57 protein-coding genes, 1 pseudogene and 3 riboswitches (2 of these 61 only partly in view) are annotated in these 53738 nt (G+C 69.0%); of the genes and pseudogenes, 20 read left to right on the top strand and 38 right to left on the bottom strand.

The window, feature by feature from the left end; all coding sequences use genetic code 11:
* Both B146_RS0109870 and B146_RS29365 read right to left on the bottom strand, forming a co-directional pair.
* Nucleotides 1-879: the beginning of a DotA/TraY family protein gene (locus tag B146_RS0109870; RefSeq protein ID WP_019996275.1), read on the bottom strand. Its footprint begins 1236 nt before the window's first position; the window shows 879 of its 2115 coding nt (coding positions 1-879); its start codon is at nt 877-879; its stop codon lies off the left edge, out of view.
* On the bottom strand, nt 876-1148 hold the full coding sequence (locus tag B146_RS29365; RefSeq protein ID WP_019996274.1) for a hypothetical protein: 273 nt from the start codon (nt 1146-1148) through the stop codon (nt 876-878). Before B146_RS29365 ends, B146_RS0109870 begins: the two co-directional genes overlap by 4 nt.
* 299 nt (nt 1149-1447) lie before the next feature.
* Here B146_RS29365 and B146_RS0109860 point away from each other — a divergent pair, with 299 nt between their 5' ends.
* Genes B146_RS0109860 through B146_RS0109845 form a run of 4 tightly spaced genes read left to right on the top strand, consistent with a single transcriptional unit; the run spans nt 1448 to nt 4474 of the window.
* Nucleotides 1448-1681: a hypothetical protein gene (locus tag B146_RS0109860; protein ID WP_019996273.1), complete on the top strand. Its 234-nt coding sequence runs from the start codon at nt 1448-1450 to the stop codon at nt 1679-1681.
* A complete protein-coding gene (locus B146_RS0109855) occupies nt 1678-2172 on the top strand; it encodes a hypothetical protein (RefSeq protein ID WP_026358495.1) in 495 nt (164 codons plus the stop codon). Before B146_RS0109860 ends, B146_RS0109855 begins: the two co-directional genes overlap by 4 nt.
* Nucleotides 2169-4004: a MobA/MobL family protein gene (locus B146_RS27695; RefSeq protein WP_051091530.1), complete on the top strand. Its 1836-nt coding sequence runs from the start codon at nt 2169-2171 to the stop codon at nt 4002-4004. The genes B146_RS0109855 and B146_RS27695 overlap by 4 nt, the downstream gene beginning before the upstream one ends.
* Complete coding sequence (locus tag B146_RS0109845; protein ID WP_019996271.1) at nt 4001-4474, top strand: hypothetical protein; 474 nt, start codon at nt 4001-4003, stop codon at nt 4472-4474. Before B146_RS27695 ends, B146_RS0109845 begins: the two co-directional genes overlap by 4 nt.
* A gap of 659 nt (nt 4475-5133) precedes the next feature.
* Here the strand turns inward: B146_RS0109845 and B146_RS0109840 are convergent.
* Entirely contained in the window at nt 5134-5571 is a 438-nt protein-coding gene (locus B146_RS0109840) for an EamA family transporter (protein WP_019996270.1), read from the bottom strand.
* A gap of 44 nt (nt 5572-5615) precedes the next feature.
* Nucleotides 5616-7460 carry a DUF190 domain-containing protein gene (locus tag B146_RS25630; RefSeq protein WP_019996269.1) on the bottom strand — a complete coding sequence of 615 codons (1845 nt, stop codon included), beginning with the start codon at nt 7458-7460 and terminating at the stop codon, nt 5616-5618.
* An 86-nt stretch (nt 7461-7546) separates the two neighbouring features.
* A riboswitch (Fluoride riboswitch) is annotated at nt 7547-7621 on the bottom strand.
* Between the two features lie 224 nt (nt 7622-7845).
* Here B146_RS25630 and B146_RS0109830 point away from each other — a divergent pair.
* Nucleotides 7846-8937 (top strand): molybdopterin-dependent oxidoreductase, encoded by a 1092-nt coding sequence (locus B146_RS0109830; protein ID WP_026358493.1) that lies wholly within the window; start codon nt 7846-7848, stop codon nt 8935-8937.
* 325 nt (nt 8938-9262) lie between these two features.
* Here B146_RS0109830 and B146_RS0109820 read toward each other — a convergent pair whose 3' ends face one another.
* Both B146_RS0109820 and B146_RS0109815 read right to left on the bottom strand, forming a co-directional pair.
* Nucleotides 9263-10645: a YncE family protein gene (locus tag B146_RS0109820; RefSeq protein WP_019996266.1), complete on the bottom strand. Its 1383-nt coding sequence runs from the start codon at nt 10643-10645 to the stop codon at nt 9263-9265.
* On the bottom strand, nt 10642-11106 hold the full coding sequence (locus tag B146_RS0109815) for a DUF305 domain-containing protein (RefSeq protein WP_019996265.1): 465 nt from the start codon (nt 11104-11106) through the stop codon (nt 10642-10644). Before B146_RS0109815 ends, B146_RS0109820 begins: the two co-directional genes overlap by 4 nt.
* 170 nt (nt 11107-11276) lie before the next feature.
* On the opposite strand from B146_RS0109815, the gene B146_RS0109810 reads away from it, so the two are divergent.
* Complete coding sequence (locus B146_RS0109810) at nt 11277-12428, top strand: TDT family transporter (RefSeq protein ID WP_019996264.1); 1152 nt, start codon at nt 11277-11279, stop codon at nt 12426-12428.
* Between the two features lie 103 nt (nt 12429-12531).
* Here B146_RS0109810 and B146_RS0109805 read toward each other — a convergent pair whose 3' ends face one another.
* The 5 genes from B146_RS0109805 to B146_RS0109785 are packed head-to-tail and all read right to left on the bottom strand — an operon-like array spanning nt 12532 to nt 15859.
* A complete protein-coding gene (locus B146_RS0109805) occupies nt 12532-13191 on the bottom strand; it encodes a uracil-DNA glycosylase (protein ID WP_019996263.1) in 660 nt (219 codons plus the stop codon).
* Nucleotides 13188-14087, bottom strand: coding sequence for a LysR family transcriptional regulator (locus B146_RS0109800; protein WP_019996262.1), 900 nt, complete (start codon nt 14085-14087; stop codon nt 13188-13190). The genes B146_RS0109805 and B146_RS0109800 overlap by 4 nt, the downstream gene beginning before the upstream one ends.
* A gap of 9 nt (nt 14088-14096) precedes the next feature.
* Nucleotides 14097-14909, bottom strand: coding sequence for an anti-sigma factor family protein (locus tag B146_RS0109795; protein ID WP_019996261.1), 813 nt, complete (start codon nt 14907-14909; stop codon nt 14097-14099).
* Complete coding sequence (locus tag B146_RS0109790) at nt 14906-15421, bottom strand: RNA polymerase sigma factor (RefSeq protein WP_019996260.1); 516 nt, start codon at nt 15419-15421, stop codon at nt 14906-14908. Before B146_RS0109790 ends, B146_RS0109795 begins: the two co-directional genes overlap by 4 nt.
* Before the next feature lie 21 nt (nt 15422-15442).
* Nucleotides 15443-15859: a nuclear transport factor 2-like protein gene (locus B146_RS0109785; RefSeq protein WP_019996259.1), complete on the bottom strand. Its 417-nt coding sequence runs from the start codon at nt 15857-15859 to the stop codon at nt 15443-15445.
* Nucleotides 15860-16047: 188 nt separating this feature from the next.
* On the opposite strand from B146_RS0109785, the gene B146_RS0109780 reads away from it, so the two are divergent.
* The 4 genes from B146_RS0109780 to B146_RS0109765 all read left to right on the top strand — a co-directional run bounded on the left by B146_RS0109780 (nt 16048) and on the right by B146_RS0109765 (nt 18729).
* Nucleotides 16048-16851, top strand: coding sequence for a substrate-binding domain-containing protein (locus B146_RS0109780; RefSeq protein WP_019996258.1), 804 nt, complete (start codon nt 16048-16050; stop codon nt 16849-16851).
* Between the two features lie 32 nt (nt 16852-16883).
* A riboswitch (Fluoride riboswitch) is annotated at nt 16884-16947 on the top strand.
* 57 nt (nt 16948-17004) lie between these two features.
* Complete coding sequence (gene crcB, locus B146_RS0109775; protein WP_019996257.1) at nt 17005-17436, top strand: fluoride efflux transporter CrcB; 432 nt, start codon at nt 17005-17007, stop codon at nt 17434-17436.
* 277 nt (nt 17437-17713) lie between these two features.
* Entirely contained in the window at nt 17714-18436 is a 723-nt protein-coding gene (locus B146_RS0109770; RefSeq protein ID WP_019996256.1) for an LssY C-terminal domain-containing protein, read from the top strand.
* A 62-nt stretch (nt 18437-18498) separates the two neighbouring features.
* Nucleotides 18499-18729: a hypothetical protein gene (locus tag B146_RS0109765; RefSeq protein WP_019996255.1), complete on the top strand. Its 231-nt coding sequence runs from the start codon at nt 18499-18501 to the stop codon at nt 18727-18729.
* A gap of 24 nt (nt 18730-18753) precedes the next feature.
* On the opposite strand, the gene B146_RS0109760 is transcribed toward B146_RS0109765, so the two are convergent.
* From B146_RS0109760 to rph, 14 genes and pseudogenes are all read right to left on the bottom strand, one after another.
* Nucleotides 18754-19542 (bottom strand): glutaredoxin family protein, encoded by a 789-nt coding sequence (locus B146_RS0109760; RefSeq protein ID WP_019996254.1) that lies wholly within the window; start codon nt 19540-19542, stop codon nt 18754-18756.
* A gap of 20 nt (nt 19543-19562) precedes the next feature.
* On the bottom strand, nt 19563-20075 hold the full coding sequence (locus tag B146_RS0109755; protein WP_019996253.1) for a DUF305 domain-containing protein: 513 nt from the start codon (nt 20073-20075) through the stop codon (nt 19563-19565).
* 71 nt (nt 20076-20146) lie between these two features.
* Entirely contained in the window at nt 20147-20599 is a 453-nt protein-coding gene (locus tag B146_RS0109750; RefSeq protein ID WP_019996252.1) for a DUF305 domain-containing protein, read from the bottom strand.
* A 281-nt stretch (nt 20600-20880) separates the two neighbouring features.
* Entirely contained in the window at nt 20881-21225 is a 345-nt protein-coding gene (locus tag B146_RS0109745; protein WP_019996251.1) for a hypothetical protein, read from the bottom strand.
* 129 nt (nt 21226-21354) lie between these two features.
* Nucleotides 21355-21624 (bottom strand): DUF411 domain-containing protein, encoded by a 270-nt coding sequence (locus B146_RS29785; protein WP_051091529.1) that lies wholly within the window; start codon nt 21622-21624, stop codon nt 21355-21357.
* Between the two features lie 217 nt (nt 21625-21841).
* Nucleotides 21842-22492 (bottom strand): annotated as a pseudogene (locus tag B146_RS25620) (magnesium chelatase domain-containing protein); the annotation flags it as partial.
* A gap of 130 nt (nt 22493-22622) precedes the next feature.
* Entirely contained in the window at nt 22623-23249 is a 627-nt protein-coding gene (locus B146_RS25615; protein ID WP_019996249.1) for an SH3 domain-containing protein, read from the bottom strand.
* 151 nt (nt 23250-23400) lie between these two features.
* Complete coding sequence (gene gshB, locus B146_RS0109725; RefSeq protein ID WP_019996248.1) at nt 23401-24339, bottom strand: glutathione synthase; 939 nt, start codon at nt 24337-24339, stop codon at nt 23401-23403.
* A gap of 94 nt (nt 24340-24433) precedes the next feature.
* Nucleotides 24434-24823, bottom strand: coding sequence for a YraN family protein (locus tag B146_RS0109720; RefSeq protein WP_019996247.1), 390 nt, complete (start codon nt 24821-24823; stop codon nt 24434-24436).
* The gene (gene rsmI / locus B146_RS0109715) at nt 24820-25812 is read right to left on the bottom strand and encodes a 16S rRNA (cytidine(1402)-2'-O)-methyltransferase (protein WP_019996246.1); all 993 of its coding nucleotides are present in this window, start codon (nt 25810-25812) and stop codon (nt 24820-24822) included. Before rsmI ends, B146_RS0109720 begins: the two co-directional genes overlap by 4 nt.
* Entirely contained in the window at nt 25809-26150 is a 342-nt protein-coding gene (locus B146_RS0109710; RefSeq protein ID WP_026358490.1) for a YnfA family protein, read from the bottom strand. The genes rsmI and B146_RS0109710 overlap by 4 nt, the downstream gene beginning before the upstream one ends.
* A gap of 67 nt (nt 26151-26217) precedes the next feature.
* Complete coding sequence (hemW, locus tag B146_RS0109705; RefSeq protein WP_407638544.1) at nt 26218-27432, bottom strand: radical SAM family heme chaperone HemW; 1215 nt, start codon at nt 27430-27432, stop codon at nt 26218-26220.
* 2 nt (nt 27433-27434) lie between these two features.
* Nucleotides 27435-28088: an RdgB/HAM1 family non-canonical purine NTP pyrophosphatase gene (gene rdgB / locus B146_RS0109700; protein ID WP_019996243.1), complete on the bottom strand. Its 654-nt coding sequence runs from the start codon at nt 28086-28088 to the stop codon at nt 27435-27437.
* 111 nt (nt 28089-28199) lie between these two features.
* Entirely contained in the window at nt 28200-28919 is a 720-nt protein-coding gene (rph, locus tag B146_RS0109695) for a ribonuclease PH (protein WP_026358488.1), read from the bottom strand.
* 126 nt (nt 28920-29045) lie between these two features.
* Here rph and hrcA point away from each other — a divergent pair, with 126 nt between their 5' ends.
* Nucleotides 29046-30167, top strand: a complete 1122-nt coding sequence (hrcA, locus tag B146_RS0109690) for a heat-inducible transcriptional repressor HrcA (RefSeq protein WP_019996241.1) — start codon at nt 29046-29048, stop codon at nt 30165-30167.
* A gap of 118 nt (nt 30168-30285) precedes the next feature.
* Nucleotides 30286-31023, top strand: a complete 738-nt coding sequence (grpE, locus tag B146_RS0109685; protein ID WP_019996240.1) for a nucleotide exchange factor GrpE — start codon at nt 30286-30288, stop codon at nt 31021-31023.
* Between the two features lie 92 nt (nt 31024-31115).
* Here the strand turns inward: grpE and B146_RS0109680 are convergent, their stop codons facing one another.
* The gene (locus B146_RS0109680) at nt 31116-31724 is read right to left on the bottom strand and encodes a LysE/ArgO family amino acid transporter (RefSeq protein WP_019996239.1); all 609 of its coding nucleotides are present in this window, start codon (nt 31722-31724) and stop codon (nt 31116-31118) included.
* A gap of 103 nt (nt 31725-31827) precedes the next feature.
* Here B146_RS0109680 and B146_RS0109675 point away from each other — a divergent pair, with 103 nt between their 5' ends.
* Nucleotides 31828-32739 (top strand): LysR family transcriptional regulator ArgP, encoded by a 912-nt coding sequence (locus B146_RS0109675; RefSeq protein ID WP_019996238.1) that lies wholly within the window; start codon nt 31828-31830, stop codon nt 32737-32739.
* Nucleotides 32740-32751: 12 nt separating this feature from the next.
* Here B146_RS0109675 and folD read toward each other — a convergent pair whose 3' ends face one another.
* Nucleotides 32752-33654, bottom strand: a complete 903-nt coding sequence (gene folD, locus B146_RS0109670) for a bifunctional methylenetetrahydrofolate dehydrogenase/methenyltetrahydrofolate cyclohydrolase FolD (RefSeq protein WP_019996237.1) — start codon at nt 33652-33654, stop codon at nt 32752-32754.
* A gap of 273 nt (nt 33655-33927) precedes the next feature.
* Between folD and B146_RS0109665 the strand changes: the two genes are divergently transcribed.
* The 3 genes from B146_RS0109665 (at nt 33928) to B146_RS0109655 (ending at nt 36267) form a co-directional block, all read left to right on the top strand.
* On the top strand, nt 33928-34707 hold the full coding sequence (locus B146_RS0109665) for a 3-hydroxybutyrate dehydrogenase (protein WP_019996236.1): 780 nt from the start codon (nt 33928-33930) through the stop codon (nt 34705-34707).
* A gap of 86 nt (nt 34708-34793) precedes the next feature.
* Nucleotides 34794-34937, top strand: coding sequence for a DUF3096 domain-containing protein (locus B146_RS28320; protein ID WP_019996235.1), 144 nt, complete (start codon nt 34794-34796; stop codon nt 34935-34937).
* 34 nt (nt 34938-34971) lie between these two features.
* Entirely contained in the window at nt 34972-36267 is a 1296-nt protein-coding gene (locus B146_RS0109655; RefSeq protein ID WP_019996234.1) for an NAD(P)/FAD-dependent oxidoreductase, read from the top strand.
* 89 nt (nt 36268-36356) lie between these two features.
* Here B146_RS0109655 and cobO read toward each other — a convergent pair whose 3' ends face one another.
* From cobO to B146_RS25610, 8 genes are all read right to left on the bottom strand, one after another.
* On the bottom strand, nt 36357-36998 hold the full coding sequence (gene cobO / locus B146_RS0109650) for a cob(I)yrinic acid a,c-diamide adenosyltransferase (RefSeq protein ID WP_019996233.1): 642 nt from the start codon (nt 36996-36998) through the stop codon (nt 36357-36359).
* Entirely contained in the window at nt 36995-40735 is a 3741-nt protein-coding gene (cobN, locus tag B146_RS0109645) for a cobaltochelatase subunit CobN (protein WP_019996232.1), read from the bottom strand. The genes cobO and cobN overlap by 4 nt, the downstream gene beginning before the upstream one ends.
* Nucleotides 40736-40741: 6 nt before the next feature.
* Nucleotides 40742-41821: a cobalamin biosynthesis protein CobW gene (gene cobW / locus B146_RS0109640; protein ID WP_019996231.1), complete on the bottom strand. Its 1080-nt coding sequence runs from the start codon at nt 41819-41821 to the stop codon at nt 40742-40744.
* A 4-nt stretch (nt 41822-41825) separates the two neighbouring features.
* A complete protein-coding gene (cobU, locus tag B146_RS0109635; RefSeq protein WP_019996230.1) occupies nt 41826-42338 on the bottom strand; it encodes a bifunctional adenosylcobinamide kinase/adenosylcobinamide-phosphate guanylyltransferase in 513 nt (170 codons plus the stop codon).
* Nucleotides 42335-43072 carry a CbtA family protein gene (locus B146_RS0109630; protein ID WP_026358487.1) on the bottom strand — a complete coding sequence of 246 codons (738 nt, stop codon included), beginning with the start codon at nt 43070-43072 and terminating at the stop codon, nt 42335-42337. The genes cobU and B146_RS0109630 overlap by 4 nt, the downstream gene beginning before the upstream one ends.
* A gap of 99 nt (nt 43073-43171) precedes the next feature.
* On the bottom strand, nt 43172-43357 hold the full coding sequence (locus B146_RS0109625; RefSeq protein ID WP_026358486.1) for a CbtB domain-containing protein: 186 nt from the start codon (nt 43355-43357) through the stop codon (nt 43172-43174).
* A gap of 32 nt (nt 43358-43389) precedes the next feature.
* Nucleotides 43390-43625, bottom strand: a riboswitch (cobalamin riboswitch).
* Between the two features lie 52 nt (nt 43626-43677).
* Nucleotides 43678-44055 carry a response regulator gene (locus tag B146_RS0109620; protein WP_040408373.1) on the bottom strand — a complete coding sequence of 126 codons (378 nt, stop codon included), beginning with the start codon at nt 44053-44055 and terminating at the stop codon, nt 43678-43680.
* Nucleotides 44056-44170: 115 nt separating this feature from the next.
* Entirely contained in the window at nt 44171-45988 is a 1818-nt protein-coding gene (locus B146_RS25610) for a sensor histidine kinase (protein WP_155897431.1), read from the bottom strand.
* Nucleotides 45989-46208: 220 nt separating this feature from the next.
* Between B146_RS25610 and B146_RS0109610 the strand changes: the two genes are divergently transcribed.
* Nucleotides 46209-47057, top strand: a complete 849-nt coding sequence (locus tag B146_RS0109610) for an SDR family NAD(P)-dependent oxidoreductase (protein WP_019996225.1) — start codon at nt 46209-46211, stop codon at nt 47055-47057.
* A 168-nt stretch (nt 47058-47225) separates the two neighbouring features.
* Here B146_RS0109610 and B146_RS0109605 read toward each other — a convergent pair whose 3' ends face one another.
* The 3 genes from B146_RS0109605 to B146_RS0109595 form a co-directional block, all read right to left on the bottom strand.
* Nucleotides 47226-48728 carry a cobyric acid synthase gene (locus tag B146_RS0109605; RefSeq protein ID WP_019996224.1) on the bottom strand — a complete coding sequence of 501 codons (1503 nt, stop codon included), beginning with the start codon at nt 48726-48728 and terminating at the stop codon, nt 47226-47228.
* On the bottom strand, nt 48725-49471 hold the full coding sequence (locus tag B146_RS0109600) for a TSUP family transporter (RefSeq protein WP_019996223.1): 747 nt from the start codon (nt 49469-49471) through the stop codon (nt 48725-48727). Before B146_RS0109600 ends, B146_RS0109605 begins: the two co-directional genes overlap by 4 nt.
* Nucleotides 49472-49635: 164 nt before the next feature.
* Complete coding sequence (locus B146_RS0109595; RefSeq protein WP_019996222.1) at nt 49636-50853, bottom strand: MFS transporter; 1218 nt, start codon at nt 50851-50853, stop codon at nt 49636-49638.
* Nucleotides 50854-51310: 457 nt separating this feature from the next.
* Between B146_RS0109595 and B146_RS0109590 the strand changes: the two genes are divergently transcribed.
* The 3 genes in view from B146_RS0109590 to cbiE are tightly spaced (at most 4 nt apart) and all read left to right on the top strand, a layout consistent with a single transcriptional unit that may run on beyond the window.
* Complete coding sequence (locus B146_RS0109590) at nt 51311-52534, top strand: sirohydrochlorin chelatase (protein ID WP_019996221.1); 1224 nt, start codon at nt 51311-51313, stop codon at nt 52532-52534.
* 4 nt (nt 52535-52538) lie between these two features.
* On the top strand, nt 52539-53192 hold the full coding sequence (locus B146_RS0109585; RefSeq protein ID WP_019996220.1) for a precorrin-8X methylmutase: 654 nt from the start codon (nt 52539-52541) through the stop codon (nt 53190-53192).
* Nucleotides 53189-53738: the start of a precorrin-6y C5,15-methyltransferase (decarboxylating) subunit CbiE gene (gene cbiE, locus B146_RS0109580; protein WP_019996219.1), read on the top strand. 668 nt of this gene lie beyond the right edge of the window; only the first 550 of its 1218 coding nucleotides appear in the window; the start codon lies at nt 53189-53191; its stop codon lies off the right edge, out of view. Before B146_RS0109585 ends, cbiE begins: the two co-directional genes overlap by 4 nt.

Genomic DNA, 53738 nt, shown 5'->3' with positions numbered 1-53738 from the left:
CTCGCCGGCCTCGCGCAGCGCGGCATCGACGCCCTCTCGAAGGTAGCCGAGCCGCGCGTAGGCCGTCTCCGCGTCCGGCCCCGCGACATGGGTCTCGGACAGCGTCTTGACCGCCTCCGCGAGCCGCGGAATCCACGCCATCGCGCGGGCCTCCGAGATTACCGCGGCGACCGCCGCACGCCGCGCGTGACCGAACTCTCCGGCGCCGAACGCGTCCGCCGTCGACAGCGACAGCGACCCGCAGGCCGGACCCCACGACCACGCGTAGCCCGTCACCCGCGCGGGCTGGTCCTCGCCCCACGGGAACCAGCTTGCACGAGCCGGCGAGACGACATCCATGCCGGCCGGCGGGGGCAGCACCGCCGCCCCGTCGCCCTCGATCATCTGGTTCGCCCGCGCGGCGGCATAGGCCTGCGCGCAGACCTCGGACTCGATCACCGCGAGCACGACGTCCCGGCCGTTCGCCGACACGGGCGAGAGCGGATGCCCGTCGCGCAGCACGTACTCCGCCGCGCCGGCGGCGGCCGCGTTCGCCATGTTGAGGCCCGGCCGCGCGAACCCGTCCCGCAGCACGTAGTGGACGACGGACAGGCCGCCCGCGACCGGCACGAGGCACCCGAGGCCCAGGACGACGCGGATCATCGCCGCCGCACCCGACTGGCGCTCGGACAGCGCCTCGCCGCGCTCGGCCGCGCGCAGGACCATGGACAGCAGGGCGTAGGAGAGAACGCCGCAGGCGACGACGAGCAGGCCGGCCGAGAGGTAGCGGACGACGGTCGCGAACGCCGTGGTGTCCGACGACAGCGGCAGGATGGTGGTGACGATCCGCCACCCCACGTCCGTCGCGGGCGGTTCCTTCAGGAGGTCAGCCGGGCTCACTGTCCCGCCCCCTCGAACTCGGGCACGGGACCTCTCGCCATGTCGGCGAACAAGGCCGCGTCCCGCGGCTGCATCCGACCAACCAGCGCCGACAGAATCCAGTCCGGCGCAGTGCCGTCGCGCAGCGCCGCGAGCAAGGCGCCGCCGAGGACGACCTTGCGCCTCGTGTCGTCGCGGCGGCGAGCTTCCCGGAGCGCGGTGTCCGCGCTGGCGAGGGCCGCTTCGAGGCGCGCCTTCTTCTGCGCGAGCCGGTTGAGGTCGAGTGCCATGCGGTGTCCTCCCGTTCGTGCCGATCGACTCATCGCCGCCGGCGGAATCCGAAGCGCGGATCGGAAAACTCTTCCGCTCCGAGCGGGCCAACCGCCAGTTTTGCGAGGTTTCGTGCGGCCCGCAGGCACCCACGCGGAGCGCCCGACAGCCATGGTTCGGCGTCGGCTTGCGTCGCGCAAATCGGCGCCTGACGCTCTGCGTGGGGAAACCGGGAGAACCCGAAGGGCGCGATTATACGTTCTGCGAACGTCGCGCCCTGCGGGGCTGGTCCTCCCCGTCGCCGGCGTGGAGGGACGACATGGACGACATTCTGACGAGACTTGAGGACGCGGCCCGGTCGCGCTACGCGCTCGCCTGCGAGTACCAGGCGGACCTCCTGGCCTCCGGCACCGCGAGCGCGGACGACCTCGCCGAGGCCGCAACATACGTGCAGACGGCCGCAGCCGTCGTAGACCCCGAGTACCGCGTTCGTTGCGCGAGGCTCTACGCCACGCTCGCGGCGCTGGACTACGGTGCAGGGGGCAACCGATGAGAGCAGCGCTCCTCCTCGCTGCCGCAGTCCTCATGACCGCACCGCCCACGAGCGCCGCCGACTACGTCTTCCGGGGCAAGCTCGTGCCGATCGAGGCGATGTCCGCGCCCATGCCGCCCGCCCCCGCAGCGCCGGAATGGACGGCCGAGGGGATGCTCGCCCTACGTCCCGGCGCGACGTACCTGACCGGGCCGACCTACTCCGAGCTCATGGCGGCGGGGCTGCCTTCGCTCGTCGGCAACCGCATCGCGTCCATGCACAACGAGCCGAGGCCCAGCGCCGTCTACCTCCTGACGTACAACTGGCGCCTCGGGCACGGGTACATGGTCCGGTCGATGGACGAGTCCTTGGCATCGTTCGGGGTCCGCGCGATCGCGCATGGCGATCGCATCGCACTGAAGGTCGGCACCGCCGGCCTGTGGCTCACCCCGGCCTCGCAGGCCGGCGAGGGGCTTCTCCGTAGGCTCGATCTTCGCGAAGCGGCGCCATGACCTCGCTCCGCGACCACGAGGCCCTGTGCCACATCCGGGCGTCGGTCATCCAGCGATCGCGCGGCAAGAGCGCGGTCGCGGCCGCCGCCTACCGTGCCGCCGCCCGCCTGACGGACGCCCGCACCGGTCAGGTGTGGGACTACTCCCGCAAGCGCGCCGTAACTGATTCCTACGTCATGGCTCCCGCCGAGGCGCCCGCCTGGGTCTTCGACCGCGAACAGCTCTGGTCGCGCGTCGAACTCGCCGAGCGCCGCCGCGATGCCCAGACCGCCCGCGAACTCCAAGTCGCGATCCCCCGGGACCTTCCGCGCAGCGCGTGGGGCGCGTTCATCGCCGACGTTGCGGAACCCTATCTCGCGGTCGGGGCCGTAGCCGACGTGGCCCTCCACGAGCCGCGTGCAGCCGATCGCGGCGAGCAGCCGCACGTCCACATGCTCCTCACGGTCCGCAAGCTCGACCCCGCGTCCCCGACCGGATTCGCGGCGAAACGCAACGAGGCCGTCAACGCCCTCCTGACGTCCGGCGGGAGCCACGGCGGCGGCGCCCGAGGTGATGCCCTGACGCGCGAGCGCGAGCGCATCGCCGGGGTCATCAACGCGCACCTTCGCGCCGCTGGTTCTAAGCGGCGCGCGGACCACCGGAGCTATGCGGCCCGCGGCGATCCCCGGACCCCCGAGCCGCCCATGGGCGAGCGCCGCATGGCCGCGGTCCGAACGCGGCATCGACATGATCGACGAACCGCCGTCGTCGCGGGAATCCGCGAGACCCAGAAGCTGGACAACGAACTCACCCGAACGGAGATGGACATGGCCTTGAAAGCACGCGGATTCGCCCGCGCTCCCGACCGCAAGACGAAGGCCCCACACCAGCAGGACTACAAGCTCGGAATCCTCCGCGACCGCTTCCCCGACGCGGACTTCGCGCCCGACACGGCAGCCGCGCTCTACATGGTCGATGTGCGCGACCCGCGCCGCACCCGCGCGCTGCTCCGCGACGGCGCATGGGTCGAGAGCGACGACGAGTCCGGCACCGTGACCGTCTGGGGGGCGCGCAGCCCGGCTGCCGCCGCCCTCGCCGAGGCCATCGGCGAGTCGACGGGCTACGGCATCGACCGCCTCGCGCGCACCGCTGCGGCGAAGAAGCCGGGCAAGGGCCGCCGCAAGGGCAGCATGCCCGAGGACGAGGCGATCAGTCTCGCCGATCGCTGGAGGCGCCGCGGATTCGCCGACGTGGTGGAGTCGCCTGCCGGGGTCCGCGTCGGCCTCGGCGGACGCAGCCGCCTCTTGGACTCCGGCGACCACGTGGACCTCGTCGGGCCGGTCAGTGACGCCGCGCTGCGCGCCCTCGCGAGCAAGGCCGCCGAGGATTGGGGCAGCACCCTTGAGCTCGATGGTCCATGGCCTCCGGAAGCGCAGGCCAGACTCTGGACGGAGTGCCAGCGCCAGGGCGTCGACCTCGCAGGCTACGTCCCGCCGCCCGCCGTCGCGGCAGCCTGGGCAGCCGAGTCCGGTTCCGTCGCCGACACCGCGACGAAACTCCGCGCGGTGCGCAGCGAGACCCGCGAGGCCGATGTCCTCTTGTCCGCCGCCGCCGGCGACGTGGCTGCGCTGCGCAAGCTGGACCCCGACCTCCGGGCTTTCGTCGCCTCGCACTTGGACGACGACCAGCGGGCGGAACTCGCCAAGTCCGCCCGCGAGGAGGTGACGGCCTCGCTCCCGGCCTTCCGCAAGCTCGGGAAGGTCGAGTTGGAGCGAGACCCGAAAGCGGCAACCGTCGTCGCGCAGCCCGACGTCCCGGCCCCGGCCGACGACTACGAGCGGCGGCCGACGTGACCGGCGCGACCGCCATCCTCGAATCTCGCCGGGATGCCGTCGCGCTCCGGCGGTACACCCGCGAGCGTGCCGCCGGACGCACCGCTGCGGAGTGGGTCATCTACGACGACCGCCTCCGCGCATGGACCCTCGCCGGTAGTGAGGCCGAGGCCACTACCTCCGGCCGGCCGTGGCGGCGGACCCGCCAGCCGGGCGAGCCGTGGTGCGCGGTCCTTGGCCGGGACCTCACGGTGGCACGCGACGACGCCTTACAGGCGGTTTTCGTCACGCTCGCCGACGACGACCTGTCGGCATGGCGGCGCCTATTCGTCGCCGCCGACCGCGCCCCGGAGCGCTGCCTGTCGGACTGGCGCGCCCGCGGCCGATGCCTTCTCGCCGCGGTGTCCGGTGAACCCGTCGAGGGGAGCGAAACCCTCGCCGGGGGGTTCGCTGTTCGCGGGATGGGCAAGCGCAGTCTGGCGGGCATCTGAAACGGCCGCCCGGCACCCTCTCGCCGCAAGGACTCGACGGGGTGGTCCGATGCCGCCCGGCAAGGACTCACCGCTCTCGCGGCTCGCAGGAAGGCCCTTAAGAGCGACGGAAGTTTCAAGGGGTAGGAATGTGCCGCCCAACCTCACTTCGTCGTTCTGGCGGCTCGCACAGAAGCCTCCAGAACGCTCCGGCCTCTTCAGACGGCCTCGGGCACGTCCTCGCGGTCCCCGCCGCCCTCGTGCCGGGCAGCGCCCCGCCTAGGGGCCGGCGGGACGGGGGAGGCCCCTCACGGGACTATTGCCTGCTCGCCGGGGGCAGTCGGTCCCGCGCCTGTCTGCGGCGGCGCTCCTGCGGCTACCCCGAGAACCGGTCTCGCAGCCGAGAACTCCCGCAGCCGTGCCGGCCGCTCCGGTGCTCTGAGTCCTGCGTCGGCTTCGCCAGGGGGCATCTGCCGGTCGTCCGTGCAACGTCCTTCTACGCCGCAAATTGTTGACAAGCGGTCCGGTTAATGTCGCACACCATCAGTATGACGCGGACGCCGGATTTTAGTCAGCGTAACGTACCTCTCAGTGACGCATCTGAGTAAAAAGCTTCCTGCCCAATTTAAGGGAGTGTCGGTCGACTACCTGACATCAACTCAATTGCAGCAACGGAAGCATCACCCGTGGTACGCGACCAGCACGGCCCCCGCCGCGATGAGCCCGACGCCCAACCAGTTCGGGCCAGATAGCCGTTCGCCGAGGAACAGTGCGCCGAGGATCGCCACCAGAACGACACTCAGCTTGTCGATCGGTGCGACGCGGGCCGCATCGCCCATCTTCAGGGCGCGGAAGTAGCAGAGCCACGAGCCGCCCGTGGCCAGCCCGGAAAGGACCAGGAACAGGTAGGTCCGTCCCGACACCGCCCCCGGCCATTGCAGACGCCCGGTAACGGCCAGGATGCCGGCAAGAACGAACAGGATCACCACGGTGCGGATCAGCGTCGCGAAATCGGAATCGATGTTGGCGACGCCGACTTTGGCGAGAATCGCGGTCAGGGCGGCGAACCCCGCCGAACACAGTGCCCAGAACTGCCAGGAGGCAAGAGCGAGTTTCATGATGTGACTCCTCTTTTGAGACGGGGACTTCGTTGCGGAACACGCTATCCGACGCGGGCGACGGCCACGTCGTCGGTCTCGGGGGCCGGCGTCTTCTCCTCGAGCGCGCCGTCGCCCGCCCCGACCGTCCAGCGCTCGATATGCTTGAACACGATCACCTTGTCGCGCAGCAGCGCGCCGTGATGTCGGCAGAACGCCTCGAGGTCCGGCCGATGGCCGACCAGCTCGACGCACATCGTCAGCTCGGGGTTCGGCGTCTCGCTACCCTCGGGCTGCACGGGGCCGTGGTTGCTGAAGCCGTAGTGCGTGTGGTGGGCGACCGCGTTCACGATGCCCGCCTTCTTCGCCAGGAGCACGAGTTCACGATAGAGCGGCTTGGCGCCCCAGGAGGCGAAGCGCCCCGATCCCGGCGCCTTGTCGCGTGGCCTCAGGTAGATGCGCAGCATCCCGACGTCGCTCGGGATGAGGTAGTGGGTGTCGGTCATGGTGGTTCCTTCGGTGGCATAAGAGACGATCGGAACGACGACACCCGGACGGGCGCGTCGGCGGGGCAGCGACACGTTCGGGCGGGGACGCGGCAGGGCGCGCACCTCGCGCAGCGACACGTCGGGGGGCACGAAGCCGTGGTCGAGCTTCGGCACCCCGACGCGCTGGGACAGGTAGATGCCTGAATGGCCGCTGAAGACGTAGGCGAGGAAGCATCCGGTCGCGATGTAGACGGCGTTGTCGGCGCCGAAGAGTTCGATGCCCATGATGGTACAGGCGATCGGCGTGTTGGAGGCGCCTGCGAATACGGCGACAAAGCCGATCCCGGCGAAGAGGTCGACCGGCGCACCGATCGTGTGGCCGATCGATGCCCCGAGGCCGGCGCCGATGAAGAACAGGGGTGTGACCTCGCCGCCCTTGAACCCGCAGCCGAGCGTGACGACCGTGAACAGAAGCTTCCAGGCCCAGGCCCACGCATCGGAACGGGCGGGATCGAAGAAGCCGGAGATCGTCACGTCGGCCGGGTTCGGCGACCAGACCCCTAGGCCGAGATACTCGCGGGTGCCGAGCGCATGGACCAGCGCGATCAGGACAAGACCGCCGAGGACAGGGCGCAGCGGCGCGAACGGCACGACGCGCTTCACCAGCCCCTGCACGGCGTGAAGGCTTTCGGCGAAGAACTGGCTGACGAGCCCGAACGCGACGCCCGCGATCGCAACTTGGGCGAACAAGAGGATATCGAGCCGGAACCCTGGCCCGTCGGCACCGAACCCGATCAGGAAGTGGGTGTGCTCGATCCCCCATTGGAGGCAGACCCAATCTCCGACCACTGCCGCGACGAGACAGGGCACCAGCGCCTCGTACTGGATGCGACCGACGGTCAGCACCTCGAGCGCGAACACCGCCCCGGCGATGGGGGTGCCGAACACCGCACCGAAGCCCGCCGCGATGCCGGCCATGAGCAGGAGGCGAACCTCGCCCAACTCGAGGCGCAAAGCTTTGCCGAAGCCGGAGGCCAAGCTCCCGCCGAGCTGGACCGCCGTGCCCTCGCGTCCGGCAGAGCCGCCGAACAGGTGCGTGGCGACCGTCGAGACAAGGATCAGCGGCGCCATGCGCAAGGGCACGCCCGCGCCGGGCTCGTGGATCTGCTCGACGATCAGGTTGTTGCCGCTCTCGGCCGAGCGGCCGAACCAGTGGTAGACGAGGCCGACCGCAAGACCGCCGACGGGCAGCCAGTAGAGGAGCACCGGGTTGTCGAAGCGCGTGCGCGTCGCGACGTCGAGCGCCCACAGGAACAAGGCGCAGGCCGAACCGACGGCGGCCGCCATCGGCAGGACGAAGAGCACCCATCGGGCGAGAGCGAACGCCTGTAGGGTTCGGTTGGCGAGGGCGTTGGGCGGCATGGTCTGGCTCCGGATGAGGGCGGAGCGATCAGACGGAGTGTCGGGAAACACGGGCCGGACATGACTACTCGCCCGCGTGTGTTGCGGGTGGAGTAGGAGTCATCAGCCCATCGGGGAGCGGTTCGGCGCGAGGCCCGGCAGAATCCATTGCCGTTCATGACGTCTACGTGATCGCCGCGAGCATTGTCAACGCGGGCCTCGTGCGTCGCGAGATACGCCAACGGGGAACTGGTAGGCGAAGGGAATGTTGCTCTCTCCTGACGCAGTTTCCTGCGCCCTCGGAGATGTCACCATGCTCACAAGACGCGCCGTGCTCCAGGGGGCAAGTTCCATCGCAGTGGCTCGTACGACATGGCCCGCTTCCGCCGCTTCGGCGTCGGCGACCATGGCGGCACCCTCCGAGCCTTCCAGCGACTTGCTCGTCCACAGCAAGCTTCCCCTGAACGCCGAGACGCCGATCGCCAAGCTCCGGTCCGCCTTCGTCACGCCCCAGGCCGAGTTCTATATCCGCGACCACGGCACCGTGCCGACGATCGAGGAGGCGGGCTACAGGCTGACGATCGGCGGCAAGGTGAGAGCGCCCATCGAGCTGTCGCTCTCGGATCTCAAGTCACGCTTTCCCGAGCGCAAGGTGATGGCCGTCATGCAGTGCGCCGGCAACCGCCGGGCCGACATGGTCGACGTCGGGTATGTCGAGGGTGATCTCTGGGGTCCCGGAGCGATCGGCAATGCGGAGTGGACAGGCGTTTCACTTGCCGACGTCCTGAGCGCTGCCGGCGTCGAAGACGGTAGCGGGTTGCACGTCGCCTTCTCCGCTCACGACGAGGTGGTCATGAAGGATGACCGCTTCGACTACGGCGTTTCGATCCCGCTCGAGAAGGCGATGACGCCGGACGTGCTCCTCGCATGGGCCATGAACGGCGAGCCGTTGATGGCCGAGCACGGCTTTCCCCTACGCGTCGTGGTACCCGGCTATGCGGGAACGCGCAGCCCCAAATGGTTGGCCTCCATCATGGTGCAGGACGAAGAGGCCGATACCCCGATCCAGCGCAAGGAGTATCGGCTCTTTCCCCCGACGACGACGAAGGAGACGGCCGACAAGGACCCGAACGTCGTCATCAACGACATGCCGCTGAATTCCGCGATCTGCATGCCGGCGGCCGGGGCAACATTGAGGCCGGGAACGACGACAATCGAGGGTTACGCGATCGGGACGCAAAATGGCGTCGCGAAGGTCGAGGTCTCCTACGACGGTGGCGAGAACTGGCACGAGGCCGCCATCGACAAGCGGGCCGATACTCAATGGGCGTGGGTCTTCTGGTCCGTTGTCCTCGACCTGCCGGCCGGTCAGCACCAGCTCGCCGTCCGTTCCTTCGACGAGGTCGGCGGTTCGCAACCCGAGGACATCGCGAGGATCTGGAACTGGAAGGGCTACCTCGCCAATTCATGGCATCGCGTCTCGGTCAGCGTCGGCTAAGCTCTCGGGCTCTGACAATTACAACTCAACGCATCCGGTTGGCTTGGGCAGAGAAAAGCGCCGACCGAGATGCGGTGGGTTGGAGACCTGCGGACCGTATGATGAGGGGAACTGTCATGAGCAAACCAGACGGCTGGGAAGATCCGGAGGGGCTCGAGATGAAGGAGCTAGCCCAAATTGAAGATCGGAAGGCCGCAGCCAGAGGCGCGTCCCGATCGACCGTAGGCTCGGGTCTGACATGGCTTCTCATCGCAGGTTCGTTGCTGGCGGTCTGCGTCGTCCTGTGGATGACGCTTCGCTAGCGATGCAATGCTGGTCCACCCTTCTAGCGGCTGCTGAGGACCGGGGCGGCGGTGGCTTTCAGACCCTCGACCACGACCAGCCGCGGCTCCTCCCCCGCCGTCGGCTCCCCCGGGACGGCAAGCGTGCGCACCGGGCCGATGCTGGAGGCCATGCCGGCTCCCTTGTCGTTGGTCTTCAGCACCACGACGGGCTCGTCCTGTCCTTCGAAGAAGACGCCGTACTCCGTCATCGGCTTCAGCTTGGCGACGCTGACATCGATCGCGTCGACGAGCCCGAGATTGCGCGACACGACCATCCCGGAGCCAGTGGCCCCCTCAGGCGCCTTCAGCGAAAGCGTTAGGTTCTCCGGACCCGCCTTCAGCGGCACAAGGTTCTCGGTGCCCGCACCATCCGGGACCGCGCCCGGCACGAAGACGAGCGCCTGCGGGGCCTGTCCGATCGGGATCTCGGCGACGACCTTCTGCTCGGCCGTGTCGATCACATCGACCCGATCGTCATTCTCGAGCCCAACGAAGATACGGCTGCCGTCGTCGGATCCCCAGATGCCGTGGGGCAGGGCGCCCACCGGAATGGTTGCGACGAGTTCTGTCTTCTCTCCGGGCTTGTAGACCTTCACGACGTTCTCGCCGCCGATCGTGACATAGACCAGCGTCTCCCCGTTTACCGTGCCGAAGCCGAGATGGTTGGAGATCGGCCCGCTGTCGATGACCTCCTTCACCTCGAGCGTCCTAGCATCGACGCGCGTGACCTTGCCGACGTCCTTGTGCGTCAGCCAGACGTCGCTGCCGTCGGGGCTGACCTGCACGAAGGGCACGAAGGGCGAGACGACAGGAATGCGCTTGACGAGCGCGTGGCTCGCGACGTCGAAGACCTCCAGCACCGGATTGAACGAGTTCGCGACGAAGGCGAACTTGCCGTCGCGGGAGAACTTCGTCATGCCCGGACCGCTCGTCGTCGGGATGCGACCTGTTTCCTTGAAGGTCGCGGCATCGATCACCGAGAGGTAGTCCTCCCCGCGCACCGTCGCCCAGACTTGCGCGCCGTCCGGCGTGAAGAAGGCCTCGTGCGGGTTGCGCCCGACATAGGTCGTGCCCTTCACCGCGTTGGTCGCCGTATCGATGAAGGTGACGGAGTTCGTGACGGTCGAGACGACGACGAGCGTCTTGTGGTCCGGCGAGAACCCGAGGCCGTGGACGTTGACCTCGCCCTTGTAGAGCGGGCTCAGAACGTCCGGGCGTGGATTGCCGAGGCGGATCTGGCCGAGCAACGTGTTCCCGACGGGGTCGATGACAGACACCGTGTTGGAGTTCTGGTCGGCGGTATAGACGCGATCGGAGGCGGCAGGCAGCGCGAAGGCCGATGTCGAGACGACGAGCGCGGCGGCGAGGATGGCGGTGCGGGTCATGGGGTCGTCTCCGGAACGGGTTTCGCGGTGTCGGCTGATGCGGCAAGCATCGAGCGCATCAGCGTGATCTCGTAGGTCTGTTCGGTGATGATGGACTGGGCGAGGTTGCGGATCGCCGGGTCCTCGGTCGATCCGAGGACAGCCTTCGCCATGTCGATCGCACCCTGATGATGCGGGATCATCTGGGACAGGAAGTCATGATCGGGGTCGCCGGTCACCGGCGCCGACATCATGCCTGCGTGCATCGTCTCCATCGCCGCCGCGGTCGCTTGCGCATAGGGCGAGCCGTCGGGCGAGGCTGGTGCCATCGTCGCATGCTGATGGGCACGAGCGTCCTGCGCTTCGGCCGAAGTCAATGACATCCCGGCGAAGGCGAGGGCGAGGAGGAGCGTCTTCAACATGGGGCTGGCGTTTCCTCCGAGCACGGGCTGGAAGGGAAGACGCTCGGCGAACGCTTTCATTCCCGACGTCGCGACTTTTTTCCGCGACGCGGAGCCGAGAGCGCGTCCGCCGCTGCCGGTCCGACGCTGGAAGCAACCGATCGATGCAACCGATCGGAAAGACCGGAACAACGCGTTGGATGAATCCGTCGCCGCCGCGCATGGTCTGAGCAGAAAAAGGACCTCCGCCCATGACCTTCGAACAGATGCGTGCCGTCTCGCTCGGCCTCCACCCGCTGTCGCGCCTCGACAGCCCCCGCGAGGTGGTGCGCCAGTTCACCCCGAACTGGTTCGCCGCCACCATGGGGACGGGCATCCTGGCCATCGCGCTCGCGCAGTTCGGGACCGCGGTCCCGGTCCTCCATGCGATCGGGGAAGGGCTGTGGATGCTGAACATCGGGCTCTTCGCCCTGTTCACCGCGCTCTACGCCGCCCGCTGGATCTTCTTCTTCGACGGGGCCAAGCGCATCTTCGGCCATTCCGTCGTGTCGATGTTCTTCGGCTGCATTCCGATGGGGCTCGCCACCATCATCAACGGTTTCCTCGTCTTCGGACTACCGCGCTTCGGCTCCGCCGCGGTCGGGATCGCCGAGACGCTCTGGTGGATCGACGTCGCAATGGCGGCGGCCTGCGGGATCGCGATCCCCTACATGATGTTCACGCGCCAAAGCCACTCGATCGACCAGATGACCGCGGTCTGGCTTCTGCCGATGGTGGCGGCCGAGGTCGCCGCGGTGTCGGGCGGGCTGCTTGCACCCCATCTCGCCGACCCGCAGAGCCAGCTCCTCGTCCTCACGCTGTCCTACGCGCTCTGGGCCCTGTCGGTACCGATCGCGATGAGCGTCCTCGTCGTGCTCGTTCTGCGGCTCGCCGTCCATAAGCTGCCGCACGCATCCATGGCCTCGTCGAGTTGGCTGGCGCTCGGCCCCATCGGCACCGGCGCGCTTGGCCTGATGACGCTGGGCGGAGCCGCCCCCGCGATCCTCGCCGCCAACGGGCTGGACCGCTTCGGGGCGACGATGGAGGGCGTTGGCCTCGTCGGCGGCCTGCTTCTCTGGGGCTACGGCCTGTGGTGGCTCGCCATCGCGACGCTGGTCACGGTCCGCTACGTCAGGGAAGGCCTGCCGTTCAATCTAGGCTGGTGGGGTTACACGTTCCCGATCGGCGTCTACGCCGTGACGACGCTGAAGCTCGGCACCATCCTGCCCATTCCCGCGATCCACGGCTTCGGCGTGGCGCTGGTCGCACTTCTGGCCGTGGTTTGGTCGATCGTGGCGGTGCGCACGGTCCGGGGCGCGTGGCGCGGCGACCTCTTCGTCGCTCCCTGCCTCAAGGCCGGCTGATCCACCTTTGTGCTGACCCGATCATGCCCTCGGAACCCGCCCTGAAGGAATGCGGGCGGGGCTGGCGAGCGTCCTTCCCGACACAGCCAAGAACCGACTGTCGTCACGACCCTTCAGAACGAAACGCAGCCGCGCCAGCCTGGAACTTTGCCGCACCGCCCTGGGCGGGATGGCGGACGTAGGTGACCGGTACGCCGAACCCTTCGCTCGCGCCTTCCGCCACTCGACCGATGGCGAGGATGCGACGGGGTCGGATGGCTTCGACGAGAAGCGCCAGTGTGTCCCGAGACCTAGTGATCTCGGACCGGGACGGCGTTCGGTTGCGCACGGGTATCCCCGTCCGGTGCGGGTGGTGCATCACCGCGTTCCAGAACAGGGGCAGCCGTTCCGGCAGTGCATCCCAGATCTGGCGCGAGGTGCCGGACGGCGGTGCGGCGGAGGCGTCGGCCGTCGTGGCGATCTCGAACGGTGCGATGGCAAGGCGCGAGGAGAGGTCGACCAGTCGGCCTTCGCCCGTGAAGGGCACGCCCGTGCGCCGGGCTCCGAACCTCGAAGGCGCTTCACCGAGCCATAGGTCGATGCCGTCCCGTCCGGCAAACGCATGGAGGTATCGCCGAAGGTTGCGGCAGCGGATCGAAGCGGCATCCGGAACATCGACCGCCGGGTCCGTGTCGGCGTAGGGATTGAAGAGGGTCGGCATCCCGGCCGATGCGGCCATGTGCATGACGAGACGATCCAGCCCCGTCTTCTGGTTGCCTGTCACGCGCCCGGACCCGGATGGTCGTTTCGAAGCTCGTGCAGGAACGCCGATGCCGCTCGGCTGAGGCTGCGCTCCTTCATCTCCACCGCATGGAAGCCGCGAGCGGGAAGCGCAAAGGCGATCTCGATCAGCGTCCGGCTCCGCAGTCCCGGCTGAGCCACTGCGAGCGGCAGGACGCCCACGACGCCGCCGGCCTCGATGGCTGATCGCACGGCCTCGTTGGACGGGAGTTCGAGATCGACCGACAATGCGGCGGGATCGATGCCCGCGCCCCGCAGCGCGTCTTCCAGAATGCTACGCGTGCCGGATCCGGGCTCGCGCATGACCCATCTCACCCCTGCAAGCTCCGGGACGCGTGGCGGGGCGCCCTTGGGCGATTCAGCACCTGGGGATGCGACGAGAACGAGCCGGTCGTCGGCGACACGGGTCGTGCGCAGACGCGGATCGCGCAGTTCGTCCTCGACGAAGCCGAGATCGGCATCCCCGGCGGCCACCGCCTCGCTGACCTCCAGTGTGTTGGCGATCCGCAGGGAGAGGGTGATGCCGGGATGGCGTTCGCGGAAGTGCCGCATGCGAGGTGGAAGCCAGTGGTTGGCGACCGTCTGGCTGGCTGCCAGCGCGACATGCCCGCGCCGAAGGTCGGTCAGATCGTCGAGTGCCTTGGCCGCCTCCGCGGCCCGTGCGAGGACCGAGCGCGCTTCCGGGAGGAACAACCGTCCCGCCTCGGTCAACTCGATGCCGCGCCCGACCCGGTCGAACAGACGGACGCCGTGACGGCTCTCCAGCGCGGCCAGCGCCGAGCTCGTGGCCGACTGCGTGAGGTTCAACGACCGCGCCGCCTCGGTCACGTGTTGGCGCTCGGCGACCGCGACGAAGATGCGAAGCTGTTCCAGCGTCACGGGCGCTCCTCAAAGCTGGTTCGCGGGCTTGGGCTCCGGCGGTCGCTCCAGTTCGTCGTAGACGAGCCGGGCGACCGGCATCAACGCCTCGCGGGCTGTCGCGGCCGTCACGACATAGCCAAGGCCGCGGTCGCGCCACAGGAAGGCGGATACGCCGTCCTCCTCGACGAACTGGAACGACGTCTCCTCCGTCTCATCCGTCTTGACGTACAGCGTCAGCCGCGTGCCCGCGTCATCGTCGTACATCAGCATCGCGGCCGGACCGGAACGACCCGGCAGAAGGCGGCCGCCCATCAGGCGGTAGCCGAGCCGGGTAAGGTCTGGGACGGTGATCGGCGTTCGCAGCCGCTTCGACAGCCAGCCCACGAGATGGGCTCCCTCGTCGGCCCTGACCTCGACGGGATGGACGACCTCGACCACGAAGGTGCGGTAGGCCGCGATCGCGTCGTCCGCCATGCGGGCGGTGCGGACGGGTTCGGCGTTCGGGGCGCCGAGGATGCCGTTCGCCATCCAGCCCCCGAGCCCGCCGAGTGCGAGCCAGGCGCAGACGGCCGCGACCGACCGTAGATGAAGCAGCCGGCGACGGCGCACCCCGGCGCGGATGCTGGAGATGCGAAGGCGAGCCGGGATGGGTTCGGCGGCCTTGGGCCCAAGGCGGTCGCGCAACTCGGCGAGCAGCCTGCGATCCCGCTCCAGGTCGGCGGCGATCGCAGGGTGGTCCACGAGATAGCGTTCCACCGCTTCGACGCGTTCGGCACCGAGACGCCCGTCGAGATAGGCCTGGAGGTCGTCCTCGCCGACGGGAAGATCGATCGGGTTCACTTGACCCTCCTGAGGTTCGGCCTCGCGCCATGGTCGAGATAAGAGCGCAAGCGCTCCCGGGCACGCGACAGGCGCGACATCACGGTTCCGATCGGCAGTCCCGTGACCTTGGCGGTCTCCTCGTAGCTCAGGTCTTCGACGCCGACGAGAAGAAGCACCGTGCGGTGCTCCTCGCTGAGCGTCTCTAGGCCGGCGAGGACGTCGCGGAACTCGGCCTTGCCCAACTGGCCGCCATCGACTCCGGGCGGCTCGGCCATGTCGTCGAGCCCGACGTGCTCGCCGCGCCGGCGGCCCTGGCGCAGAGCCGACAGGTGAAGGTTGCGCAGGATGGCGTAGATCCAGGCGCGCAGGTCGCCGTCGGGGCGGCGCAGGTGCCAGCGCCCGACGACGCGCTCCAAACAGTCCTGGACGAGATCGTCGGCGGCTGTGGCGTCCCGCACTAGGGCGTAGGCATAGCGCCGCAGCCCCGGGATCAGCGGTTCCACCAACCGTGCGATCTCATCCTCGCTCATGGCGGCCCTCGCTTCCCGGCCTTACTTCGCGAGCGCCGGGTCGACCTGCCAGATCTCGTCGGCAAGCTTGCCGTCGCGGAACAGCATGACGTAGCGCACGGGAATCTTGTCCTTGCCCGCGAACACGACGTTCGCGGTGACGGTCGCACCCTTCGGGTTCATCGCCTCCGAGACGCCCATGACGTTCGCGGTCAGGTTCGGCTGGGCCTTGGCGAACTTCTCCCAGACCGCCTTGATCTCGGAACCCTTGTAGGTGCCGTCGAGCGGGCCGCCTACCCAATGAAGGGTCGCGCCGTCACCGTAGGCGCCTGCGACTGCGGCGGTGTCCCCCTTGGCGATCGATGCGATGCGGGCCTGCGCCATGTCGGCGGCAGGGCCGGCATGGGCTGCGGTTGCCGTGATCACGGCCATGGCCGCGGTGGCGAGAAGGGTCTTCATGGGTGTTCGTCCTCGACGTCGGAGATTGCTGACCATGCCGAGACGCTGCCGACGATCCCTTATTCCCGTGCGATTGGCAAAAATCTCGGGTGCGTCTCGCGGAATAAACTCCGGCGGGCAGCGTCCCTTTCTTGAACCGCCCGGTCTTTGGGGCACCCACCACCCGACGCAAACCGCCAGGAGTTCCGATGTTCCGCCTTCCACTTCTTGCTGCCGGCGCCGTGCTTGCCGCATGCGCTTTCGCGCAGGCCGCCGACACCGAACTGTTCGATCCCACCATCCGGCACGAGCCGAAGGACGGCGTCGTTCGCCTCTACGGTGCGGGCGGACCCAACACGGCGTTCCAGAAGGTCGCCGACCTTTGGATGCGGCAGACCGGGAACAAGGTCGAGATCACCGCCGGCCCGGAGGGCACGTGGTCGAAGAAGGCCCAGGGTGATGCCGACATCATCTGGGGCACGTCCGAGCAGTCGATGACGGCCTTCCTCCAGACCTACAAGACCTTCTCGTCGACCCAAGTTCAGCCGATCTACGTCCGTCCCACCGTGATCGCGGTGAAGAAAGGCAATCCGAAGGGGATCCAGGGCTTCGAGGACCTCCTGAAGGACGGCATGCGGATTGTCGTCACGGAAGGGTCGGGCGTCGCCAACACGTCGGGCACCGGAACCTGGGAGGACGTGGCGGGCCGTCTCGGCAGGCTGTCGGACATCGAGCGCTTCCGCCGCAACATCGTCAGCTTCTCCACCGGCTCTGGCGCCAGCTTCAAGGCGTTCGGGGATCTCGATGCGGACGCCTGGATCACGTGGCCGGACTGGACGGTGACGAAGGCCGACGTGCTCGACGCCGTGCCGATCGAGACGGACCGCCGCATCTGGCGCGACCTGAACATTGCGGTCGCTCCGGACGCCGATCCGCAGGCGAAGGAGTTCGCCGAATTCCTGGTCACACCGGAGGCGCAGGCTTTGATGCGCACGGAAGGGTGGGAGCGGTGACTTCCCAACCTCGCGAGAGCGCGTTACCGTCTCATCGCTACGGGGATGGGGTTCCCCCACAACCGCCCGCGTCGGGCTGATGACTCCTATCGAAACCGCGGCGCATGCTTGGATTTCTCCGAGCATGCGAACCCATGTCGATAGGAGACCCGCATGTCCTTCACCAGTTGCGTCATCGTCATGCTGGGCGGTGCGCTCGTCACGTTCCTGCGCTACGCCATCTCGGTTGTCGCCCTGCCGATCAGCCGCGACCTGCCCTGGGGCACGATCCTCATCAACATCGCGGGCTCCTTCGCGATCGGCCTGTTCGGGACGCTCACGCTCGCTTCGGGCCGTTTCCCGGCTTCGGAGAACCTTCGTCTGTTCGTGATGATCGGCCTCTGCGGTGGCTTCACCACCTTCTCCTCGTTCAGCCTTCAGACGCTCGATCTCCTGCGGGCCGGTGCCGTCCCCCGCGCCATGCTGAACGTTGCCCTGTCGGTGGTCCTGTGCGTGGCGGCCGTTGCCGTTGGTCACTTCGTGGCTTCACGCTACAACGACAGCGCCCAGCGTATCGCGCAGATCGACATCGAGGAGGATGCGTAGCCTTGTGCGGCGACCGGCGCTGTCCTGTTGAGGGAAGTTACAGAAACACGCGTGTTGTCTCCGAAGGGTCGATGGCTGATGGTCTGCTACAGGAGGCTCGTTTCGTAGTGCCGATCGTGCGAAAGGGATGGCACCCGGTCGGTCGATTTCGGGTGTGGAATGTGGTCGACCGGACGGGCCGAAGCAGCACCCAGGGTGCCGTATCGTTCGACGAGGGCGCATGGTCCTGCGACGCCTAGCGCTTGCCGTCGGCGGAAGTGCCGTCGCGTGGGCCTGCATGGCGTATCTCGTCCTGCCGTTCGCGCTGCGCCACTACGAGCATCAGACCGCGCTGAACGGCTTGGAGATGGTGACGCGTACGGCGGACGGGCTGTCGGGCGATCCTCTCAACGTCGGCGTCGTCGGATCCCGGAGCGAACTCGTGACGGCCATGGCAGCCGCAGGTTGGACGCCGGCCGATCCCGTGACGCTTCGCACCAGCATCGAGATCGTCGGTAGCGTGGTTCTCGACCGCGCTTATCGCGATGCGCCCGTAAGTCCGCTGTTCTACCAAAGGCGACAACAGGACCTCGCCTTCGAGAAGGCGGTCGGACTGAGCGCAGACCGGCGCCAGCATGTGCGTTTCTGGAATGTCCTGTCAGCCGGGGCGGAGGGCCGACCTGTCTGGCTCGGATCCGCCTCGTTCGATGTCGGCGTCGGGTTCAGCCATTACACGGGTGCCGTGACCCATGCCATCTCTCCGGACGTCGATGCGATGCGTGACGAGTTGGCGGCCGATCTTGCCAGGACCGGGCGTGTTGCGGAGGTCTACGAGGTGACGGGCGTCGGCTTGACCTTGAACGGTCGCAATGGCGAAGGGGACCGCTACTACACGGACGGCGAGATCCGCTTCTCCATCCTGGCGCCTCCGGGGGTGGCGGGACGCCAGCCGCCTCCCGTCCTGCCCAACCCGCCGCTCATCGACCTCAAGAACGCGTTGTGGAACGCCGCCACCAACTGAGGACGTGCAACGCTTTGGCAAAGTGCGCCTAGGAATCGTATCGTCCGCTAGGGAGCGGATTTATGAGAGGTACCTACGGCGCGAACGGGCCGGAAGCAGATGGGCCGCAGGCCGACGCCTACCCGATCGTCTGTATCTTTGATGGCGAGGCATTCTTCGTGACGCCGAACAACCTCTTCCGCGCCACGGTGGGGGCCGTCGTGCTGGGCCTCGGCACGATCACCTCCGTCGAGGCGTTCCCGAACGGCGGCGACACCGTCGCCGGCACGGAGGCAGTCCTGCGGACGCGCTGAACCGACGACGATCCGGCTTCCCCGTCACGCGAACATGCGGGCAGCCATCCAAACCGCCATCCCGACCATCATGAGGTTCTCGGTGAGGGACACGAAGCCGAGGGGCACGTTGGAGTCCCCGCCGACGCACGCGCACTTCAGTTCGCGCTTCTGGACGTAGACAGCCTTGAAGACCGAGATGGCTCCGACCGTGCCGATGAACAGCGCGACCGGGACGGACAGCCACATCGCGGCGCCTGCCAGCATCAGCACGCCCGCCAGCGCCTCGCCGAAGGGGTAGAGGTAGGCGTAGCGGACCCAGCGCTGGGCCAGGAGATCGTAGCCAAGGAACATCGTGGCGAAGCCCTCCACGTCCCGCAGCTTCTGCACAGCCAGGAGGCACATCGCGATCGAGACGAACCACTCGACGGTTCGCACCGTCAGCAGGGTTTCGAGAAGCGCCCAGGTCACCGCCATCGCCATCAGGGCGGCCATGGCGAAGATGGCGATAACGGGCTTGTAGGTGACGGCCTTGGGGTCGGCGACGGACTTGCCGAGGAAGCGCCGGAGGTCGTCGTACCCGCCGACCCGCTTCCCGTCCACGAACGTCTGGGGCGTCGTCTCCACGTGGTGCTCTGCCTTGAAGGCGTCGGTCTCGTCGCGGGTCGTCAGCCAGCGGTCGTCGACCTCGAAGCCCTCGCGCTTGAGGAGGTCGACGGCGCGCAGGCCCCAGGGGCAGATGTGTTTGGGCATGACCATCCGGTAGATGGTCGCCCGCTTGGCCTTCACCGCGCTTGAGGGAGCCGTGCTGCCGTCTGCAATCGTCGTGGACATGTCGGCGTCCTTTCCTTCGCTCAATTGCCGGCCGCGATGGCGGCCTCGGGCATCCGCGGCGGCAGGTCCGGTGCGCCGTCGGCGGGCGGGTTGGCCTCGAGGTCTGCGATGAGGCGCTCCATCTCCCCGATCTCGCGGACCTGCGCCTCCACGATGCCGTCGGCGAGCTCGCGGACCCGCGGGTCGCGAATGTGTGCGCGCTCGCTCGTCATGATCGCGATGGAGTGGTGGGGGATCATCGCCTTCATGTAGGCGACGTCGTGGACGGTCTCCTGGCTGCGCACGAGCCACAGGGCCCCGGCGAAGACGACGACGCCGGCCGCGACGATGGCCGCGTTGGTACCCTTCCTGGGGTACATCCCCCACATGAAGCCGATCATGATCAGTGCCATCACGGCACCCATCACCACGGCCATCCACGTCCGCGTCTGGCTGTAGAAGACGTGGTCGAGCGCGTATGTGTTTAGGTACATCAAGCCGAACATCACGACCGTCGAGGTCGCGATCATCGCGGCGAACCGTCCGTAACCCATAGCTCCTGCTCCGTTCGTTGGTGTGTCGAGATGCCCCGGAGGCGGCCGCCCCCGGGGCACGGGTCCGCCGCTTACTTCGCGAGCGCCTCGACGCGGGCGGTCATCTCCTCGATTTCCTTCTTCTGCGCGTCGATGATCATCCGGGCCATCTCCTTGGACTTCTCGTCCTTGCCCGTCTTGAGCTCGACCTCGGACATGGCGATCGCACCCTGGTGATGGGCGATCATCCCGCAGTTGAACGCGAGGTCCGGGTCCTTGATCATGGCCGCCTTCATCATGGGGCCGTGCATCTTCATCATCGCGTCCATGTTGCCCTTCTGGACCTCGTCCATCTGGCCGCCGGACATCATGCCCTCCATGCCGCCCATCATCTTGGACATGTCCATGGACCCGGCGGCGGCCTCGCAGGCGGCGGGGAGCGTCACCTGCTCCGACGACGCCGCCATGCCGTGCTGGTCCTGCGCGGAAGCGTGGGAGACGGCGGCGGCGAGAAGAGCGGCGGACAGGATCGTGATCTTGCGCATTGGTTCGTTCCTATGGATGGGGTCCCTCGGGACCTTTTGCTGGATGTCAGCGTGCGGCCGCGGGAGCGCGGCGACGCCGTTGCTTGTTCGCTCAGTGACGGCGGACCGGGTGCTCCGGCCCCGCCGACGGCATGCGTCGTCATGGATGGGGATTCGTGCCGATCCGGTCGCCGACGCCGCGGCGACCGTCGTCGGACGGGGACGGTGAGCGACGCCATCGGACTCGGACCGCCTCGCGGCCGCGAGGGCTCGGCACGGTCGGTCGGGCCTCTCGAGACGGCTCAGGCGGTCTTTGGGGGACGCTTCGGGCCGGGCGGCAGGATGCCCTTGCCGTCCTGGTACAAGGTTGGGGCGGGATCGGCCTCGAGGGCCACGCGGACGAAGCCGGGCGGCGCCGGGAACGGCAGGAGGCTGGTGCAGGACTTCCCGCAGCAGGACATGCCAGACGTGTCGCCGTCGGGCTTGTGTGCCCCGCCATGGGCATGCGTCGACGGACTCGGCGCGCAATCGGCGGCCGGATGGTCGTGGACGCTCACGCCGGCCGTCGCCGTTCCGTGCCCGGCGAACGCGGCGACCGCAACCAGGGACAGGATGACGACGAGACTACGCAGGCATGCGCCGAGCATGGGACGTTCCGACTTCCGATCCGTCGAGAACAGGCGGCGGCGGAAGGAGTTCCATTCGATCGGCACGAGGTGCGAGGAACGACGACCCAGGAGTGGCCGTATGCGTGTCTCCGGTGGGGCCATCGGGTCTCACTCCCGTCCAGCGCGGTAGAAGACCCCGGGGGCGGTCGACACGTCTCCGAACGACAGGACGTCGGACCGGGCCTTCGGGTCTTGCCATGCCGGGCGATCCCGCTGGCATGCCCGGTGCCGCGATGCCCGCAACCCTCGGCCTGTCGACATGAGCCTGTCGACGCCATCCATGGGCACGTGCCCTTCAATCACGTAGCCGCCGATCCTGGCCGTGTGGCAGGATTCGACCGCCTCCAAGACGCCGAGCAGGCGCTTCTGCCTTGCCATGTCATCTCGTTTGCTCTCGCCCCGACGTGCTTCGTTCTGCTCACAATCTGGAAGGCGCCGCCGTGGCTGGTCGTGCCCTTCGGTGCGCTGGGGGCGTGGCGATCGGGGTTTAGTAACTCAGACTGCGGAACGGCCGCTTTCGGGTTTCTAGTGAACCCCGTCGAACGGCGAGCTTGGGTCGGTCGGGGTCGGTGTATACGTGTCAATTAATGTAGCACACCCTCAGAAGGTTATGGTTGCCCGCCGCGGCGATCTCGAGCGCGCGTTTGGGCACGGTCTGGCCCTTGATGTCCCGGAGGTCGGGCAGGGCGAGGGCGCTCGCGTCCTCCTGCACGGGCTCGGGCCGCGCGAGGCGCTGCGTGCCGCGAAAATGGTTGGCGATCTGGATCAGCGAGCGGGGCGCCAGAATGTCCATCTCGGGATCGGCCCAGGCCGCTTCCGACCCGCCGCCTTCCGGGCATATGAGACCGAGGCCGAGCGCGTTGGCGCTCATCGCGGCGGGCAGAACGCCGCTGACCGGCGTGACGAGCCCATCTAGCGAAAGCTCGCCCAGCACCACGAAGCGCTGCAGCGCATCGGCCGGGATGGCGCCGAGCGCGGCCATGAGGCCGAGCGCGATGGGAAGGTCGTAATGCGAGCCTTCCTTCGGCAGGTCGGCGGGCGCGAGATTGACGGTGACGCGCTTGGGCGGCATCGACAGGCCGGAGGCGTGAAGCGCGGCCTGAACCCGCTCGCGGCTTTCGGTGACGGCCTTGTCGGCCAGCCCGACGATGCCCATGCCAACCTTGCCGGGCGCGACCAGAACCTGAACATCGACCGGCACCGCCTCGACGCCCTGAAAGGCGACGGTTCTCACACGCGACACCATGCCCGGCCCTCGAATCGTGTTTTCGCCTGGAGGGCGAGGGTAGTTCGCAAGCAGCGTGTGAGCAAGGACGGGAGACCATCCGCTTCTTCCAACGAAAAACGGCGCCTCGCGGCGCCGCCCTTGGTTCGGATCAATAATCTTCGTCCCAGTCCCGGCGCTCTTCCCAGTGGCGCGGCGGGGGTGGCGGCGGGCCGTCCTCGAAGCGCTCGCGGTCGCGGCGGCCCTCGAACCGGTCGCGGTCCCGCTCGAAGCGGTCGCGGCGATCCCAGCCCGGCGGCGGGGGAGGGGGCGGGGCGTCATAGTAGCCGCGCTCGCGCACCGGGCGCGGCGGCGGGCCGCGATCGAAGATGCGCGGGCCATAGATGCCGTCCCAGCGGCGGCGGTCGCGGTAGAAGTCGCGGTCGCGGTAATGGTCGTCCCAATAGCGGCCGAAGGAGTAGGTGACGGTCGGCGCGCCGATATAGGGCACGACGCGCGGGCCGGTGTAGCGCTGGCCGCCCCTGACATAGGCGAGATAGTTGGACGAGATCCAACCGCGCTGGCCGTAGAAGGTCACGTCGCACCAGGCGCGATTGGCCAGGCACCCGTAGACCCGGACCTCCTCGCCGCCGCGCACGACGTTCACGGGCGGATAGGCGGTGGAGGGGCCGGCGCGCAAGTTGACATTCGTGGTGGCGATCGCCGTGGCGGCGCTGGCGATGCCGGGCGCGAGCGCCGTGCCCGCGAGGGCCAGAAGGAAGAGACGAGCTTTCGTCATAGGGAAACCATCCGAAGGAAGGCGCGAGATCGATGGAGCCATTTCAACATGGCGAAGCCGAACCTGTTCCGAACGCGGCATTCAGCCCGCGTTCAGGAAATCGGGTCGGGCGCCCGGGTGGAGGCGCCCGACCGCCGATCCTGCGCCCGCGTCAGCGCTTGGCTTCCACCGCGTCCCAGAAGAGCGCCGCGATATCGGCGCCGCCGAAGCGCTTCACCTCGCGAATGCCGGTCGGCGAGGTGACGTTGATCTCGGTCAGATAGTCGCCGATCACGTCGATCCCGACGAAGACCTGGCCGCGCTCCTTGAGCTTCGGGCCGATGCGCTCGCAGATTTCGCGCTCGCGCGGCGTGAGCTCGGTCGGCTCGGCCCGCCCGCCGACATGCATGTTGGAGCGCGCGTCGGTCTCGGAGGGCACGCGGTTGATCGCGCCCACCGGCTCGCCGTCGATCAGGATGACGCGCTTGTCGCCCTTGCGCACGTCTTTGAGATAGCGCTGCGCGATGAAGGGCTCGCGGAAGAGAAGCGCGAAGGTCTCGAGGAACGAGGAAAGGTTGCGGTCGTCTTTCGTCAGATGGAAGACGCCCGCGCCGCCATTTCCATAGAGCGGCTTCAGGACGATCTCGCCGAACTCGGCGCGGAAGGCCGCGATCTCGGCCGGGTCCTTGGTGATGATCGTCTCCGGCATCAGGTCGGAAAATTCCGTGACGAAGATCTTCTCGGGCATGTTGCGCACCCAGGCGGGGTCGTTGACCACCAGGGTCTTGGGGTGAATGCGCTCCAGAATATGCGTCGAGGTGATGTAGTTCATGTCGAAGGGCGGGTCCTGGCGCAGGAGCACCACGTCCATGGTCGACAGATCGACCTTGTGCGGCTCGCCGAGGGTGAAATGCTTGCCCTGCTCTTCCACCAGATTCAGCGTCTCGACCCGCGCCGTCGCGACCCCGTCGCGCAAGGACAGGCGATCCGGCGTGTAGTGGAAGAGCTGATGCCCGCGCCGCTCGGCCTCGAGGCAGAGGGCGAAGGTGGAATCGCCCTTGATGGTGATGCCCGACACATGGTCCATCTGGACCGCGACCTTGAGCGACATGCGGTGTGTTCCCCGAACGGTTCCGTCCGTGCCGAGGTAGAGGGGAACGGGGGTTCTGTCCACGGGCAGGTTGCGCGGGGCGCCGAAACGCCGCTCAGCCGCGTGCCCGCCACGCGTCTTTCACATGCACCGGCCAGCGCCGGGGGAGGACGGCGACGATGTCGAAGCGGATGGAGAGATGCGCCGTGCGCTTCTGGCGCGAGAGCCAGAGATCGGCGGCGCGCTCGATGCGGGTCTGGGCCGCGGGCGTCACGGCGTCCATCGCCGCCCGCAGCGTCGGGCGGGCCTTCACCTCGACGATGGCAATGAGCGCGCCGCGCCGGGCGACGAGGTCGATTTCGCCCGATGGCGTGCGATAGCGCCTGGCGAGGATGCGGTAGCCCTTGAGGCGCAAGGCCCAGGCGGCCAGCGTTTCGGCGCGGTGCCCCTTTCGGAAGAACCCGCGCTTGGCGCGGAGCGCCTCGTCGCCCGCGCGCGGCTTCATGCGCCGCCCTTCAGCTCCAGCGCGCGCTGATACAGCTCGCGGCGCGCAAGGCCGGTGAGCTTCACCGCTTCCTGCGCGGCCTTTGCCGGCTTCATCTCGGCGAGAAGCCCGCGCAGGATCGTGTCCACGTCGCCACTCGCCGGGGCTTCTTCGGCGGCCGGCGGGCCGACGCAGACGACGATCTCGCCGCGCACCCGTTCCATCGCCGCGAAGCGCTCGGCAAGCTCCGGCAGCGTGCCGCGATAGATCGTCTCGTAGGCCTTGGTCAGCTCGCGGCAGACGGCGGCGGGCCGGGGGCCGAGCCCTTGTGCCATGGCGCTCAGACTCTCCGCGATCCGGTGCGGCGCTTCGAAGAAGAGGAGCGTGCCGGGAATGCGCGCCAGCGTTTCGAGCTTGGCCAGCCGCGCGCCGTCCTTCACCGGCAAGAAGCCGGCAAAGAAGAAGGCATCGGAGGGAAGGCCGGAGGCGCAAAGCGCCGCCAGCGGCGCCGAGGCGCCGGGAATGGGCACGACCGGCAGACCACGCGCGATGGCCTCTTCCCCCAAACGAAAGCCGGGGTCCGACACGAGCGGCGTGCCGGCGTCGGACACGAGCGCGACGGAGCGGCCGGCTTCGATCTCGGCCAGAAGCGCCGGGCCGGATTCGGCGGCGTTGTGCTCGTGATAGGCGAAGAGCCGGCGGCGGATGCCGTAGCGCGAAAGGAGCTTCTGCGTGACGCGCGTGTCCTCGCAGGCCAGCACATCCGCCCCGGCGATGAGGTCGAGCGCGCGCAAGGTGACGTCGGAAAGGTTTCCGATCGGCGTCGCCACGAGATAGAGCGCCGGGTCAGGCCTGGGCGCGCGAAGGCTCGCGCCGCGCACGAGATAGGTCGCGCCGGAATCGGGACGGGACGCGTCCGCCTCGTCGCCGCCCTCGGTCTCCTCGAACGCGGCTTCCTCGAACTCGGGCGCATCGATCCCGGAATCGGCAGGGGTTCGGGGCTCGCTCATGAGACACCTCGGGGTGCGAGAAGGATGACGGCGGCGCCCGCCAGACACAGGAGCGCGCCGAGAAGGTCGAAGCGGTCGGGTCGCACGCCTTCCGCCGCCCAGAGCCAGCCGAGCGAGGCCAGAATATAGACCCCGCCATAGGCCGCATAGGCACGGCCGGCGAACTCGGCATCGACGCGGGTGAGAAGCCAGGCGAAGGCGAGGAGCGACAGGACGCCCGGCACGAGCCAGAGGGCGGAGCGCCCGGAGCGCAGCACCGCCCAGAAGGCGAAGCAGCCGCCGATCTCGGCGAGCGCCGCGCCGCCATAGACGAGAAGCGCCGAGGCCGCCCCGTTCAGCGCCCGGCCCTCGTCGAAAGGCGCGAGCGATCCCCCGAACGGCAAGCCATCGCGGCCGGGCTGGCGCTCACGCCAGATCGGCGACCACGGCGTCGAGCACCAGCATGCCCGCCGGGGTCGCGCGCAGCCGGTCGGGGCCGAGGCGCTCGATCATGCCGTGAAGGGTCAGTTCGGCCTCGACATCGGGGTCGATGTCGCGGCCCGACAGCTCGCGCCAGCGCTTGAGGTCGATGCCTTCCACGAGGCGCAGGCCCATGAGCATCAGCTCGTCGGCCTGCTCGCTGGACGCCAGCGGCTCGTTCTCGACTTCGCCCGAATCCCAGTCCTCGACCATTTTCAGCCAGGTCTCGGGATGCTTCTCGTTGGAGACGGCATGGCGGCCGCCGTCCTCGCCGGGCAGGCGGGCATGGGCGCCGGGGCCGACGCCGGCATAGAGCCCGTAGCGCCAATAGGTGAGATTGTGGCGCGACTCCGCGCCGGGCGCGGCGTGGTTGGAAATCTCGTAGGCCGGAAGGCCGTGGAAGAGGGTCAGCTGCTGCGTCGCCTCGTAGAGCTCGGCCGACAATTCGCCGTCCGGAACCACGAGCTTGCCCGCCTTGTGCAGGGCGTGGAAGATCGTGCCTTCCTCGATGGTCAGCTGGTAGAGCGAGAGATGGTCGGCGGCGAGCGAGATCGCTTCCGACAATTCGCGCTCCCAGGCCGACACGCTCTGGCCGGGCCGGGCGTAGATCAGGTCGAAGGACAGGCGCGGGAAGATCTCGCGCGCGAGGCGGATCGCGCCGAGCGCCTGATCGACGTCGTGCATCCGGCCGAGGCGCTTGAGGTCGGCGTCGTTCAGCGCCTGGACGCCGAGCGACACGCGGTTGACGCCCGCCGCCCGGTAGCCCCGGAAGCGTTCGGCCTCGACCGAGGTCGGATTGGCTTCGAGCGTGATCTCGGCGCCGTCGGCGACGGTCCACTGCGCGGCGACCGCTTCCAGAATGGCCGAAACGGTGGCCGGCTCCATCAGGGAGGGCGTGCCACCGCCCAGGAAAATGGAGGTGACGGTCTCGCCCGCCGTGCGCCGGCCCTGGGTGGCGATCTCGCGGCGGAAGGCCTCCACGAAGCGCGCCTGATCCACCGGCTGGTGGCGCACATGGCTGTTGAAGTCGCAATAAGGGCACTTGGCCGCGCAGAAGGGCCAATGGACATAGACGCCGAAGCCCGGCTCGCCGGCGGGCGGCGTGTAGGGCCTGATCTGCGACAGGGGACGGGTGAGGGGGCGGGCGGCCGCCATCATCATATTCATGCGATCCCGAGCGCCTCCCGCGCGAAGAGCTGGAAGGCGCGGGCGCGGTGCGACAGCGCCTCGGCCTGCCCCGGCACCCAGCCGTGTTTCTCGTGCGAGGGCATTTCGCCGAAGGTGCGGCTTTCGCCCTCCGGCAGGAAGGACGGGTCGTAGCCGAAGCCGAGCGTTCCGCGCGGCGGCCAGACGATCGTGCCCTCGACCTCGCCGCGATAGAAGCGCGTCTCGCCCTCGGGCGAGGCGAGGCAGAGGACCGCGACGAAGCGCGCCGTGCGCTTGTCGGGCTCGGTGGCGCCAGCGGCCTGGAGCTTTTCCTCGACATTGCGCATGGCGAGGGCGAAATCCTTCTCGGGGCCGGCCCAGCGCGCCGAGTAGATGCCGGGATCGCCGCCGAGCGCGTCCACCACGAGGCCGGAATCGTCGCTGAGCGCCAGAAGGCCGGTGGCGCGCGCCGCTGCCAGCGCCTTGATCGCGGCGTTTTCCTCGAAGGTGGAGCCGGTTTCCTCGGGCTCGGGCAGCGCCTTGTCGGCGGCCGAGACCACGGTGAAGCCGAGCGGGGCCAGAAGCTCGCGGAATTCGGCGATCTTGCCGCCATTGTGGCTGGCGACCAGAAGCGGGCCGCCGGCGGGATCGAGAAGGGGAGAATTCGTCATCGCTGCCTGGCCGGTTCGGGGCGGGGGCGAGACCCCGCCCTCTTTCAATGAGATATGCGCCCCGAGGCTGACCCGAGGCTTCAGGCGAAGGGTGATTTCGCCTTGCCGCGATCAGCCTTCGAGGCAGCGCTTCTGGTGCTCGACGAGTTCGCCGATGCCCTTTTCGGCGAGCTTCATGAGCGCGTCGAGTTCGTCGCGCGAGAAGGGCTCGCCCTCGGCCGTGCCCTGGATCTCGACGATGCCGCCGCGCCCGGTGAGCACGAAATTGGCGTCGGTTCCAGCAGCCGAATCCTCGAGATAGTCGAGATCGAGCACCGGGGAGCCCTTGTAGATGCCGCAGGAAATGGCCGCGACATGGTCCTTCAGGACCTTGTCGCGCTTCAGCATGCCGCGCGCTTCCATCCAGGCGAGGCAGTCCGACAGGGCGACGAAGGCGCCGGTAATCGAGGCCGTGCGCGTGCCGCCATCGGCCTGGATCACGTCGCAATCCACCGTGATCATGCGCTCGCCGAGCGCTTCGAGGTCCACCACGGCGCGCAGCGAGCGCGCCACGAGGCGCTGGATCTCCTGCGTGCGACCGCTCTGCTTGCCGCTCGCCGCCTCGCGCTTCATGCGCTCGCCCGTGGCGCGCGGCAGCATGCCGTATTCGGCCGTGACCCAGCCCTTGCCGGAATTCTTCAGCCAGCCGGGCACGCGCTCTTCCAGGCTCGCCGCGCACAGGACATGGGTGTCGCCGAACTTGACGAGGCACGAGCCCTCGGCGTGGCGCGAAACGCCGCGCTCCAGGGACACGGGGCGCAGTTCGTCGTTCTGGCGTTTGGAAGGCCGCATCGGGGAGTCCATATTAACGATTTCGAACCCGCCTCTTAATGATTGCGGCGCGGCTTGAACAGGGTGTGCCGCGCATGCCGCGCGCTTGCCTTGGCTGAAACCGCCGCGCTCCCTATAAGAAGGGTCATGAAGCGCGCCCTGCCTCCCTTCGCCGACCTCGTGTCCGGCCAGCCGTCCCTTCCCGGCGGGTTGGACGAGCGCTCGCGCGAAATCTTCCGTCTGATCGTGGATTCCTATCTCGAATCGGGCGAGCCGGTCGGCTCGCGCAACCTGTCCCGGCTCCTGTCGAGCGCCCTGTCGCCGGCCTCGATCCGCAACGTCATGTCGGATCTCGAAGCGCTCGGCCTCATCTACGCGCCGCATGTCTCGGCCGGGCGCCTGCCGACGCAGGTGGGCCTGCGCTTCTTCGTGGACGCGTTTCTGGAAGTCGGCGACGTGCCGGAGCGCGAGCGGGCCGAGATCGAACAGAAGGTGCGCGACCATGACGAGCGCCGCCCGGTGGACGCGCTCCTGACCGAAGCCTCGCAGCTCCTCTCCGGCCTGTCGCGCGGGGCGGGGATCGTGGTCGCGGCCAAGGCCGATCCGCGCTTGAAGCATATCGAATTCGTGCGGCTCGACGCGGCGCGCGCTCTGGTGGTTCTCGTCGGCGAGAACGGCGAGGTGGAGAACCGCGTCCTGGCGCTGCCGCCCGGCATCACCGCGGCGCAGCTCGTGGAAGCGGCCAATTTCCTCAACGCCCATGTGGTCGGGCGCACGCTCGCCGAGGCGCGCGGGCGCATCGAGGCGCTGAAGGACGAGACCTCGCGCGAGCTGGACGCCCTGTCGCGCCAGCTGGTGGACGCGGGCCTCGCGGTCTGGTCGGGCGAGGGGGCGGGCCAGCCCTCGCGCCTCATCGTGCGGGGCCGCGCCAACCTTCTGGACAATGTCTCGGCGTCGGAAGACCTGGAGCGGCTGCGCCACCTGTTCGACGATCTGGAATCCAAGACCTCGATCATGGAGCTGATCGATCTCGCCGAATCCGGCAACGGCGTTCGCATCTTCATCGGCTCGGAAAACAAGCTCTTCTCGCTGTCGGGCTCCTCGCTCGTGATCGCGCCCTATTCGGACTCGCAGGAGCGCGTCATCGGCGCGGTGGGCGTGATCGGGCCGACGCGCCTCAACTACCGGCGCATCGTGCCCATGGTGGATTACACCGCGCGGCTCGTGTCCCGCCTCCTGGCGAACGGGGCGCCGCCGCGCCGGCCTTGATTTCCGGCCCGCCTCATTCGATATCCCGCACCGACCACCTTTATCCGGAGAGTGGCGCGGCGGCCGCGAGGCGGCGCCCGCGCCGCCCGTCCCAAGACCGCGCGAACAGGAGTGCCCGATGACAGGCGAGAGCGAGAAGCACGTGAACGACCACGACGACGAGGCCGGCGCGTATTCGGCTGGCGGCGCGGCCTATTTCAAGGGATCGGGCGTCTCGGGCGCGGCGGCCGGCACGGCGGGTAGCGCCGGCGAGACCGGCGAGGCGCAGGCCGGCCTTGAGGCAGGCGGCGCCGCGACGGAGGCGCTCCAGGCCCGCGTCAACGAGCTCGAAGCCGAGAATGCCGACGTCAAGGATCGCCTGATCCGTCTGGCCGCCGACATGGAGAACCTTCGCCGGCGCACCGAGCGCGAGGTGAAGGACGCCCGTCAGTTCGCCGTCGCCAATTTCGCGCGCGACATGCTCGCCGTGTCGGACAATCTCTCCCGCGCCCTCCAGGCCATTCCCGACGGCGCGCGCGAGGCCGATGCCGGCCTTCAGACGCTGGCCGAGGGCGTCGAGATGACGGCCCGCTCCATGCAGTCCACGATGGAGCGCCACGGCGTGAAGAAGCTGGAGCCGGAAGGCCAGCGCTTCGACCCCAATTTCCATCAGGCCATGTTCGAAATCCCGAACGCCGAACTGCCGAACAACACGGTGGTGCAGGTCGTCCAGGACGGCTACGCGATCGGCGAGCGCGTGCTTCGCCCGGCCATGGTGGGCGTCTCCAAGGGCGGCCCGAAGGTCGCCGTCGGCGCCGACGCCAATGCCGCGCCGGCCAAGCCCGGCGTGCCCGACGAATCCGGCAAGGACGCCTGATCGTCTGGAAACAGACCCTGAGGCGTCGGACATTCCGTCTCGATCGAAAGCCCCGCATGTCCGCCATGCGGGGCTTTCCTTTTGGGCTCGCGTCAGCCGCCGAGAAGCAGGCTCGCGGCGATCGCCCACATGGTCACGCCGATCGCCGCTTCCAGCGCGCGCCAGGCGCCGGGGCGCTCGAAGATCGGGCGCAGCAGCCGCGCGCCGTAGCCGAGCGCGAAGAAGAAGCCGAAGGAGGCGGTGACGGCGCCCGCGCCGAAAGCCGCTTCGCTGCCGGGAAAGCGCGTCGACAGGCTGCCGATCAGCACCACCGTGTCGAGATAGACATGCGGGTTCGCCCAGGTCAGGAGAAGGCAGGTGACGAGCGCCTGCGAAAGCGTGCCCGCGCCCGTCGCGGCGAGTTGCAGCGCATCGTCGGCCTTCAGCGCGCGAAGGAAGCTCTTGGCCCCGTACCACGCGAGGAACCCCGCGCCGAACAAGCGCAGAACCGGGTCGAGCATCGGCAGAAGCGCGGCGACGCGCGCAAAGCTCGTGACGCCGAGCGTGATGAGGATCGCGTCCGACAGGGCGCAGGTGAGGCACACGGGAAGAACATGCGCGCGCGCGATCCCCTGGCGCAGGACGAAGGCGTTCTGCGCGCCGATCGCCAGGATCAGCGTCAGCGCCGTGGTCAGCCCCGTGCCATAGGCCGTCATGTCCATGTCCGTCTCCCGTTCGTCCTGCGAATGGAGACGGAGCTATCATGCGCCGGATCATTAGGCGTGTTAAACTCTCTAACGCCAATGAAGCGGAGCTAAACTTACAATGCTCGACTATCCCGCGCTTCGCGCGCTCGCGAGCGTGGTGCGAACCGGCAGTTTCGAACGGGCGGCGCGTGCCCTGAACGTCACGCCCTCGGCCGTGTCGCAGCGCGTGCGGCAGCTCGAAGAGCGCGTCGGCACGGTTCTGGTGGAGCGCGGCCAGCCCTGCCGCGCGACGGAAAAGGGTGCCTGGCTCTGCCGGCACATGGATCAGGTCGGGCTTCTGGAAACCGAGCTGTTCGCGCGCCTGCCCGATCTTGCCGACGAGGCGGAAGGCAGGACGCGCGTCACGCTGCCGATCGCCACCAATGCCGACAGTCTCGGCACGTGGTTTCTCCCGGCGCTGGCAGAGTTCGCGGGCGGGAACGATCCGCTTCTCGACATCGCCGTGGACGATCAGGACCACACGGCCGACTGGCTGCGGCGCGGCAAGGTTCTGGCGGCGGTGACGTCGTCGGGCGAGCCCGTCCAAGGCTGCCGCTCCCTGCCGCTCGGGGCGCTCCGCTATGCGGCGACCGCGAGCCCCGGCTTCGTCGCGCGCTATTTCTCCGATGGCGTGACGCCGGAGGCGATCGGCCGCGCGCCCGCGCTCACCTTCAACCGCAAGGACCGGCTTCAGGCCAATTGGCTGCGCGCCGTCTTCGGCGAGGAGATCGCCCATCCGACGCACTGGCTTCCCTCGACGCAGGGCTTCGTGGAAGCCGCCTGTCTCGGTCTCAGCTGGTGCCTCAATCCGGTGGCGCTGGTGCGCGAGCCCCTTTCGTCCGGCCGGCTCGTGGAGCTCGTGCCCGGCGCCTATCTCGACACGCCGCTCTTCTGGCAGGTCAGCCGCCTCGCCGCCGACCGGCTCGAACCGCTCACCCGCGCGATCCGGGAGGTGGCGCGGCGCGAGCTGGTGCAGGCGGCGATGGAGTAAGCCGGCTCCGTTCTAGAAGCGCGGGCGCTCCTCGCCGGCGGCGCGATAGGCGCTGGCGACCGTGTTGGCCATCAGCATGGCGATGGTCATCGGGCCGACGCCGCCCGGAACCGGCGTCAGGGCCGAGGCGCGCGCGGCCGCTTCGTCGAAATCCACGTCGCCGACGAGCCGCGTCTTGCCTTCGCCCTTTTCGGGCGCGTCGATGCGGTTGATGCCGACATCGATCACCACCGCGCCGGGCTTCACGCTGTCGCCCTTCAGGAAGCGGGGGCGGCCGATCGCGGCCACCAGAATGTCGGCCTCGCGGCAAAGGGCCGGCAGATCCTTCGTGCGCGAATGGGCCACCGTCACCGTGGCATTGGCCAGAAGCAGAAGCTGCGCCATGGGCTTGCCGACGAGATTGGAGCGCCCGATCACGACGGCGCGCTTGCCCGACAGGTCCTCGCCCAGAACCTGACGCAGGAGCACCATGCAGCCGGCCGGCGTGCAGGGCACGAAGGCGTCGTTCACGAGGCCGCTCGCCAGCCGCCCGGCATTCACCAGCGTCAGCCCGTCCACGTCCTTGTCGGGATGGATGCGAGCGATCACGGCGTCCGCGTCGAGCCCCTTGGGCAGGGGAAGCTGCTGGAGAATGCCGTGAATGGCGGGATCGGCGTTCAGCCGGTCGATCAGCGCCAGAAGCTCGTCCTGCGGCACGTCGGCCGGCAGGCGATGGGTGACGGAATGGAAGCCGCAGGCCTCGGCGGTGCGCCCCTTGTTGGCGACATAGACCTGGCTCGCAGGGTCCTCGCCGACGATCACCACCGCCAGACCCGGCTGCACGCCGCTCGTCTCGCGCAGCTTGTCGCCTGCGGCCTTCGCCTGCCGCAGAACCGCCTCCGCCGCCGCCTTGCCGTCGATCCGTGAAGCCTGCATCGGATGAAGTCCTTTCGCGCGCCCGTCGCCGACGCGTCGCCGATGCCCTTTCGCATCCGCCGCGCCCTGCGGTCTGCCCGGCCGGACCGATGCGTTCCGATCGGCCGCCGGGGGAAATGTCCGAGGAGGCTCATAATACGCCGTGGTGCCAATGCGAAGAAAAAAGACGCATCTGCGAAGACGGGGGCGCAAGAGGCACCGAAACCGGCTTCCCCAAGCGCCGCCTCGGACTATTCTCCTTGGCGCTTTGTCGATTCGGGAGCGGAGGGCGCCATGCGTCTGGAAGGGCAGGTCGCGGTCATCACGGGAGCGGGCTCGGGCATCGGGCGCGAGATCGCCCGGCGCTTCGCGCGCGAGGGCGCGCGCGTCGCCATCGCCGACCTGAAGGGCGAGGCGGCCGAAGAGGCGGCGGCCGCCATCGAGGCCGAGGGCGGCAGCGCCATCGCCCTCACCATGGACGTCACCGACGAGGCGGCGGTCGGCGCGGGCATCGAGCGGGTCGTGCAGCATTGGGGCCGGCTCGACACGGCGATCGCCAATGCCGGCATCCAGATCGTCCACCCGATCGAGGACTTCCCCTACGAGGAGTTCAAGCGCGTCGTCGACATCCATCTCGGCGGCTCGTTTCTCGTCACCAAGGCGAGCCTGCCGCATATGTACCGGCAGAAATCCGGCTCGATGATCTATATGGGCTCGGTGCATTCGCACGAGCCCTCGGCGCTCAAAAGCGCCTATGTCGCCGCCAAGCACGGCATTCTGGGCCTCGCCCGCGTCGCAGCCAAGGAAGGCGGGCCGCATGGCGTGCGCGCCAATGTCATCTGCCCCGGCTTCGTGCGCACGCCGCTGGTCGAGAAGCAGATCCCCGAACAGGCCCGCTCGCTCGGCATTCCCGAGGAGGAGGTGGTGAGCCGCATCATGCTCGGCCGCACGGTGGACGGCGAGTTCACCACGGTCGAGGACGTCGCGGAGGTCGCGACCTTCCTCGCCGGCTTCGGCTCCAAGGCCCTGACCGGCCAGTCCATCACCGTCAGCCACGGCTGGTACATGGCCTAGAGGCTGTTCGACAACTCGCCGGGCCGACCCGGCCGGGTTGTCGAACAGGCTCTACAGGCCAAGCGCGCAAAGGAAGGTTTCGACCCATGGAAATCATCACCATCCAGCCCATCGTCGCCCTGATCGCGGGCGTCCTCATTCTCCTGATGCCTCGGCTCCTGAACTACATCGTCGCCTTCTATCTCATCATCGTGGGCCTGACCGGGCTTCTGGGAACGGGCGGCCTCTGACGCTGTTTCGCCTGCGGGGAACGAAAGGACGGACATGGCGGACGAAGCGGGGCGCAAGCGGATCGTGATTCTGGGCGGCGGCTCGGGCGGGCTGGAACTCGCCTCGCAGCTCGCCGGCCATGCCGCGCTCGACGTGGCTCTGGTGGACCGCGAACTCTCCCATCTGTGGAAGCCGCGGCTGCACGAATTCGCCGCCGGCACGGTGAACTCCTCGCTCGCCGAAATGTCCTTCTACATGCTCGGCCAGCTGCGCGGCTTCCGCTTCGAGCAGGGCACTGTCTCGGCCATCGACCACGAGCGGCGCGAGGTCGTGCTCGCCGCCATTCTCGGCGAGGACGGCACGGTCGCGGCGCGCGAGCGGCGCGTGCCCTACGATCTCTGCGTGGTGGCGCTCGGCGGCGTCGTGCCGGATTTCGGCACGACGGGCGTCAAGGAGTTCGCCGTGCGGCTCGACACCAAGGCCGATGCCGACCGGTTCCGCGACCGGTTCATCGCCGCCATGATCGAGGCGCGCGAAACGGGCGAGCCGGCCGAGGTGGTGATCGTCGGCTCCGGCGCGACGGGCACGGAACTCGCCGCGCATCTGCGCCGCTCCGAGCGCGGCTTCTTCGAGCAGAACAAGGCCGAGCGGCGGCGCAAGCTGCTCGGCATCACGATCCTGGAAGCGGCGCCCGAGATCATGCCCGGCGCCGAGCCCGAGCTGCGCCAGCAACTCATCGAGCGCCTGCGCCAGCTCGACATCAAGACCGTCACCGACGTCAACGTCTCGCGGATCGACGCGGACTCGGTCTATTCCAAATCCGGCGAGCGCTGGTCCTGCGACCTCGCGGTCTGGGCCGCCGGTCTCGTCGGCAATCCCGTGTTGAAGGATCTCGGTCGCTTCGAGACCGACAAGCGCGGGCGCATCGTGGTGGACCAGACGCTGCGCTCGAGCGTGGACGAGGCCATCTATGTCATGGGCGACTCGGCGAGCCTGACGCCGCCCGGCGCCGACAAGCCGCTGCCACCGACCGCCCAGGCCGCCAGCCAGCAGGCGGACTATCTCACCGAAACCCTGCCGCTTCTGGCGCGCGGCGAGCCGGTCCAGCCCTTCCGCTACAGCGACAAGGGCCGGCTCATCTCGCTCGGGCGGGCCGGCGCGGTCGGCATGATCGGCTTCGGGCGCAAGGACGATTTCCTGATCCGCGGCCATTTTGCCACCGCCGCCTACAACGCGCTCCAGCGCCAGCACCAATGGCGCGTTCTCGGTCGCTTGCGCGGCACGGTCTCGATCGCCGCCGACATGATCTCGCCGACCAAGGGGCCGGCGCTGAAGCTGCACGGGGATTGAGGGCGGCGTCGCCGCCCGCAGGATCGGACGCTGGGAGCCAGGGCGAAAAGCCTCTCCGATCCTGCGCCGGAGGCTTTCCGGGCAGGCTCTCAGAACTCGATGCCGCGCTGCGCCTTGATGCCGGAGCGGAACGGGTGCTTGATCATCTCCATCTCTGTCACGAGATCGGCGAAGTCGATCAGCTCTTCCTTGGCGTTGCGCCCGGTGATGACGACATGCTTCATCTCGGGCTTGTGCTCGCGCAGGAAGTCCACGACCTCCTCCACGGCGAGATAGTCGTAGCGCAGCACGATGTTCAGCTCGTCGAGGATCACCATGTCGTGCTCCTCATCCGAGATCATCGCCTTGGCGCGCTCCCAGGCCTGACGCGCGGCGGCGATGTCGCGCTGGCGGTCCTGCGTTTCCCAGGTGAAGCCGTCGCCCATGGCGGTGATCGTCACCTCGCCGGGAAAGCGCTCCAGCGCCTGCCGCTCGCCGGTTTCCCACTTGCCCTTCACGAACTGGACGATGCCGACCTTCATGCCGTTGCCGAGCGCGCGGAAGACAAGGCCGAAGGCGGCCGTCGACTTGCCCTTGCCCTTGCCGGTGTGGACGATGACGAGGCCCTTTTCCTGCGTCTTGGTCGCTAGGATCTTGTCGCGTGCGGCCTTCTTCTTGCGCATCTTCTCGGCGTGGCGCGCGTCGAGTTCTTCTTCGCTCATGGCGGCCACGAGGGGCGACTTCTCGCTCATGGATGGATGGTCTCCGTTTCGAGGGCCAGAGGTTCGAGGGCCAGAGGTTCGAGAGCAAGTCTCGCCGAGTTGGAGCGCGGATGCCAGAGGCCGCGCCGGATGGCTTCGGCAAGGCGCGCGCGCATCTCGGCAAAGCCCGCCGGGTTGTTGTCCCGCATGAAGGCCGAAACGCGCTCGTCCTCCACGAAGGCGGCGTGGACGAGGTCGAAATGCCTGTTGGCGACGGCATGGGTCGTGGCGGCGAAGGCGAAGAGATAATCGACCGTCGCGACGATCTCGAAGGCGCCCTTGTAGCCATGGCGCATGACGCCGGCGATCCATTTCGGGTTCACCACGCGGGCGCGCACGACGCGGGCGATCTCCTCGTCCAGCGTGCGGATCACCGGGCGCTCGGGGCGCGAATGGTCGTTGTGATAGGCGACGGGCGCGGTGCCGGACAGGGTTTCCACCGCCGCGCTCATGCCGCCTTCGAACTGGTAGTAATCGTCGGAATCGAGCAGGTCATGCTCGCGATTGTCCTGATTCTGGACGACGGCCTCGACGCCGCCGAGGCGCCGCTCGAAGCTCTCGCGCGCAGAGACGCCTTCGCCCTCCGCCCCATAGGCATAGCCGCCCCAGTGGAGATAGGAGGTGGCGAGATCGGCGCGCGTTTGCCAGCCGCCTTCGTCGATCAAGGCCTGAAGCCCCGCGCCATAGGCGCCGGGCTTGGAGCCGAAGACGCGGTGCCCGGCCTCGCGCCTGGCCTCGTCGGGGGCAAGACCGCGTGCGCGGGCTTGCGCTTCCTCGCGCTTCATCCGCGCGGCGATCGGGTTCTCGCCCGGCTCCTCGTCCAGCGCGCCCACAGTCCGCGCGGCGCGGTCGAGAAGCGCGATCTGCTCGGGGAAGGCGTCGCGGAAGAAGCCCGAAACGCGCAAGGTCACGTCCACGCGCGGTCGGCCGAGGATGGCGAGCGGCACGATCTCGAAACCGGTGACGCGGCCGGACGTGCGGTCCCATGTGGGCTTGGCGCCCATCAGGGCGAGCGCTTGCGCGATGTCGTCGCCGCCCGTGCGCATGTTCGCCGTGCCCCAGGCGGTGAGGCCGACCGAACTCAGCCACTCACCCTGGTCCTGAAAATGGCGCTCCACCAAGCGCTCGGCCGAAAGCCGCCCGAGCCGCCAAGCCGCTTCCGTCGGCACGGCGCGCGTGTCGACCGAGAAGAAGTTGCGCCCGGTCGGCAGCGTGTCCGGCCGCCCGCGCGTCGGCGCGCCGGAGGGGCCGGGTGGCACGAAACAACCGTCCAGCCCGCGCAGGAGCCCCGCCATCTCCGCCGCGCCGCAGGCGGACACCGCAGGCTTCAACCGTGCCTCCACCTCGGCGAGCACGGGGAGCGTGCGTTGCCACTCGGGCAAAGCCTCCGCCTCGCGAGAGACGAGGCGCGCGGCCAGAAGCTCGATCCGCTCCACCGTGTCGCCGGTCGTGCGCCAGGGGTCGGTGGACAGGCTGTGGAGAAGCTCTGGACGAGCGCCGGTCCAGCTTGTGGAAAAATCGCAGTCCAGCGGGTCGAAACCGAGCGCGAGATCTCCCGCCAGCGCCCGGTGCAGCGAGGCGTCGGCGGCGTCCGACCCACGCGGCAGGCGAGCGAGCGCGGTGGTGAGGTCGGCGAGGAGCCGGCCTTCGGGCGCGAGCCCGAAGACATGCAGCCCGTCGCGGATCTGCATTTCCTTGAGATCGCAGAGCCAGGCGTCGAGCTTCTGCAGCGCCTCGTCGCCTGCCTCGCCGGGGTTGAGCCCCGCATCCGCCCCGAGCCCGCTGGCGTCGAGCAGCGCCAGAATGTCCTTGCGCAGAAGCGCGGCGCGGCGCGGATCGCCGCTCGACGCCTCGTAATATTCGTCCACCAGCCGCTCCAGATCGCGCGCGGGGCCGTGGCTTTCGGCGCGGGTCAGCGGCGGGGTGAGATGGTCCACGATGACGGCCGACGTGCGGCGCTTGGCCTGGGTTCCCTCGCCGGGATCGTTGACGATGAACGGGTAGAGATGCGGCAGCGGGCCGAACACGGCTTCCGGCCAGCAGGTTTCGGACAGCGCCAGCGCCTTGCCCGGCAGCCATTCCAGATTGCCGTGCTTGCCCATGTGGATGACGGCATGGGCGCCGAAGCTCTCCCGCAAGAAGGCGTAGAAGGCGAGATAGCCATGCGGCGGCACGAGATCAGGCGCGTGATAGGTCTCCTTCGGGTCGATCTGATAGCCGCGCGCCGGCTGCACGCCGACCAGGACACCGCCGAAGCGGGCGAGCGGCAGGCAGAAGCCATGGGCCTGGTCGAAGAAGGGATCGTCTTCCGGCGCGCCCCAGCGCTCGGTCATCTGGTCTTGCAAGGACGCGGGCAGGCGCGCGAAGGCGGCGCGGTAGCGGGCGAGGCTCAGCGTCTCGCGAATGAGCCGGCCCGCGCGCTCGCCCGAATTGGTCGGCCCCTTTTGCAGATGCTCCACCAGCGCGTTACCGTCAGGCGGAATGTCGCTCACGGGATAGCCCGCCTCGCGCAAGGCTTCGAGCACGCGCACCGTTCCCGCCGGCGTGTCGAGCCCGACGCCATTGCCGATGCGCCCGTCGCGGTTGGGATAATTGGCGAGCACGATGGCGACGCGCCGCTCCGGGGGGGCGGCCGTGCGCAGCGCGGCCCAGCGGCGCGCGAGCTCGGCGACGAAGCAGAGGCGATCCGGCTCCGGCCGATGCGACACGAGGTCGATCTCGGTCAACGCGTCCCATTCGGCCGCGCTCTTGAAGGCGATGGCGCGCGAGAGAACGCGCCCGTCCACCTCCGGCAGGGCGACGCTCATGGCGAGGTCGCGTGCGGACAGGCCTTGGGCCGATTGCGCCCAGGCCTCGCGGCCGCCGCTGGCGAGCACGGCCTGGAGCACCACGGCCCCGCTTTCGTCCAGCACCGTGCCCTTGTGCACGCCGCCCGGCGTCGAGACGGCAAAGCCCGTCAGATTGACGACGACGGCGGGTGGCTGGCGCGCGAAGACGGCGCGCAGCGTCTCCATGCTGACCGGGTCCTTGAGGCTGGATACGAAGAGGGGCAGGGGCGAGAGCCCTTCCGCCTCCAAGGCGTTGCACAGCGCCTCGACGGCCTCGGTCTGCCCGCTCTGCACCAGCGCGCGATAGAAGACGACGGGCACGAGCGGGCGCGTGTCGCCCTCGATCGGAGCGCGCCCGCGCTCCAGCAGCCCGGCCTTGAGGATCGGCCGCGCCTCCGTCCGCACGCGTTCGCCGCGCAGAAGCGCGCGACAGCCGTCCAGAAACGCGTCCGTATTGGCCGCCCCGCCTTCGCAAAGGAGGCGCCACAGCGCGTCGCGATCTCCCGGCTCCAGCGTCGAGAAGCGGTCGAGGCCGGGGTCGGGCTTGTCGTCGCCGGGCAGGATCGCCAGGCGAAAACCGTAGCGCTGCGCGCCGGATATCAGCGCCTCGCAGCCATGCGGCCAGTAGCGCTCGCCGCCGAGAAGACGCACGACGACGAGCTTGGCCTGCGCGCCCATCCGGTTCAGCCAGGTGTCGACGGACATCGGATGCGACAGGCGCAGGAGATTGGCGAGGCGCAGCTCGGCCGCGCCGAAGCCGCGCCGCCGCGCCGCGCCGGCGAGCGCCGCAAGTTCCGTGTCGGCGGCGGACAGGAACAGGATGTCGCCTGGGCTCTGCCCGAGGTCCACCGCCTCCGCCCCATCAGCGATCGTCCCGCGCTGGGCGGCCAGAAGATGCAAGGCTTCCTACTCCGCCGCGGCCCGTGACGGCTCCGCCGCCAGACGCGCGACGGCGTCGCGGATCGCGGCCTCGTTCTCCTCGATCGCATCGTGCAGGCCGATCACGACGAGCCGCGTTATCAGTGTCTCACCTGCGGCGAAGGGGCGGTCGTAATAGCCGTCGATCCGCTGCCCCACGGCCTGAATCAGAAGCCGCGCGCCCTTGCCCTCGACGGCAGCGAAGCCCTTGATGCGCAGGATGTCGTGCTCCGCGATCAGGGCTTTCAGCCCGGCCATGAAGCCGTCGGGCGAGGCGAGCGGGCCGGTCTCCACGACGAAGCTTTCGAAATCGTCGTGGTCGTGCTCATGCCCGGCTTCATGCTCCATCTCGTGATGCGAGCGGCGCTCGTGGATATGATCCTCCGTGCCGGCGGAAAGGCCCAGGAGCACGTCGGCCGGCAGCTTGCCCTGTTCGGCCGCGACGATCGCGAGCTTGCGGGAGGCCGCCTTCTGAATTTCCGCCTTCACGCCCTCCAGCGCCTCGGCGCTCACGAGGTCGGCCTTGGAGAGAACCAGAAGATCGGCGGCGCGGATCTGGTCCTCGAACAGCTCTTCCAGCGGATTGTCATGGTCAAGGCTCTCGTCGGCCTCGCGCTGGGCCTGAACCTTGTCCTCGTCATCGGCGAAGCGGCCGGCGGCGACCGCCGCCGCGTCGATCACGGTGACGACGCCGTCCACGGTCACGCGCGCCTTCACTTCGGGCCAGTTGAAGGCGGCGACGAGGGGCTGCGGCAGGGCGAGGCCGGAGGTCTCGATGACGATATGGTCGAGCCGGTCGGCGCGCTCCAGGAGCTTTTCCATCGTCGGGATGAAATCGTCGGCGACCGTGCAGCAGATGCAGCCATTGGTGAGTTCGACGACGTCTTCCTCGCGGCAGGTCTCGACGCCGCAGCCGCGCAGGATGTCGCCGTCGACACCGAGATCGCCGAACTCGTTGATGACGAGCGCGATGCGCCGGCCTTCGGCGTTCTGGAGGAGATTGCGGATCAGCGTGGTCTTTCCGGCGCCCAGAAAGCCGGTGATGACGGTGGCGGGAATCTTGCGCATGAGATCAGCCTTTGAGCTGGAGAGGGAGGCCGGCGGCGACGAAGGTGACGGTCGAAGCCAGCGCGGCGATCTGTTGATGAAGCCGGCCCGCCTCGTCGCGGAACCGGCGGGCGAGGGCGTTTTCGGGGACGATGGACAGGCCCACCTCGTTGGACACGAGCGCGACGAAGCCGGGCGGGGGCTGGCGGAGCACGTCGCAAAGCCGTTTGGCTTCGGCCTCGAGATCGGCCTCCGCCATCAGGAGATTGGTGAGCCAGAGCGTCAGGCAATCCACCAGAAGCGCGCGGCCCTCTCCCGCCTCACGGGCGATCGCCTCCGCGAGATCGAGCGGCGCATCCACCGTGACCCAAGGCGCGGGGCGGCGCGCCTGATGCTCGGCGATGCGCGCTTCCATCTCGGCGTCGAAGGCCTGGCCCGTCGCGATGTAGACGGGGGCAAAACCAGTGGCGAGAACGAGTCCTTCGGCGAGCCGGCTTTTGCCCGAGCGCGCGCCGCCGAGGATGAAATGGACGCTCATGCCGCGCGGGCGCTCCTGTGGGCGAGCCGGTCGAAGGCGAAGCCCGCCGCGAGCCCGATCAGCACGAAGAACAAAGCCGAGACGCTGAGCGAGGCGACGGCGAACTCGGCCGCCAGCGTCGGCGGAATGGGGCTGGCAAGATCGGCCGGGTGCGGCGCCGGCACGAGATGGGGCGCGATGAGAAGCGTCAGCCCGCCGATCCGCGCGGCGGGCGAGGCGCGCAGCACGAGAAGCGCCAGCCCTGCGGCGGAGGCCGCAACCGTGCCGAGCCACCAGAGCTGACGCGCGGCCAGGTCCCCCGCCGGCATGGCGGGCAGTTCGGGCGGCAGGCCGAGGGCGGGGGCAAGCGTCAGGACGCCGAAGCCTGCCAGACCCCAGAGCGCGCCGTTGCGGAAGGTAATGGGCCGGTTCACGGCGAGGCTGGCGGCGGCGAGAAGCAGCGCGAAGCCGCAGCCGAGCACGAGATTGGCGAGAAGCGAGCCGCCTGTGCGGCTGGCGACGAGCGTCGTCGCCTCGTCATGCTCGCCGCCCGAATGGGCGTGTTCGCCAGCCGAATGGGCGAGGGCGGGCGAGACGAGGCCGAGCGCGGCAGCGTGCGGCGCGGGCGCGCCGCCGTCTTCATAGACCTCGGCGGCGAGGATGAGGGGCACGAGCTTCATCTGCTGAACCGGCGTGATCAAGGCGCCGGCAAGGAGGCCGGCAAACAGCGCGGCCGCGAGAATGCGGGTCAACATGGGCGAAATCCTGCGATCGGAATGCGCCAAGACGCGCATCCGCGAGATGAGACGGGTCGGATCGGCGCGGCGGTCAGGCCGGCGCGGTCGGGCGAAGCGTCAGTGGCAGGGAAGGCCCATGGCATGGCGCGCGTCATGCGCGGTGTCGTGCAGGGCGTTCGCGCTGGCAAAGCCGGCGCCCCAGACGAGAAAAGCGCCGAGCGCGAGAGCGAACGCGGCAATGGCGAAGCGCGCCTGCGCGGGCGCGGCAATGGGGTGAACGGCCGGGATGGCGGTCCGGGTCATGGCATCAACCTCCGTGACGACGGCCGGAATGGCCGCCTTCGCAAGGGATGGCAGGTCTCCTGGCTCGCGGGTCATCGGTCGTCTCCTGCCTTCCCGGATCGAGATCCAGTGGCGTTTCCGGCGCATCATCCGCCGGTGGAGGAACCTCTCCGCTCTACAGTCGCGGGGTCGGCTGCGATCCGGGCCCTTGGTTTAAGTCGGCCCTTCGCATTCCCTCTTAGCCCGTGCGCGCAACTTGCGGCGCGGGACCATCCATTCCCGAGGATAAACCGCCCGCGCCCCAAGTCAAACGATTCACGGCTCGCCCGCCCGTGCAAGGGTCAGCCGTGCGGCAGGACCTTTTCCACCGTGCTGAGGATCAGCGCGGAGCTGACCGGCTTGGAGACGAAGCGCGCCTGGCTCGGCAGCCGACCCTCGTCGGGCTGGACGCGGCCCGAGCAGACGACGATGCGCACCTGCGGCCAGCGCGCGGCGACTTCGTTGGCCAGATCGATCCCGTCGATCGGGCCGGGCATCTCGATATCGGTGTAGAGAAGTTCGATCGTGTCGGTGTCCGCCAGATGGCGAAGCGCCTGCGTGGTGTTGGCAGCCTCGAGCACGGTGAAGCCGGCATCCTCCAGGAGGTCGACCGCTTCCATCCTCAGGAGAGGCTCATCTTCGGCGACGAGGGCCACGGCGTGTTTTGGGAGCGTGCTCATGCCCCGTTAAAGCGCGAGCGCGCGAAAGGTTTCTAAGCCAACAAACAAACGCCACTTTGTCGCCATCGCGAGCCCGCCCGCGAGGCGGGTTCGGCGTCCGCCTTTGGAAAGCCTCTCAGTCGCCGCTCTGGATCGCCGAGAGCGGCGCGGCGATGCGGCAGACGAGGCCGGTTTCGGCATAGCTCTGCTCGACGCTGCCGCCGACCGAGCCGGGCAGGCCGCGCTCGATCAGCCGCGAGCCGAAGCCCCGGCGGCTCGGGTCCGCGACCTTCGGCCCGCCGCTCTCGCGCCAGACGAGTTCGAAGACGTCCGCCCCCTCCCGATGTCCGGTGCTCCAGGCGAGGTCCACCTTGCCCTCGGGCACGGAAAGCGAGCCGTATTTCACCGCGTTGGTGGCGAGCTCGTGCAGGATCAGCGTCATGGACAGGGCCGCGTCGGAGCCGATGTCGAGCGCGGGGCCGGACAGGCGAATGCGGTCCTGCCCGTCGTCGTGCAGCGCCAGCGTGTCGCCCACCACGGCACGGATGTCGGCGGCGTCGCGGCTGCGGCCGAGGAGAAGATCATGCGCGCGGCTGAGCGCGGCCAGCCGGTTGCCGAGCGTTTCGCGCGCCGTCGGCATGTCGGGCGCGTTGCGCAGCGTCTGCGCGGCGATCGCCTGCACCATGGCCAGCGTGTTCTTCAGGCGGTGGCTGAGTTCGTGGTTCAGCATCCGCTCGCGCTCCTCGGCGCGGCAGCGGCCGATCTCGGCATGGGCGCGGTCGGCCACCGTGCGCACGAAGCGAAGCTCGGCCTCCGAAAAGCGGTGCGGCCGGTCGTAATGGACGAACATCACGGCCGAGAATTGCCCGTGATCCATGATCGGCACGTTGAGGAGAACGCGGATGCCGATCGCCTCCAGCGAAGCGTGATGGGCTCCCGTGCGCGGATCGGTGGCGACATCCTCGATCAGCACGGTCTCGCCACGCTTGAGATCGTCGATGAAGGAGCCGTAGTCGCGGAAATGATGCAGGCCGGCGAGGCTGACGACGCCCGGCAGGCGCCAGTCGGGCTGCATCTGGACGGTTTCGCGGATCGGGTCCACCACGCCGAAGCCGGCGCGCGTGGCGCGAAGCTGCGTCGCCATGGCCTCGGCCGCCGCGAAGGCGATGGCGCCGACCTCGTGCAGCTCGCGCAGCCGCTCGCCGAGCGCCACCAGCGCCGCCTTGCGCTCCTCGCCCTCGCGATAGGCCGTGGTGTCGATCGCCACGCCCGGAAAGCGCAAGGGGCGACCTTCCGCGTCGTTGAAGGCGCGCCCGCGCGCATGAAGCCAGGTCGTGGTGCCGGTCTGCCGGTTGAACAGCCGGTAGTCCTCGCTGAAGTCGCTGCCCTGCGTGATCGCGGCCTGGATCGAGGCGGCGACGCGCTCGCGGTCCTCCGGGTGGATGCCCTCCACGAAGAAGCGCAAGGGCACGCCCGCTTCCGCCTCGGCCGGGCTGACACCGAACATGCGGGCGAAATAAGGGCCGGCATAGACCTTGTCGGCCTTGAGGTCCCAGTCCCACCAGCCGAGCGAGCCCGACGCCTCGAAGGCGAGCGCCAGACGCTCTTCCGACATGAGGCGCGCCGCCTCGCTGCGGCGCAGGCGCGAGGCGAGATCGCTGGCCTCTGACGCCGCCTCCGCCGGCTCGGACGCCGCCACCCGCTCCCCGTCCGCCGGTTCGGGCGCGGCGAAGGGCAGGTCTGCCGCTTCGGCGTCCTCGCGCGACAAGCGGCGCGCGGCGCGCAGATAGCTCGCCGCCTCGGCCCGCATTTCCGCGATCTCGCGGATCTGGTCGTGCGTCGTTTCCCCATCGGGCTGGGGCGGGGCAATCGGCAGAGCGGCAATCACACCCTGCAGGCGCGCGATCTCGGCCAGAAGCTCCTGCCGGGATGCGGAATGAGGGGTGTGTATCACGGGAGGCGGTAATCCAGGGCGATCGTCACGAGATAAGTTCGCGGGGACGTTGGCGTTTCCCTTTTGCAGCGTCAATCCATCGTGCACGACAATGGGTCTCGCGGCCCGGGCTTTACTCGAAGCTGGCTAAAATGTCGCGGCCGGGCGGCCCGCTTTCGCGTTTCCACTGGCGGCTGCTATCCAGACCCGGCAACGCTTCGAATCGACGGGAGACGAGTTCATGCATCATCCGGCCATCGCTCCGCTTCACACTGCCGTCGTGATCGGCGGCGCCAGCGGCATCGGGCTCGCCGCCGCCCGGCGCTTCGTGGAACGCGGCCTGAAGGTCGCCGTGGTCGACCGGCGCATGGACGAGCTCGCGCAGGCCCACGCAATGCTCACCGAGCTGGCCGGCGAGGAGGGCCGCGTCGTCGCGGCCGCCTGCGACGTCAGCGATCGCGCCGGTCTCGCCAAGACCGCGCAGCATGTCGCGGACACGCTCGGCCCCGTTCACGTCCTCATGAACAATGCCGGCATCCAGCCGGGCTCCTCGATCTTCGGCGAGCAGGGCGAGTGGGACGCGGTTCTCTCGATCAATCTCGGCGGCGTCATCAACGGCACCCGCATCTTCGGCCCCGCGATGATGGCGCATGGCCAGCCGGCCCTCATCATCAACACCGGCTCCAAGCAGGGCATCACCACGCCGCCGGGCGACCCCGCCTACAATGTGTCGAAGGCGGGCGTGAAGGTCTTCACCGAGGCGCTTCAGCACGAGCTGCGCAACCGGCCGGACAACCGCGTCGAGGCCGCGCTCCTGATCCCCGGCTTCGTGTGGACCGATCTCACCCGGCGCGGCCGCACCGAGAAGCCCGCCGGCGCCTGGACGCCGGAGGAGACGGTCGACTTCATGCTGGAGCGCCTGGAGGCGGGCGACTTCTACATTCTCTGCCCCGACAACGAGACGACGCGCGAGATGGACGAGAAGCGCATCCGCTGGGCCGCCGACGACGTCGCCAGCAACCGCCCGCCGCTGTCGCGCTGGGAGCCGAGCTGGGCGCCGCGCTTCAAGGCCTATCTCGACGGCGAATGAGGGGCGGGTGCGGGTGCGCGCCCGAACGTCTTCCAAGGCGGCGGCCCGAACCGCCTAGGGGCAGGCCGATGCGGCTGCGGAGAGGGGAAGCCGCCCTTCACCGCGCGGCCTTCCGTGAAACGCGCGCTGGGCCGAAGAGCGAGCCGAGCCTTCGTGTTCGCGCGGTGGTCAGGACTTGCGGGCGCGCTCCCGCGCGATGGCCCAGAGCGCGTCGATGTTCAGATGCGCCTCCAACCGCGCCGCGATGGCATCCAGCGCCGCCTCGACGCCCGCGAGATAGGGTCGGTCGGAACCCTCCAGGCCGAAGCTCTGGAGGAGGCGTCGGCGCCAGCCATCCGAGCCGAAGACGCCGTGGAGATAGGTGCCCTCGACCCGCCCGTCGGCGCTGCGCGCGCCCTCCGCGCGCCTCTCGATCGTCGCGAAGGGTCGGGCGCGGTCGGGTCCGTCCGTCCAGCCCATATGGATTTCGTAGCCGGTGACGGCCAAGCCCTCATGCGACAGGCCGGCGACGGCGCGCACGGTTTTGGGCCCCTTCATCACCGTCTCGACGTCGAGCAGCCCCAGCCCCTCGGCCTCCGGGATCGCGCCGTCCACGCCATCAGGGTCGTGGATGCGCCGGCCCAGCATCTGGTAGCCGCCGCACAGGCCGAGGATGCGTCCGCCGCGCGCGTGATGGGCGCGAAGGTCCTCGTCCCATCCGTTGCGGCGAAAGGCCTGGAGATCGGCGATCGTGGATTTGGTGCCGGGCAGGACGACGAGCCCGGCTTCCGCCGGCAGGCGCTCACCGGGCTTCACGAAGCGCACCTCGACATCAGGCTCGGCGGCGAGCGGGTCGAGATCGTCGAAGTTGGCGATGCGATCGAGAACCGGCACGGCGACGAGAAGATCGGCCGCGCTGCGTGAAGGCGCTCGGCGCGCTTCCAGCGCCACGGAATCCTCGGCCGGCAGATGGCGGGCCTCGTTGAGCCAGGGCACCACGCCGAAGCTCGGCCAGCCGGTGAAACCCGTGATGGCGGCGAGCCCGTCGTCGAACAGGCTGACATCGCCCCGGAACTTGTTGATCAGAAAGCCACGGATCGGCGCGCGGTCCTCGGGCGGCAGGATCGTGTGCGTGCCGACCAGCGAGGCGATGACGCCGCCCCGGTCGATGTCGCCGACGAGCACGACCGGCACGTCGGCGGCGCGCGCGAAGCCCATATTGGCGATGTCGCCGGCCCGCAGGTTGATCTCGGCCGGCGAGCCCGCGCCCTCCACCAGGATCAGGTCGGCCTCGGCTTCCAGCCTCTGGAAGCTGTCCAGAACGGAGCCCAGAAGCGTCGGCTTCAGCCGCTGGTAGTCGGCCCCGCGCGCGGCACCGGCGACGCGCCCCTGCACCACGATCTGCGAGCCGGTCTCGCTCTGGGGCTTGAGGAGAACCGGGTTCATGTGGACGCTCGGCTCCGCGCCGCAGGCGAGCGCCTGAAGCCATTGCGCGCGGCCGATCTCGCCCCATTCGCCGGTTTCGGGAATGCGGGCGACGGCGGCGTTGTTGCTCATGTTCTGCGGCTTGAAGGGGCGCACATTAAGCCCCTTTTGCCGGAACAGGCGGCAGAGACCCGCCACGAGCGCGCTCTTGCCGACATCCGAGCCCGTGCCCTGGAGCATCAGGGCGGGAACGCGCGGCCCGCTCATGACCAGAGAAGGCGCAGGGCGAGCGCGATGCAGACGGTGACGAGAAGCGGGCGGATGAGCCGCGCGCCGAAGCGCATGGCCGAGGCCGCGCCGACGCGCGCGCCCACGAACTGCGCGACGCCCATGGCGAAGCCGAGCTTCCAGTCGATCGTGCCGACGCTGGCGAAGACCAGGAAGCCGCCGACATTGGAGGCGAAGTTCAGGAACTTGGTGTGCGCCGTCGCCTTGAGGACGCCGTAGCCCGCGAGCCCGACGAAGGCGAGCATGAAGAAGGAGCCGGTGCCGGGACCGAACAAGCCGTCATAGGCGCCGATCAGCGGCACCACGACCAGCGCGAAGCGCCGGGGCGACAGGCGGCGCTCGCGATCCACATCCGACAGGCCGGGCTTCAGCGCGAAATAGATCGCGATGGCGATCAGGAGGAAGGGCAGAAGGGTGCGCAGGAAGTCGAGCGGCAAGGAGGCCGCCAGAAGCGCGCCGCAGGCCGAGCCGCCCGCCGACAGGAGGCCAGCGCCTCCCATATCCTGCACGCGCATATGCCCCTTGCGCGCATAGGCGAGCGTCGCCGAGCCCGAGCCGAAGAGCGATTGCAGCTTGTTGGTGCCGAGCGCGGTGAGCGGATCGACCCCGCCGAGCAGCAGAGCCGGCACCGTGATCATGCCCCCGCCGCCCGCGATGGCGTCGATGAACCCGGCCAGAAACGCCGCACCGACCAGAAGGAGAAAGACGAGATCGAGGGGCATGGAGGAACCACGGGCAGGAGGGCCGGCGCGATCCCTCAAGGGAGGATGCGGGGACCGGCGGATGCGGAAGGGGCCACCGGGCGAAGACGCGGCAAGCGCTCCCGCCGCACGTTGGCCGCTCCGGTCTTAGGCCCGTTGCGGGAAGCGTTGCAAGTCGGGTGATCTTATCCAGCCGCGCGTTTTTCCACCGCTGGCCGCGCGGCGAGCAGGAGCGGCAAGAGCGCCAGGCAATAGACGCCCATCGCGCCGAGCAGCAGGGGATAGGGCACGCCCCGGTCGATCAGCACGCCCGCCAGGCCCGGCCCGAGGGCGGCGGCGAGCACCATGAGCGGCACGATGGCCGAGCGGATCGCGCCGAGATGCCTGACACCATAGACCTCCGGCCAGAGCGTGCCGAACAGCGTCAGCGAGACCCCGTCGCTCAAGGCGTAGAGCGCCATGAAGAGGAACGCCGCGACGGGGCCTTCCACCGTGCCGAGCACGAGGCAGCCGAGGCCGAGCGGCAAGAGATAGAAGGGCAGGAGCGCGCGGGCCGAAAAGCGATCCACCAGCCGGCCGGCCAGAAGCAGCGAGCCGACCGTCACCAGCGCATAGAGCGGAAAGGCGCTGGCGAAGAGGCCGGGCGACCAGCCGCGCAGCTCGCCGAGATAGACCTGATGAAACAGGATTGTGTTGGAGATGAAGGCCGGCGGCAGCATGGCCATGAGAAGCAGCGGAAAGAGCGGATCGCGCAGCACCTGCGCCCGCGTCCAGCCCTCCGCCGGCGGCACCGCGCCCGCCGCCGTCTCGGGCTGCCGCTCGCGCGCGAAGAGACAGGCGGCAAGCGGCAGGAGAAAGCCGAGAAGCACGGCGACCGAGAGCCAGACGCCGCGCCAGCCGAGCCAGGCCGCGCCCGCCGTGAAGGCCAATGGCAACAGCGCCTGACCCGTGTTCAACCCGAGCGAGGCGAAGGAGACGGCCCGCCCGCGCCCGCCCTCCCGGCTCGGCCCGAACCAGCGGCCGAGCAGCGTATAGGCGGCATGGACCGCAAACCCCTGCCCGAACAGACGTAAGGCAAAAAGCGCCGCGACGAGCCCGAGCCCATGGCGCGACAGGGCGAGCGCCAGCGCGCCGAGCCCGAGGGCCGCCAGCGCGACGAGAGCCGAGCGCCGGGCCGGCCAGCGGTCCACCACCGGCCCGATCCAGGCGAGCGCGAAGGCGGAGGCGATCGTGACGCCCATGTAGAGCAGGCCGAAATCGCCGTTCGACAGCCCGAAGTCCCGCCGGATATCGCCGCCCGACAGGGCCACGAAGAAGCTCTGCCCGAAGGACGAGGCGAATAGCAGCAAAAACCCGCCCGCCAGCCAGCGCGCGTTGCGGGTGAGGAAGGAGAAAGCGGACACGGGCGGCGTTCCGGTGATTCGGTCGTGGCCTTTGTTCTAGCAGCCCGCATGCGGCGATGGCGCGCAGGGGAAGGCTATCGAGTGGGAAGCGTGTTTTCCCGAGCCGAGGGATAATGCCTGGGCCGCGCGTCGGGGCGTGGCGGCGAGCGGAGCGCCGGGGAGCGAGGGCGCGCAACAGCCGAGCTCATGAGACAGGCATTCTCCGCCTGCTGGTATGGGGCGGGGCGATGGCGCGCCCTTGTCGGCCAGCCCGGTTTGACGCCGGCGCGCATCCCGGCTTTAAGGCGGGGCCTGACGGTGCCTTCGCGTGGATCATGTCCGCCTGGGCTCTTGCAAAAACGATTCCGGGACGGCCGACCCAAACCGGGGGCTCGAAGCGGAAACTGTCGGACGCGGCGCTTCGCTGATCAGTGAGGTCCGTTCTCCGGCGCAACCTGACGACGGAGGACATGCGTCCATGAAGGCTCTCATGCTGTGCGGCCACGGCTCGCGCGATCGCGGCGCGGTGGAGGAATTTCGCGGCCTGTCCGAAAAGATGGCCCGCCGTCTGCCGGACTGGACGGTGGAATACGGCTATCTGGAATTTGCCACCCCCATCATCCGCACCGGGCTCGACGCGCTGCGCGAAAAGGGCGCGCGGGAAATCCTGGCGCTGCCCGGCATGCTGTTCGCCGCCGGCCATGCCAAGAACGACATTCCGTCCGTTCTCAACACCTATGCGGCGTCGAATGACGTTTCCATCACCTATGGACGCGAGCTCGGCATCGACCCCAAGATGATCCGCGCGGCCGGCGAGCGCATTCGCGAGGCGCTGCGGCTGGATGGCTGGCGCGACGGCGAGCCGCTGCACGACACGATGCTGGTTGTCGTCGGGCGGGGCGCGTCGGACCCCGACGCCAATTCCAACGTCGCCAAGGTCATGCGGATGCTCTGGGAGGGCCTGGGCTTCGGCTGGGGCGAGACGGCCTATTCGGGCGTCACCTTCCCTCTGGTGGAGCCGGCGCTGCGCCATGTCTCGCGCCTCGGCTACAAGCGCATCGTCGTGTTTCCCTATTTCCTGTTCACCGGCATTCTGGTGGACCGCATCTATTCCTCGACCGACGCGGTCGCCGCCGAGCAGCCGGACGTGAAGTTCCTGAAAGCTGGCTACCTCGGCGCGCATGACCTCGTGGTCGAAACCTTCGTGGATCGCCTGACCGAGATCCTCGAAGGCACGAACAACATGAACTGCCAGATGTGCAAGTACCGCGAGCAGGTGCTCGGCTTCGAGGCGGAAGTCGGCCTGCCGCAGGAAAGCCATCACCACCATGTCGAGGGCATCGGCACGGGGCCGGCGGCGGAGCCGCAGGGGCAGGGACACGATCATGGCCATGGGCACGCGCACGCGCATGGGCATGACCACGTTCACCACCATGGCGATCACCATCATGGACACGACCACCACGGCCATGATCATGGGCACGGCCACGACCACGGGCACGACCATGCCCACACCCATGATCACGCCCATTCGGCCGATCATTCTCATGATCATGCGCACGGTCACGCGCACGGCCATTCGCACGATCACGATCATTCCCACGGCCACGGCCACGGCCACGGCCACGGCCACGCGCATACGCATCACCCCTATCCTCATGCCGATCACCCGCTCGGGCCGCGCTCGCTGAAGCGGGGGTGAGTTCGTGGGGCTGGACTATCTGAGGGACCCCGCCGCGATCTACGAGGCGAGCTTCGCCACGATCCGGCGGGAAGGCGCGCCCTTGCTGGAGCGCCTGCCGGAGGAGGCGCGGGATCTCGCCATCCGCGTCGCCCATAGCTGCGGCATGGTGGATGCGATCGCGGACTTGCGACTGTCCGCCGATCTCGTGGCACGCGGCCATCAGGCGCTGCAAGCCGGCGCGCCGGTTCTGGTGGATGCGCAGATGGTGGCGCATGGCGTGATCGCCCGGCATCTGCCGGCCTGCAATGCCGTGACCTGTCGGCTGAGCGAGCCCGACCTCGCACCGCTCGCCGCCCGCCTTGGCACGACGCGCTCGGCCGCGCAGGTCGATCTCTGGATCGAACGAGGCGAGCTTGCGGGTGCCGTCGTCGCCATCGGCAATGCGCCGACCGCGCTGTTCCATCTTCTGGAGCGGCTGGACGAGGGGGCCGCGCCGCCCGCCGCGATCCTCGCCTTTCCGGTCGGCTTCGTCGGCGCGGCCGAATCCAAGGACGAACTTTTCGCCCGCCCGCGCGGCGTGCCCTTCGCGACGCTTCTCGGCCGGCGCGGCGGCAGCGCCATGGCGGCGGCGGCGGTCAATGCGCTGGCGGCCGGCCTGCGGGGCGGGCTCGCATGACGGCCCCCTGGCTCGACCTGATCGGCATCAGTGATGGGGGGCTCGCGACCCTTTCGCCGGAAGCCGCCGACCGTCTCGCCCGTGCCGAGATCGTCTTCGGCGGGCATCGGCATCTCGCCATGCTGCCCGCGACGCATCCCGCCACCCGCCAGCCCTGGCGCTCGCCCTTCGCGGAGAGCGCCGCCGACATTCTCGCCGCGCGCGGGCGACGGGCCGTGGTGCTGGCGACGGGCGATCCGTCCTGGTTCGGGCCGGCGAAATGGCTGCGCGGCGTGCTCGATGCGGCCGAGTTCCGCGTCTGGCCTGTGCCCTCGGCCTTCTCGCTGGCTGCCGCGCGTCTCGGCTGGGCGCTGGAGGATGTCTGCTGCCTCACCGTGCATGGCCGCGCGCTGGAGAACGCGGCGGCGGATTTCGCGCCTGGCCGCCGGCTTCTCATCCTGTCCGAGGACGGTGCCTCGCCCGCCGCGCTCGCCGCCCTGCTGACGCAGGCCGGCTATGGCGCGAGCCCCGTCCATGTTCTCGAACATCTCGGCGGCTCGAAGGAGC

Source organism: Aureimonas ureilytica DSM 18598 = NBRC 106430, from assembly GCF_000382705.1.
GTDB lineage: Bacteria > Pseudomonadota > Alphaproteobacteria > Rhizobiales > Rhizobiaceae > Aureimonas > Aureimonas ureilytica.
The sequence above is the reverse complement of the archived record's forward strand: the minus strand, read 5'-3'. Positions and strand labels throughout refer to the sequence as shown.

Bases quoted from the DNA above. Each gene is read 5' to 3' on its own strand.
- B146_RS29365 (WP_019996274.1), bottom strand. From the start codon at position 1,148: ATGGCACTCGACCTCAACCGGCTCGCGCAGAAGAAGGCGCGCCTCGAA.
- B146_RS0109860 (WP_019996273.1), top strand. From the start codon at position 1,448: ATGGACGACATTCTGACGAGACTTGAGGACGCGGCCCGGTCGCGCTAC.
- B146_RS0109855 (WP_026358495.1), top strand. From the start codon at position 1,678: ATGAGAGCAGCGCTCCTCCTCGCTGCCGCAGTCCTCATGACCGCACCG.
- B146_RS27695 (WP_051091530.1), top strand. From the start codon at position 2,169: ATGACCTCGCTCCGCGACCACGAGGCCCTGTGCCACATCCGGGCGTCG.
- B146_RS0109840 (WP_019996270.1), bottom strand. From the start codon at position 5,571: ATGAAACTCGCTCTTGCCTCCTGGCAGTTCTGGGCACTGTGTTCGGCG.
- B146_RS25630 (WP_019996269.1), bottom strand. From the start codon at position 7,460: ATGCCGCCCAACGCCCTCGCCAACCGAACCCTACAGGCGTTCGCTCTC.
- B146_RS0109830 (WP_026358493.1), top strand. From the start codon at position 7,846: ATGGCGGCACCCTCCGAGCCTTCCAGCGACTTGCTCGTCCACAGCAAG.
- B146_RS0109820 (WP_019996266.1), bottom strand. From the start codon at position 10,645: ATGACCCGCACCGCCATCCTCGCCGCCGCGCTCGTCGTCTCGACATCG.
- B146_RS0109815 (WP_019996265.1), bottom strand. From the start codon at position 11,106: ATGAAAGCGTTCGCCGAGCGTCTTCCCTTCCAGCCCGTGCTCGGAGGA.
- B146_RS0109810 (WP_019996264.1), top strand. From the start codon at position 11,277: ATGACCTTCGAACAGATGCGTGCCGTCTCGCTCGGCCTCCACCCGCTG.
- B146_RS0109790 (WP_019996260.1), bottom strand. From the start codon at position 15,421: ATGAGCGAGGATGAGATCGCACGGTTGGTGGAACCGCTGATCCCGGGG.
- B146_RS0109785 (WP_019996259.1), bottom strand. From the start codon at position 15,859: ATGAAGACCCTTCTCGCCACCGCGGCCATGGCCGTGATCACGGCAACC.
- B146_RS0109780 (WP_019996258.1), top strand. From the start codon at position 16,048: ATGTTCCGCCTTCCACTTCTTGCTGCCGGCGCCGTGCTTGCCGCATGC.
- crcB (WP_019996257.1), top strand. From the start codon at position 17,005: ATGTCCTTCACCAGTTGCGTCATCGTCATGCTGGGCGGTGCGCTCGTC.
- B146_RS0109770 (WP_019996256.1), top strand. From the start codon at position 17,714: ATGGCGTATCTCGTCCTGCCGTTCGCGCTGCGCCACTACGAGCATCAG.
- B146_RS0109765 (WP_019996255.1), top strand. From the start codon at position 18,499: ATGAGAGGTACCTACGGCGCGAACGGGCCGGAAGCAGATGGGCCGCAG.
- B146_RS0109760 (WP_019996254.1), bottom strand. From the start codon at position 19,542: ATGTCCACGACGATTGCAGACGGCAGCACGGCTCCCTCAAGCGCGGTG.
- B146_RS0109755 (WP_019996253.1), bottom strand. From the start codon at position 20,075: ATGGGTTACGGACGGTTCGCCGCGATGATCGCGACCTCGACGGTCGTG.
- B146_RS0109750 (WP_019996252.1), bottom strand. From the start codon at position 20,599: ATGCGCAAGATCACGATCCTGTCCGCCGCTCTTCTCGCCGCCGCCGTC.
- B146_RS0109745 (WP_019996251.1), bottom strand. From the start codon at position 21,225: ATGCTCGGCGCATGCCTGCGTAGTCTCGTCGTCATCCTGTCCCTGGTT.
- B146_RS29785 (WP_051091529.1), bottom strand. From the start codon at position 21,624: ATGGCAAGGCAGAAGCGCCTGCTCGGCGTCTTGGAGGCGGTCGAATCC.
- B146_RS25615 (WP_019996249.1), bottom strand. From the start codon at position 23,249: ATGACGAAAGCTCGTCTCTTCCTTCTGGCCCTCGCGGGCACGGCGCTC.
- gshB (WP_019996248.1), bottom strand. From the start codon at position 24,339: ATGTCGCTCAAGGTCGCGGTCCAGATGGACCATGTGTCGGGCATCACC.
- B146_RS0109720 (WP_019996247.1), bottom strand. From the start codon at position 24,823: ATGAAGCCGCGCGCGGGCGACGAGGCGCTCCGCGCCAAGCGCGGGTTC.
- rsmI (WP_019996246.1), bottom strand. From the start codon at position 25,812: ATGAGCGAGCCCCGAACCCCTGCCGATTCCGGGATCGATGCGCCCGAG.
- hemW (WP_407638544.1), bottom strand. From the start codon at position 27,432: ATGATGATGGCGGCCGCCCGCCCCCTCACCCGTCCCCTGTCGCAGATC.
- rdgB (WP_019996243.1), bottom strand. From the start codon at position 28,088: ATGACGAATTCTCCCCTTCTCGATCCCGCCGGCGGCCCGCTTCTGGTC.
- rph (WP_026358488.1), bottom strand. From the start codon at position 28,919: ATGCGGCCTTCCAAACGCCAGAACGACGAACTGCGCCCCGTGTCCCTG.
- hrcA (WP_019996241.1), top strand. From the start codon at position 29,046: ATGAAGCGCGCCCTGCCTCCCTTCGCCGACCTCGTGTCCGGCCAGCCG.
- grpE (WP_019996240.1), top strand. From the start codon at position 30,286: ATGACAGGCGAGAGCGAGAAGCACGTGAACGACCACGACGACGAGGCC.
- B146_RS0109680 (WP_019996239.1), bottom strand. From the start codon at position 31,724: ATGGACATGACGGCCTATGGCACGGGGCTGACCACGGCGCTGACGCTG.
- B146_RS0109675 (WP_019996238.1), top strand. From the start codon at position 31,828: ATGCTCGACTATCCCGCGCTTCGCGCGCTCGCGAGCGTGGTGCGAACC.
- folD (WP_019996237.1), bottom strand. From the start codon at position 33,654: ATGCAGGCTTCACGGATCGACGGCAAGGCGGCGGCGGAGGCGGTTCTG.
- B146_RS0109665 (WP_019996236.1), top strand. From the start codon at position 33,928: ATGCGTCTGGAAGGGCAGGTCGCGGTCATCACGGGAGCGGGCTCGGGC.
- B146_RS28320 (WP_019996235.1), top strand. From the start codon at position 34,794: ATGGAAATCATCACCATCCAGCCCATCGTCGCCCTGATCGCGGGCGTC.
- B146_RS0109655 (WP_019996234.1), top strand. From the start codon at position 34,972: ATGGCGGACGAAGCGGGGCGCAAGCGGATCGTGATTCTGGGCGGCGGC.
- cobO (WP_019996233.1), bottom strand. From the start codon at position 36,998: ATGAGCGAGAAGTCGCCCCTCGTGGCCGCCATGAGCGAAGAAGAACTC.
- cobW (WP_019996231.1), bottom strand. From the start codon at position 41,821: ATGCGCAAGATTCCCGCCACCGTCATCACCGGCTTTCTGGGCGCCGGA.
- cobU (WP_019996230.1), bottom strand. From the start codon at position 42,338: ATGAGCGTCCATTTCATCCTCGGCGGCGCGCGCTCGGGCAAAAGCCGG.
- B146_RS0109630 (WP_026358487.1), bottom strand. From the start codon at position 43,072: ATGTTGACCCGCATTCTCGCGGCCGCGCTGTTTGCCGGCCTCCTTGCC.
- B146_RS0109625 (WP_026358486.1), bottom strand. From the start codon at position 43,357: ATGACCCGGACCGCCATCCCGGCCGTTCACCCCATTGCCGCGCCCGCG.
- B146_RS0109620 (WP_040408373.1), bottom strand. From the start codon at position 44,055: ATGAGCACGCTCCCAAAACACGCCGTGGCCCTCGTCGCCGAAGATGAG.
- B146_RS0109610 (WP_019996225.1), top strand. From the start codon at position 46,209: ATGCATCATCCGGCCATCGCTCCGCTTCACACTGCCGTCGTGATCGGC.
- B146_RS0109605 (WP_019996224.1), bottom strand. From the start codon at position 48,728: ATGAGCGGGCCGCGCGTTCCCGCCCTGATGCTCCAGGGCACGGGCTCG.
- B146_RS0109600 (WP_019996223.1), bottom strand. From the start codon at position 49,471: ATGCCCCTCGATCTCGTCTTTCTCCTTCTGGTCGGTGCGGCGTTTCTG.
- B146_RS0109590 (WP_019996221.1), top strand. From the start codon at position 51,311: ATGAAGGCTCTCATGCTGTGCGGCCACGGCTCGCGCGATCGCGGCGCG.